Origin of the sequence: Pseudomonas sp. DCA-1 (genome assembly GCF_046523955.1) — a bacterium.
In the GTDB taxonomy this organism is placed as follows: Bacteria; Pseudomonadota; Gammaproteobacteria; order Pseudomonadales; family Pseudomonadaceae; genus Aquipseudomonas; species Aquipseudomonas putida_Y.
The window spans coordinates 1294222-1351892 of the sequence record NZ_CP169881.1 but is presented as its reverse complement, the minus strand read 5'-3'; the positions used below and the strand labels follow the sequence as shown (position 1 = coordinate 1351892).

Here is a 57671-nt window from a genome sequence, read left to right as displayed (position 1 = left end):
GTCGAAGATCATTACCACGTCCGAGCCCAGGTCACGCTGCACCTGCATCGACTCTTCCGGGCCCATGAACACCTTCGAGCCATCGACTGGCGAGGCGAAAGTCACGCCCTCTTCCTTGATCTTGCGCATGGCACCCAGGCTGAACACCTGGAAACCACCGGAGTCGGTGAGGATCGGGCCTTTCCACTGCATGAAATCGTGCAGGCCGTTGTGCTTCTTGATCACCTCGGTGCCTGGACGCAGCCACAAGTGGAAGGTGTTGCCAAGGATCATCTCGGCGCCGATGGCCTCGATATCGCGTGGCAGCATGCCCTTGACCGTGCCATAGGTACCCACCGGCATGAATGCCGGGGTTTCCACGGTGCCACGTGGGAAGGTGATGCGACCACGACGGGCCTTGCCGTCGGTGGCCAGCAGTTCGAAGGACATTCGACAGGTGCGACTCATGCTTGATCCTCGGGCCCGCGTGGCGCCGGATTGCGGGTGATGAACATGGCATCACCGTAACTGAAGAAGCGGTACCCGTGCTCGACCGCCGCTGCGTAGGCAGCCATGGTCTCGGGGTAGCCGGCGAAAGCCGAGACCAGCATCAGCAGCGTGGACTCCGGCAGATGGAAGTTGGTGACCAGGGCATCGACCACATGGAACGGGCGGCCCGGGTAGATGAAGATGTCGGTGTCGCCACTGAAGGCCTTGAGCACGCCATCACGCGCGGCGCTCTCCAGCGAACGCACACTGGTGGTGCCAACCGCGATCACCCGACCACCACGGGCACGGCAGGCCTCGATGGCATCGACCACATCCTGGCCCACTTCGAGCCACTCTTTATGCATGTGGTGGTCTTCGATCTTGTCGACCCGCACCGGCTGGAAGGTGCCAGCGCCCACATGCAGGGTGACGAAGGCGCGTTCGACACCCTTGGCTGCGATCTTTTCCAGCAGCGCCTCGTCAAAGTGCAGGCCTGCAGTAGGCGCGGCGACCGCACCGGCGCGCTGGGCGTACACGGTCTGGTAGCGCTCACGGTCAGCGCCCTCGTCCGGGCGGTCGATATAGGGCGGCAGCGGCATATGGCCGACACGGTCGAGCAACGGCAGCACCTCTTCGGTGAAGCGAAGCTCGAACAGCGTGTCATGACGCGCGACCATTTCGGCCTCGCCACCGCCATCGATGAGGATGACCGCGCCTACCTTGGGCGCCTTGCTGGCACGCACATGGGCCAGCACCCGGTGGCTGTCGAGCACACGCTCGACCAGTACCTCCAGCTTGCCGCCGGAGGCTTTCTGGCCGAACAACCGCGCCGGAATCACCCGGGTGTTGTTGAACACCATCAGGTCGCCGGGGCGCAGATAGTCGAGCAAGTCGGGGAATTGCCGGTGCGCCAGCGCGCCGGTAGGCCCATCGAGCACCAGCAGACGGCTGCCATGGCGCTCTGCCAACGGGTGGCGGGCGATCAGGGAATCAGGGAGTTCGAAGGAGAAATCGGCGACGCGCATGATGATGTTCGGTTCGGCAGGGCCGGGAAGTTTAGCCCAATGTGTGAAAATTGACCATGAAAGCCGATTGACCGACCAGCGGCACCTCTTTATACTGCGCGCCACGCCCTGATGGCGGAATTGGTAGACGCGGCGGATTCAAAATCCGTTTTCGAAAGGAGTGGGAGTTCGAGTCTCCCTCGGGGCACCAAATCCGGAAAAAACCGACCTTATGGTCGGTTTTTTTGTGCCTGCGATTCACGCCAGACATTGGCGCCGCCCTCCTGACTCCCGCGCCTCCCCACATGCCTGCATTCTATTGGCCGCGCTTGGCACTGGCGCTTAAGCTGTCATTCGTCAGATATATTCCGAAAGTATTGTTAGAGTAATGGCACTTAGCCATAGTAGCGCTCCCTTTTCTCCACGCAATGTGTGTCCCATGAAAACAGTCGCGCCCTGCATGGCGGCAATGATGCTGCTCAGTGGGTGCAATGGAGTGCCAACGTCTTACGTTTCAGATCCCATCTACAGCCAGGCGTTCGTGGTCACATCAGGTGCCCCGCTCCCCATGTTGCTGATGGCCAGCGCCATCCAGTGGAACGAGGATTACGCAGTCACCGCCAAACACACCCCGTTCCTGCGCAACGTGGTCCATGAGGGCCTGGGTGACGTGGTGTTCTTCAAGCACAAGGCCAGCAACGTGCCGCACTGGCGCCAGTACGTGCCAGGGGAAGCCGTGACGGCGGTGGGCTTCAACAGTTTCATGATGCCGATGCAGGGCAAGGGCCATGCCCTGTCGTCGCTGGTACGGCTTGAAGGTACGCCGGGCAGCGTCTTCTACTCGGTGCATGACGGCCCGATTACCAAGGGTATGTCGGGCGGGCCTGTGTTTGCCGATGACGGCAAGGTCGTAGGTATCAACGTCGCGATCATTCCCACCCGCGAGATCGACGCTGGCAAGCGCCCTGACCTGGCGGGCAAGGATCGCATCAGCGTGTTCATGTCATTCAACGAGATCGACAAGGAATGGCGGCGCTATCAGTACCTGTTGGCGCACAAGGCCAAGCCGAGGGCGCCGGCTGCGGTCAAAGGCTACGTGGCGGTGGCCGCCAAGCCATGAATCGGGGCGCGGTGTTGGATGGAAAGCGGCCTATGATGTGAGGCTGATGGCCTCTTCGCGGGTAAACCCGCTCCCACAGGGCCTGCACAGGATTTGAGCCTTGTGCAGTACCTGAGGGAGCGGGTTTACCCGCGAAGAGGCCCTGCCAGCCAACGCGAGAAGGACCTGCCATGCACCTGACCCACCGCCCCATCCGGCCAGAAGACATCCCCGTTATCTGCAGCTTTCCGCAGAGCCCGGACGAACTGTTCTACATGTTCCCCAAAGCCACCGCCCCCCTCACCCCCAACCAGCTGAGCGACGCCATCGCCCAACGCAGCGGCTCCACGGTAGTGGAAGGTAACGGCGCTGTCCTGGCCTTCGCCAATTTCTACAAAGCCGAACATGGCGGCGTATGTGCCCTGGGCAACGTAGTGGTGGCCCCCAGCGCCCGCGGCCGTGGTGTAGCGCGTTATCTGGTAACGGCCATGATCGACCTCGCCCGCCAGCAGTACAGCGCCCGGGAGGTCTGGGTGTCATGCTTCAATCACAACACCGCCGGCCTGCTGCTTTATCCACAGCTGGGCTTCACACCGTTCGGCATCGAGGAGCGGCAGGCGTGGGACGGCACGCGGGTAGCGTTGGTGCAGATGAAGCAAATACTGACTTGACCGAGCTGGATCAGCGGGTCACTGCATGTGGCTGAACGAGAAGGTCAACCCCCAGCGCACGAATGACCCTCAATACAGTGTCAAAACGAGGCTTCGCGCCAGGGCTCAGCGCCTTGTACAGGCTTTCTCTACCCAGCCCACTCTCCGTAGCAATATGTGTCATGCCCCGTGCACGAGCGATATGGCCAAGTGCTCGAATGATTTCCTCGGTATCGCCACCTGATAGCACCTGGCTAAGGTATTCACTGATTGCCTCATCGCTGCTCAACAAGGCGGTCATATCAAACGGGATCAATTTTTCGCTCATTTCATCACCTTCAGCAGCTTTCTGGCTTTGAGGATGTCGGCGGCCTAGGTGGACTTGTCGCCGCCGACCAGCAGTAAAACCAACCTCTGCCCCTTTTGCGTGAAATAGACGCGATAACCGGCAGCTATGTCGATGCGAAGCTCACCAATACCGCCTCCAAGCCACTTGAAGTCACCAAGATTGCCCGCCGCTGCTCGCTCCAGCCTACGACCTACGCCAGCCTGGCCCTCAAATCTCTCAAGCTCGATAGCCAAGCGGCAAAGCTTTCCGTCTGTTCAACGAGAAACATCAAGTGGTCACCCAATCGTATCCTTATGGATACACTCATTCAAGGATCGAAACGACCCACTCTGTCGTTTTTGAGCTGAATCAGGAATTCAGGTACATCCGCTGGGCTGGTCGGATTTTTCCCTTCGTTTCAGCTACAAAATCCCTTGCAACATTCAACCCTCGAACCTTCGACGAGCCTCGGCGTCCCATCCTGCATCCCCCGCGTTCCGAGGTACCCCCGCGTGAAAGACGTCATCGCCCGCAAGTACCGCCTGGTGGTGAAGACCATCGGCTATATCGGCTGGTCGCTGTTCTGGCTGCTGATCTGGGATGTGCTGGTCACCCTCGATTTCATGCTGTTCTTGAACAGCAAGTTCACCCTGCCACTGATCCCGTTGACCTTGCTGGGCTCAGCGCTGGTGGTACTGGTGAGCTTTCGCAACAGCAGCGCCTACAACCGCTGGTGGGAGGCTCGCACCCTGTGGGGGGCGCTGGTGAACAGTTCGCGCAGCTTCGCCCGGCAGACGCTGACGCTGATCGATGACCCGGATGACGGCCTGAACCCGGTCAAGGCCACCCTGCTGCGCCGGCATATCGCCTATGTGAACTGTCTGGCGGCGCACTTGAAAGGCGAAAGCTGCCCAGAGGAACTGATGGCCTTCATCCCCCCGGCGGAGTTCGAACGGCGCAACCGTTCGAACAATTTCGCCAATGACATCCTCAGTGGCTCTGCGGCCTTGCTCGCGCGGGAGTACCAGGCCGGGCGGCTGGACAGCATTCGCCTGGCGCGACTGGAGTCGACGCTGGTAGACCTGTCTAACGCCCAGGGTGGCATGGAGCGGATTGCCAATACGCCACTGCCCTACCCCTATGTGTATTTCCCACGGCTGTTCATCACGCTGTTCTGCCTGATCGTGCCGGTGGGGCTGGTGGAGTCGCTGGGCTGGTTCACGCCGCTGGCGTCGACGGTGGTAGGGTTCATGTTGCTGGCTATCGAGCGCATCGGCACGGATTTGCAGAGCCCGTTCAGGTTCAGCGAGCATCAGATCCAGATGGATACCATCTGCGAGACGATCGAGCGTAACCTGGAGTCGATGCAGCGGGAGGCGCAGTGTGCCGAGGCTGTCGGCACCTGACAGATCTTGGGGTTGCTTTGAAACATCGCCTATCCATCAGGCCCGTACATAACGCTGGCGCAATACATCACTCAACAGATCCACGAACAACACCAGCAACAGCATACCCATGATCACCGTGCTGGCCTGGGCCTCCTGGAACAGGCTCAAGGTGGTGTACAGCATCTGCCCCAACCCACCCGCCCCGACGAACCCGAGCACGCTGGCCATGCGGATGTTGTTCTCCCAGCGGTACAAGCTGTAGGCCAGTAACTGCGGCCACAGGTTGGGCAGGGTGCCAAAGCAGAACGCGGCCACCTGGCTGCCACCCTGCAAACGGATCGCCGCCGCCGGCTCGGGCGGGGCGTTCTCAAGCGCCTCGGCAAACAGCCGCCCCAGCACGCCAGCGGTGTGCAACGCCAAAGCCAGGGTACCGGCATTCGGCCCCAGCCCGGCCGCCAGCACAGTCAGCGCTGCCCACACCAGCTCAGGAATGGCGCGCAAGGCATTGAGCAGCAAACGCGCCGCCCCTTGCAACGGCCAACCGAAGCGGCCCGCCGCCGGCAGTGCCAGCAACATCCCCAATACCATTGCCAACAAGGTGCCCATGCCAGACATGGCCAGGGTTTCCAGCGCCCCGCGCCACACTGCCTTGAGGTGGCCGGTAGACAGATCCGGCTGCAGGAAGCGCCCGGCGTACTCACCCATCTGCCCCAGCCCGCCATTGCCGACCAGTGCGTGCAGGTCCAGCTCCAGGTATGCGAACGAGGCCACCACCGCTACCGCGATGGTGCCCAGCAGCAGCAGGTTGATCACCCGGTTCATGCCAACCTCCAACGCAGCAGGCGGCTGAGCAGGTCGGCCAGGATCACCAGCAGCAGGAACGTCAACAGCATGCTTGCCACCTGCGCCCCCGCAAACATGCGCATCGACAGGTCGATCTGTTGGCCAAGCCCGCCAGCACCGACAAAGCCCATCACCACCGAAGCCCGCACCGCGCACTCCCAGCGGTACACGGTGTACGACACCACTTCGCTGGCGGCATTGGGCAGGATGCCGTAGAAAAACGCCGCCAGCCGGCCACTGCCCGCCTGCAACAAGGCATGCGCCGGGCGCTGGTCAACTGACTCGAAGATTTCGGCGTAAACCTTGCCGAGCATGCCACTGTAGGTGATGGCGATAGCCAGTACGCCCGCCGTCGGCCCCAACCCCACAGCGCGCACGAACAGCAACGCCCAGACGATCTCCGGCACGCTACGCAGAAAAATCAGCAGCCCGCGCACCGGTAGGCGCAACATTCTCGACCAGAACCCGGCCCGCCCGCCGCGTGAAGCGGCGCGCAAGGACAAGGCACGGCTGGCCAGCAAGCCAGCCGGGATCGCCAACAATAACGCCAGCGCCATGCCGGCAGTCGCCACGGCCAGGGTCTGCAAGGTGGCCTCATACAGTAGCGCAAGAAAATCGGCATCATGTGCCGGCGGCCAGAAGGCGCTGGTGAAGCTGGCAATCTGCTGACGGTTGTCCGCCTGCAGCAGCACCCAAGGGTCCAGTTCGCTTGACTGGATAGCCGGCCAGAGTACTGCCACCGCCAACAGGGCCAGCAACAACCGCGGCAGCAGCGCCGGGTCGCGGACGTCAGCCTTCAGCATCGCGGAATCTGCACGGTCAGGGTCGGCTCCTGGGTTGGCGGCGGAGCCAGTTGCTCGTTGGCGTATAGCGCTTCCAGCAGCTGTTCGGTCACGGCTTCCGCCGGGCAGTCGAACACAACCTGCCCTTCACGAATACCAATAATCCTCGGAAAATGCGCCAGCGCCAGCTCTACGGCGTGCAGGCTCGCCACCAACGTCACGCCAGTGGCTTGGGCATGGCGACTGAGCAAGGCGAGGCTGTGGTCGGCCAACACCGGGTCCATGGCTGACACCGGTTCATCGGTCAGCAGCACCTGCGGCCGCTGGTACAACGCCCGAGCAATGCCCACCCGCTGCAACTGGCCACCGGACAACTGCCCACACTGCACGAACAGCTTGTCGGCCAGGCCCAGTTCCGCCAACGCCTGGCGCGCCCCCGGCACATCGCTGGGACACAGCAGGTTGAGCAAACCGCGCAGCGTACCCCACTGCCCCAGCCGCCCCGCCAGCACCGCGGTCACCACTCGCTGACGCGGTGGCAAAGGCGGCGATTGATGTACCAGGCCAACCCTCGCGCGCAGGCGCTGGCGTGCCCTTGCCGACAACGCCCAAGGCTGCTCGCCAAGCAACTCCAGGCGCCCACTGCTGGGCTGGACGGCCGTGGCCATCAGGTGCAGCAAGCTGGACTTGCCCGCTCCCGACGGCCCGATGATGGCCACACGCTCGCCCTGCGCGATACGCAGGCTCACCGCATCAAGCGCGCGTACCTGGCCATGGCGCAGGCTGGCACCGTGCAGATGGATTGCCACATTCGAAGCTGTCACTTGAGCAGGCCGGCCTCGCGTGCAGCTTGTTCGGTGCCCTTGTAGTTCTCAGGCTTGGTCTCGATGAAACGGCTGGCGGCCTGCAGGTCAAGGATGGCCTTGTGCTCCGGGTTGCTCGGGTCGAGGTCCAGGAAGGCTTTCTTGATTTTCTGTTTCAATGCCGGGTCCATGTTGCCGCGCACGGTCCAGTTGTAGTCGAAGTAGGTCGGGGTGGTGGCGAACACCTTCACCTTGGTGGTATCGACCTTGCCGGCATCCACCAGCTTCTGCCACACGCTGGCGTTCAGCACGCCACCATCGACCTTGCCAGCCTGCACCCAGGCCACGGTGGCATCGTGGGCGCCGGAATAGGCCACGCGGCCGAAGTACTCCTCAGGCTTGATATTGTCCTGCTTGAGCATGAAGTAACGCGGCATCAGGCTGCCCGAGGTGGACGAAATGGAACCGAAGGCAAACGACTTGCCCTTCAGGTCGGTCAGGCTCTTCACGTCGGGGTTGGCGGTGATGAACTTGGAGGTGAACTGTGCGTCCTGCTCACGCTGTACCAGTGGCGTGGCGGTCGGGTCCTTCAGGTGCACCTGAACGAACGTGAAGCCCCCCAGCCAGGCCAGGTCTAAGCGGTCTGCGGCCAGCGACTCGACCACCGCCGGGTAGTCGGCCACGGGTACGAACTTCACGTCCATGCCCAATTGCTTGGCCAGGTACTCACCCAAAGGCTTGAACTTGCGCTGCAGTTCGGTCGGCGCTTCGTCGGGGATGGCGCTGACCCGCAGGGTTTCGGCGGCCTGAACGACAACGGCACAGCAAGACAGCACGAGGCCGGCGGCGAGCGCCAGGGGGCGTTTGAGCATGGGTGTTCTCCGGTTCAATAGCGGGGAAGTGCCGACACATTTGCCGGCACCGGGAATTATAAGAGGCAAGGGCCCAAAGGCCAGCTTTGCTACAATCGCGCAACAATTTGACCTGCAGAGGTGCGTATGAGCGAGCCGATTCGCCTGACCCAATACAGCCATGGCGCCGGCTGTGGATGCAAGATCTCCCCCAAGGTGCTGGACGTGATCCTCGCCGAAAGCGGCACCCAGGCCCTGGACCCAAAACTGTGGGTCGGCAACGCGTCACGCGACGATGCAGCAGTGTACGCGCTGGACGACGAACGCGGCGTGGTTTCAACCACCGACTTTTTCATGCCGATTGTCGACGACCCCTATGACTTCGGCCGCATTGCCGCCACCAACGCCATCAGCGACATCTATGCCATGGGCGGCGACCCGCTGATGGCCATTGCCATCCTCGGCTGGCCGGTCAACGTGCTGCCGCCGGAAGTCGCCCGCGAAGTCATCCGCGGCGGCCGTGCGGTGTGCGCCGAAGCGGGTATCCCGCTGGCCGGCGGCCACTCGATCGACGCGCCCGAGCCGATCTTTGGCCTGGCCGTCACAGGCGTGGTCAATAAACGCCACCTCAAGCGCAACGACACCGCCAGCGTAGGCTGCCAGTTGTATCTGACCAAGCCCCTGGGCATCGGCATCCTCACCACTGCCGAGAAAAAGGCCAAGCTGCGCGCGCAGGACCAGGGCCTGGCCCGCGACTGGATGTGCACCCTCAACACGCCCGGCAGCCGCTTCGGCAAGCTGGACGGGGTCAAGGCCATGACCGACGTCACCGGCTTCGGCCTGCTCGGCCACCTGGTCGAGCTGGCCGAAGGCAGCGGCCTCACCGCGCACCTGGACTATGCTGCCGTGCCACGCCTGCCTAGCGTCGACCACTACCTGGCCGAGGGCTGCATCCCCGGTGGAACCCTGCGCAACTACGACAGCTACGGGCACAAGATCGGCGCCCTCAGCGACGACCAGAAGCACCTGCTGTGCGACCCGCAAACCAGCGGTGGCTTGCTGGTTGCTGTTGCCCCGGAGGGTGAAGCCGAGTTCCTCGCCGAGGCTGCGGAACTAGGCCTGAAACTGTCTCCGATCGGCAAGCTGGTCGAGCGACAGAGCCATGCGGTCGAGGTGATCTGATGCGCCCCGACTGCACCGACTTCCGTCAGCTGTTCCTCGACGACGTGCCGATGATGGACATGCGCGCCCCCGTCGAATTCGCCAAAGGCGCCTTCCCTGGCGTGGTAAACCTGCCGCTGATGAACGACCAGGAGCGGCAGAAGGTCGGCACCTGCTACAAGCAGCAGGGCCAGACCGCCGCCATCGCCCTGGGCCACCAGCTGGTCAGTGGCGCCACCAAGCAGGCCCGTCTGGAGGCCTGGGCAGCGTTTGCCAAGGCACACCCTGACGGTTACCTGTACTGCTTCCGTGGCGGCCTGCGTTCGCAGATCGTGCAGGGCTGGCTGCGCGATGAGGCGGGCATTCAGTACCCGCGTGTCAAAGGCGGCTACAAGGCCATGCGTACCTTCCTGCTGGAGACTACCCAGCAAGCGGTAGAGCAATGTGATTTCGTGCTGGTCGGTGGACTGACCGGTACCGGCAAGACCGATGTGCTGCACCAGTTGGACAACGTGCTCGACCTTGAAGGCCACGCCAATCATCGCGGCTCCAGTTTCGGCAAGCGCGCCACGGCGCAACCGGCGCAGATCGACTTTGAAAACCAGCTGGCAATCGACGTGCTGAAAAAGCGCGACCGCGGTATCGGGCAGTTCGTGCTGGAAGATGAAGGCCGCATTGTTGGCAGCTGCACGGTGCCGCTGGAGTTGTACCAAGGCATGCAGCATTACCCGCTGGTGTGGCTTGAAGACAGCTTCACCAACCGCGTGGAGCGCATCCTGCGCGACTACGTGGTCAACCTGAGTGCCGAGTTCATAGCCGTGCATGGCGAGGAAGACGGTCCCCGGTTGTTTGCCGAGCGCATGCTGCAGAGCATGGCCAATATCTACAAGCGTTTGGGTGGAGAGCGCCATCAGCGCTTGTCCGAGATGCTGCGCGAAGCCTTGGAAGAGCAGCAGCGCAGCGGCGCAGTAGACCTGCACCGGGGCTGGATCGAAGGCTTGCTGAACGAATACTACGACCCGATGTATGCCTACCAGCGCGAAGCCAAGGCCGAGCGCATCGAGTTTGCCGGGGATGCCGTGGAAGTGCGCGAGTACCTCAAGGCCCGGGCGCTGCGCCAACCGCGCAAATAGAACCAGCACCTTGCAGTCTCTGTAGGAGCGGGTTTACCCGCGAAGAAGACAACGCGGTGCATGACACCGGCAAAGCCGGTGTTCGCGGCTAAACCCGCGCCTGCAAAAGTGGGCCAATCATGCCTGAACAGGCGCTACTGCCCAGGGCTAAGCACCCGCTCCAGCTCCGCCGCGCGGGCGCGGGTCATGTCCATCATGCAGGTGCCACCTTCCAACTGCGCCATGGTCCCGCCACTGGCCTGTACATGGAACTGGCAATTGCCATCACGGTAGGCCAGCCACTTGCGCTGTACATCCCGCAGGCTCTTCTGCTGACCGGCATCCAGCTTGCCCATCAATTGCTTGTACACCCGGTTCAACCGCTGGTCCTGCACTTGCGTTTCGGCCCCGATGCACGCATTCATGGCCACGGTGCTGGAGGCCTTGTCCATGCACTGTCCGTAGGCCGCCGTGTAGTCGTCCGCCATCGCTACCGGTAGCACGCAAGCCAGTACCAGGCCTGCCAGGTAATGCTTGGTCATGCTAACCCTCCTTGTGGGTATCAAAGCGTCTGCGGCTGCTCCGGGGGCATCAGCACCTTGCCTGGCTCGAAGCGCAGCGAGGGCATTTGCGTCGCTGCATACAACGTTACCCCCAGGGCGGCAATCAAGGCGACATCAAGCCAGTTCCAGCCTGGCACGTCGTCAGCTCTTCGCGCCTTCCAGCAAAACCAGGCTTGCCCAAGGCAAAACACCACCATCGCTGTCAGCCACAGGTAGAAGCCTGCACCAAAGCCGGTAAGGTCATGAAACTCGTAGGTGCGGTTATCCGGCAAGCGGTCGATGCCAAAACTGCTGGCAGCCAGATACGCCGCGGCAAGCCCGGCCAGCAAGGCCAGCCGGCGAAACCGCCGATGGGCAAGGATGGCCAGGGCCAGCAGTGGGTTGGCGAACCATTGGTACAAGCCGAATGGCATACCCCATGGCCCGTATAGCAGCATCTGCAGGGCCGGCATGTGACGCTCGCCGCCCATCAGTGCGCCATCAAAGAACAGGGCGAGCAAATACAGCAGCAAGCTGATACTCAGGTAGAAAACGGGCAAAGGGGATTCCTGAGAGAAACGGGACAGCCTACGACCTTAACCCAGGCCCTGCCCCGCTTCCAAATTCACGCTCGGGTGTTACGAGATCAGACTACTGGCGGCTCCAGCAGCAAGCCGTAAATACCCGAGTCGGACAGCTCGCCAGCCACGCACCAGCGCGCGCGCAAGGTGCCTTCCAGCACAAAACCTTGGCGCTCCAGGGTGCGTGCCGAGCCCTGGTTGCGCGGGTCGATCTCGCCTTCGAGACGACGCATATGCAGCGTATTGGCGATGTAGTCGATGAAGCAGGTCAAGGCTTCATCCATATATCCCCTGCCCTGCACCGAACTGGCCAAGCAGTAGCCGATCTCGCCGCGACGGGAAACGTCATCGATATTGAACAGCTGGACCATACCGATCAGTTCGCCGTTGTCGCGGCGGTACATACCGAGCTTGAGTTGGTCGCCATTGGCATAGGCTTCGCGGTCAGCGGCCAGGGCGCTTTCGGCCTCGGCCAGGTCTTGCCACGGTGCATGGTGCCAATAGCGCATGACCTCGGGGTCGGCCATGATCGCCAGCCACTGCGCGGCATCGGCATGGCGCATGGGGCGCAATTGCAGGCGTGGGCTGTCGAGGCAGAGGTCGCTGGGGAAACTGCGGGGTGGGGTCACACCGGATCTCCTGTCCATTGCTGGGGAGATGACAGTTTAACGTCATGTGGGTGGGGTGGGGCAGGTCTTGGGTTATGGAGTGTGTTTGAGGAGACTTGCCTTGGGATCTTCAGGGGCGCGTAGATCGAGCGCCGCCCACGCGGCGCATCGCGAGCGAAGCTCGCGAGACTGTCAGTTTTTTTGTGTTCGGGCCAGTCATTCCTGTCCCTTAAGGCATGCCCTCAGAGCCAGACCGCATCCCAGTGTGGATAATCCCCAATCCTGGAGACCAATCCTGCCCTTAGCGGATTGGCGATGATATATCTGGCGACCTTCACCACATCATCATCATGACGCAAAGCCCGGTCGTGATAACCCGCCTGCCAGACCGGCACCATCCTTGCTCCAGCTTTGCGCAAAGCATGGCTGGTTCGGGATTTGAAACGCTGCATCAATGTCCCGAGTGTCACGTCTTTCAACTCAAGCAGCCAATGTACATGGTCGGGCATCACGACCCAGGCCAATGACCGGCAATGGTGCTCCTGATCTGCTCTACGAAGAAATTGAATTACCAAGCGCGCAAATTGGAAGTTCAGGAACAATGGACGGCGGTGATAGGTAACCGAAGTCAGCATGTACAGCCGGCCAGGCTCCGAACACCTTCCGCGACGTAGTAGACAGCCATGGGGTTTGGGCATGTGGTCATCCTTGAAAGACATGTCCAGGGCAGGATAGCGATGTCTGGCGGGCCCAATGAGGTTTACGGTTACAGAGTGTGAGTGGGCAGACATGACCGGGGATTGCGACAGGCCATCGTGTGCATGGTGCGCATGCCTTGGTTTTTGTGGTGGTGCGCAAATCGAGCGCCGCCCGCGCGGCGCATCGCGAGCAAGCTCGCTCCTACATTGGTTTCGGGCCAGTGCAGCCTGCACCAACGCGTGCCATTCGTTTCGGGCTAGTGCAGCCTACACCAACGCGTGCCATTCGTTTCGGGCCAGTGCAGCCTACACCAACGCGCGCCATTCGTTTCGGGCCAGTGCAGCCTGCACCAACGCGCGCCATTCGTTTCGGGCCAGTGCAGCCTGCACCAACGCGCGCCATTCGTTTCGGGCCAGTTATGCCCGTGACAGCCGCGCGCGACCGCCTTGTTTGAAAAACGCAATATCACGCCATGCGCCAAGGGGTCGCGCGCAACTCCCCCAGGAATAATTGGCCCGAAACAAATGTAGGAGCGAGCTTGCTCGCGATGCGCCGCGCGGGCGGCGCTCGATCTCATAGGCGACGAACAACTCAAGGCATGCACCTGCCAGCCGCTACCGGCCCACCCGACAGGTACATCAGGCCATTTCTCAACCCCTGCAATTGCAGATTGCGACAGGGCCACCGTGTGCATGCCTTGGTTTTTGTGGTGGTGCGCAAATCGAGCGCCGCCCGCGCGGCGCATCGCGAGCAAGCTCGCTCCTACATTGGTTTCGGGCCAGTGCAGCCTGCACCAACGCGTGCCATTCGTTTCGGGCCAGTGCAGCCTGCACCAACGCGTGCCATTCGTTTCGGGCCAGTGCAGCCTGCACCAACGCGCGCCATTCGTTTCGGGCCAGTGCAGCCTGCACCAACGCGCACCATTCGTTTCGGGTCAGTTATGCCTGTGACAGCCGCGCGCAACCGCCTTGTTTGTACAACGCGATAGCACGCCATGCACCAAGGGGCGCGCGTGTCCTTCACAGGAATCACTGGCCTGAAATACAGGCTAACGAAAAACGCTCAGGCCACCTCAGCCCCATCATCCGGCCAATGCGGCTCGTTGGCCTCTGGCGGAGTCAACGGCGGCAGGCCATACGCTGCCCGCGCATCATCACAGCTCGGGTTATGCACCCCACCCTCCCACGACGCATCAAACTCGCGGCACGGGCTGGAACGGTTGGCGTAAATCGTACAAGCCACCTCTTTACCGATCTCGCCCTGAAGGCTGACACAGCGGCAAGGCTTGGCATCGGTGCCGATCATGGCAACGCGCGTGGGGTTGATCTGCACCACCAGGTCGTCCGGCACTACGCCCCCGGCAGACTGGCATTCGCCCCAGAAGAAGGACACACGGAAGTACCCGCAGCAGGCGCCGCAGTCAAGGCAAGGGTTATATTCAGACATGATGTCACGGAGGGAAGGTGGTTGTTATCGGGGCTGGCCCGCGGCGCCATTTTTAATCCAACCAGGGGCCGCTGGATAGAGGGGGAATGCAAAAAAAGTTGCCGCTGATCCGGCCACTGAACAAGGGCGACCAGTGCATTCACCGGCCGCCCCCTTTCAGCTAGCAGATGGGTTGGTAGGCTTCAGCATCCCAGCGTTGTAAACCCAGGCCTGCGCTCGGCTTGTAGTTGCCTCCCTGTACCTTGCTGAACTGCGTATGCACCTCACCACAATGCACCAGACGATCGTTCTCATCGCCCTCGGTGAGTACCGTGTAAGACTTACTGCGCATGGCCTGATACTGCCTGTCGGCGGCCGCCATGACCTGGTGATACTTCATCAACTGGCTGCTGCTCAAGGCCAGACGTTTGTCCAGTCGCACGCCCCAGCGGGTCAGGCAAACCTCGGCAAAGTGGCGAACGATCAGCCCAGGTTCGACCAGCACCTTGCCATCGCCTGCGCCATCAGCCGAGGCGTTGCCCACCAGTGTGGCATGACGGCCCGGCATAGGATAAACGCATATCCGTGTCCCTCTGGCGACCGAAGGGATCACGCAGGCAAAACCTTTGGAGCGCTCATCCCTCGAGTAGAAGCCTACGTACTCTTTGACGTTATCAGCCAACGTTACGCGCTCGGCTTGCACGTTACCGACCCCAGGCACCGGGTCAATGGCAAATATGTTCACCGGTATGCCCCGCAATACAGGGTCTTGCGCCATGGCATTGGCCAGCATGTGGCAGCTGATTCCTCCCCTGCTCCAGCCCACCAGGTTGACCTGGGTTGGCAGGCGCGGTTTGCGGAACATGCTGATGATGCGCTCCTGCAGTTCCTGCGGGGTTGGGTGGCGATCGCCGTAGTCGTAGGTTCGCCAGAACCATGAGGCGGAGGAAGAAACATCCGGAATCGGCACGCCGGCAGCTTTCAGCCGCTCGTATTCTTGCTCACTGAGTTTGGTGCGCCGCCAACTGCTTTCGCCTTTGATGACCTGCAGCACATGGTTGACGTTCTCCTCCCAGCCGCGGCCAAACAGCTGGCCAGTCCAGTTGAAATAGCCGCCGGGTACGACGAACAGGTTGTCATCCTGAAGGTTGCCGCTGCCTGGGCCGTCGACGGCGATCCAGTGGGCAAATTCCCGGCTCTGGTCGTTGCTGGCCAGGGTCGAGACCAGCTCGCCATTCCAGAAGTTGGGATTGGCGTCGTCAAAACGGTGCGAACCAGTGCCGCAGAAGTAGGCGGTGAAGACACTCATGGGGATCTCTTTGGTGAGAAATGAGTGCTGAAGGTAGGCGTACGGGTAACCAGAAGGCAGGCGGAAAGCTCACCCAAGAGGTAGTTGGGGCTGCTTTGCAGCCCCGATAGGCTTACTTGCGAGCCAAACCGTCAGCCCGGAACATTTGCCGGATTCCGCGGATAGCCTGGCGAATACGGTCCTGGTTCTCGATCAGAGCAAAGCGCACATGGTCGTCCCCATAGTCACCAAAACCGATCCCCGGCGACACACAGACCTTGGCCTCGGCCAGCAGCTTCTTGGAGAACTCCAGCGAACCCAGGTGCGCATACTCCGGCGGGATCTTCGCCCACACGTACATCGACGCCTTGGGGTTCTCGACCATCCAGCCCAGTTCGTGCAGCCCTTTGACCAGCAGGTTGCGGCGCTGGCGATACTGCTCGGCAATGTCGCGGACGCACTGCTGGTCGCCTTCCAGCGCCGCAATGGCCGCGACCTGTAGCGGGGTGAAGGTGCCGTAGTCGTGGTAGCTCTTGATCCGCGCCAGGGCGCTGACCAGCTCAGGGTTGCCGACCATGAAGCCGATGCGCCAGCCGGCCATGTTGTAGCTCTTGGACAGGGTAAAGAACTCCACCGCAATGTCCTTGGCCCCCGGGACCTGCATGATCGACGGGGCTTTCCAGCCGTCGTAGACGATGTCGGCATAGGCCAGGTCATGCACCACCAGCACGTCGTACTGCTTGGCCAGGGCCACCACTCGCTCGAAGAAGTCCAGCTCCACGCACTGGGCGGTAGGGTTGGACGGGAAGCCGAGGATCATCATCTTAGGCTTGGGGATCGACTCGCGGATGGCCCGCTCAAGCTCGTTGAAGAAGTCCACACCCGGTACCAGCGGCACCGAACGCACCTGGGCACCGGCGATCACTGCGCCGTAGATGTGGATCGGGTAGCTGGGGTTGGGCACCAGCACCGTGTCGCCCTGGTCCAGGGTAGCCAGCATCAGATGGGCCAGGCCCTCCTTCGAACCAATGGTAACGATGGCTTCGCTTTCCGGGTCGATGTCGACCTCGTAGCGATCCTTGTACCAGTTGGAAATGGCCCGGCGCAGGCGCGGGATGCCGCGAGAGGTGGAGTAGCCGTGGGTGTCTTCACGTTGGGCGACCTGAACCAGCTTCTCGACGATGTGCGGCGGGGTGGCGCCATCGGGGTTGCCCATGCTCAGGTCGATGATGTCCTCGCCACGGCGGCGGGCAGCCATCTTGAGCTCGGCTGTGATGTTGAAGACGTAGGGGGGGAGACGATCGATGCGCGCAAAGCGGCGCGGCGAACCTGGGTTGGCCATGGCTTCCTCTGAGTACGTAAGCGCCCGGAACCGTCCGAGCGACGCTGGCCGATGTGGCGGCCTGAATCAGAAGATAATCCCGAAACATGATACACGTAAAGGATAATTTCCTGTTTTGTTATATTTTTTCAGATCTATTATTTGAAAATATAAAATTTATATTTCCCTGTGCCGGCCTCTTCGCGGGCAAGCCCTCTCCCACCGGGACCGCGCCACACGCAAAACCTGCGAAATGCCCGTGGGAGCGGGCTTGCCCGCGAAGAGGCCGGCACAGAAAAACCCATAAAAAAACCCCGGCGCAGAGGCCGGGGTTTTCGTGAAACAGGCAGCAGTTTCAGCGAGCGTAGGTCATCAGCACGTCCGCAGCGGTCTGGCTGTCCACACCCATCATCACGCTCAGGGCTGTAACGGTGAGGATGGAGAAGCCGAACACCTTGCGGGCCCACTTGCTATCGTCTTCAGCCTTGTAACCACCCCAGGCCATGTACAGCCAGTACAGGCCCATGGCAGCGGCCACGGCCAGGTAGCCAAGGCCGGCGTAACCGCCGAGGGTAAGCATCAGGGTGGCGAGCACGAAGGCCAGCACGTACAGCACGATCTGCTTTTTCGCCGCGAGGATACCACGTGCCACCGGCAGAACCGGAATGTTGGCAGCGCTGTAATCCTTGAAGCGGAAGATCGCGATGGCAAAGCTGTGCGGCATTTGCCAAAGGCTGAACATCACCAGCAGGGTTACCGCAGCCAGGTCGAAGCTGTTGCTCACGGCGCAGTAGCCGATCACCGGAGGCATGGCACCGGACAGGCTGCCGACCAAGGTGCCGTGCACCGATTTACGCTTCAGCCACAGGCTGTAGAAACCGACGTAGACGACAAAGCCAATCAGTGCGCAGAACGCAGACAGCGGATTGGCCTGGACATACAGCAAGCTGAAACCCGCCACCCCGAGCAGGGTGGCGTAGATCAGCGCGAGGGGCAGCGACATGCCGCCCTGAACCATGACGCGGTTCTTGGTGCGCTCCATCTTGTGGTCGATGTCACGGTCGATGCAGTTGTTGAACACGCATCCGGACGCAACCACCAGCGAAGTACCGATCACCACCGCCAGGAACAGGGCGAAATCCACATGGCCCTTCGAGGCAAGGAAGAAACCGCCTGCCACGGAAAGCACGTTACCGAAAATGATCCCCGGTTTGGTGATTTGGATAAAGTGCTTAACGGACATGCAGTCTTACCTCACTTGGCCAACATTTCGAAGTGGATGCTGAACATGATCCACAGCGACAGGCCGACAAGCAGAGCGATCACCAAGGTGGTGAACAGGAACGTCGAAACGTTGTTGCGTTGCTCTTTCGAGCGGTCCATGTGCAGGAAGTAAACCAGGTGAACAACTACCTGGATCACGGCCATGGCAACAATGATCAGAACGGTCAGGTTCTTCGGCAGGCTGGCGGTCATGGCCAGGCCGAACGGGATCGCAGTCAGGATGATCGACAGTACGAAACCGATCATGTAGGACTTGACGCTGCCGTGATTACCTTCGTGATGAGTGTCGTGTGCGTTAGCCATTACAGAACCCCCAGCAGGTAAACGACGGTGAATACGCAGATCCAGACCACGTCCAGGAAGTGCCAGAACAGGCTCAGGCAGCTCATGCGGGTCTTGGCGGTCGGCGTGATGCCGTGCTTGTTGATCTGGTACATCATGATTGCCATCCAGATCAGACCAGCAGTCACGTGCAGACCGTGGGTACCTACCAGGGCGAAGAAGCCCGACAGGAAGCCACTGCGCTGCGGGCCGAAGCCCTCGCTGATCAGGTGATGGAACTCATAGATTTCCATCGCGATGAAGCCTGCACCGAACAGGAAGGTCACGGCCAACCAGCCCAGTACACCTGCTTTCTTGCCATCGAACATCTTCAGCATGGCGAAGCCGAAGGTGATCGAGGACAGCAGCAGGAACAGCGTTTCAACAGCTACGAAATCGAGCTGGAAGATGTCGTGACCCGACGGGCCGCCGGCAAAACTGCCGGACAGCACCGCGTAGGTGGCGAAGAGCGACGCAAACAGGATGCAGTCGGTCATCAGGTACAGCCAGAAACCCAGTACGGTCATCTGGCCCGAGTCGTGGTGGTGGTCGTCATGCCCATGGTCGTGACCATGAGCAGCGCCGCCGTGCATTACTTGACTGGACATTGATTACACCCGCTCAAACGATTCGACACGTGCGCCGGCAGGCAGAGCACCTGCTTTGGCCAGCGCTTTCATACGCTCGCCTTCGATGCGCGCCACTTCTTCGGCCGGAACCATGTAGCCCTGGTCGTCACGTGCAGCGTGGCGAACGAAGACAGCGATGGTTGCAACCAGGCTCGCGCCAACCAGCCACCAGATGTGCCAGATGAAGGCGAAGCCGAAGACGGTCAGGAACAGGCCCATGAACAGACCGGTAGCGGTGTTGCTCGGCATGTGAATGGCTTCGTACTTGGCCGGGGCCTTGTACGCAACGCCTGCTTCCTTGGCTTCGTGCCAGCAGTCCAGACCAACTTTCTCAGGCATGTGAGCGAAGTTGTAGAACGGAGGTGGCGAAGAAGTCGACCATTCCAGGGTACGGCCGCCCCATGGGTCGCCGGTCACGTCCAGGTTCTGGTTGCGGTCGCGGACCGAAACGAAGATCTGGATCAGCTGGCAAGCGATACCGAACAGGATCAGCACGGCGCCGACAACGGCTACGTACAGGTAGGGTTCCCACAGTGGGTTGTCGGAGTGGTTCAGACGACGGGTCATACCCATGAAGCCCAGGGCGTACAGCGGCATGAACGCAACGTAGAAGCCCGACAGCCAGAACCAGAAGGCAGCTTTGCCCCACTTCTCGTTCAGGGTGAAGCCGAAGGCTTTCGGGAACCAGAAGGCGAAACCGGCGATGTAGCCGAATACCGCGCCACCGATGATCACGTTGTGGAAGTGCGCAATTACGAACAGGCTGTTGTGCAGAACGAAGTCAGCACCCGGAACGGCCAGCAGTACGCCAGTCATGCCACCGATGGAGAAGGTGACCATGAAGCCCAGGGTCCAGAGCATCGGTGCGGTGAAGCGCACACGGCCTTGGTACATGGTGAACAGCCAGTTGAACAGCTTCACACCGGTCGGAATGGAGATCAGCATCGTCGCCAGGCCGAAGAAGGTGTTGACGCTGGCGCCGGCACCCATGGTGAAGAAGTGGTGCAGCCATACAGCAAAGCCGAGGATGGCGATCGCGCCCGATGCGTAAATCATCGAGTGGTGGCCGAACAGGCGTTTGCCAGAGAACGTCGAAGTTACTTCCGAGAACACGCCGAAGGCCGGCAGGATCAGGATGTAAACCTCAGGGTGACCCCACGCCCAGAACAGGTTGACGTACATCATCGGGTTCCCACCAAGCTCGTTGGTGAAGATGTGGAAGTCCAGATAACGGTCAACAGTCAGCAGAGCGAGTGCAGCAGTCAGGATCGGGAACGAAGCGACGATCAGTACGTTGGCCCAGGTGCAGGTCCAGGTGAAGATCGGCATGTCCATCAGCTTCATGCCAGGTGCGCGCATCTTCATCACGGTGACGAGGAAGTTCACGCCGGTAAGCGTCGTACCCAATCCGGATAGCTGTAGCGCCCAGATGTAGTAGTCGACACCCACCCCAGGGCTGTACTGAATGCCCGCGAGCGGCGGATAGGCAACCCAGCCGGTCTTGGCGAATTCACCAACGCCCAGCGAGATGTTGACCAGCAGCACGCCTGCCAGCAGCAGGTAGAAGCTCAGGGAGTTCAGGAACGGGAAGGCAACGTCACGTGCACCGATCTGCAGAGGAACCGCCAGGTTCATCAGGCCGGTGAAGAACGGCATCGCCATGAAGATGATCATGATCACACCGTGAGCGGTGAAGATCTGGTCATAGTGTTCAGGCGGCAGATAGCCTTCGGAGCCGCCGGTTGCGGCAGCCAGCTGGGTACGCATCATGATGGCGTCGGCAAAGCCGCGCAGCAGCATGACCATCGCGACGATGATGTACATCACGCCGATCTTTTTGTGGTCGACAGTAGTCAGCCACTCGCTCCACAAGTAGGTCCACTTGCGGAAATAGGTGATAAGACCGACGACAGCGATACCGCCGAGCGCGATCATGGCAAGCGTCACCATGACTATCGGCTCGTGATAGGGTATCGCCTCCAGGCTTAATTTACCGAACATCTCTTACTCCTCTGCACCGGCAGCTGGTTGCATACTCGATTCCACACCCTTGGTTGTGGCCAGATCTGTGCTGCCTGCTTCTTCGTGGCTACGACCGCGGTTCATGCCTTCGTACTTGTCGACGATCAGCTGGAACTGCTCAGGCGAAGCCTCGCTATACAGCGCGACCGGGTTGTTTTCGCTTGGTTTGGCCAAGGCGGCGTATTCGGCCTTGTCCAGCTTCTTCGGCGACTGCTTGACTTCAGCGACCCACTTGTCGAAGTCTTCCTGAGAGGTGGCAGTAGCCTTGAATTTCATGCCGGTGAAGCCAGCACCACTGTAGTTGGCGCTGATACCGTCGAACTCGCCATTTTCGTTGGCGATCAGGTGCAGCTTGGTGGTCATGCCGGCCATGGCGTAGATCTGGCCGCCCAGGCCTGGGATGAAGAACGAGTTCATCACAGCGTCGGAAGTGACGCGGAAGTTGACCGGGGTGTTAGCCGGGAAGACGATCTTGTTGACCGTGGCAATGCCCTGCTCCGGGTAGATGAACAGCCACTTCCAGTCCAGCGCGACCACGTCGATCTGAATCGGCTTAACGTCCGAATCCAGCGGACGATACGGGTCCAGCTTGTGGGTGGAGTGGTAGGTGACATAACCCAGGGCGATGATGATCAGGATCGGGATGATCCATACCGCGGCCTCGATCTTGGTCGAGTGCGACCAGTCAGGGGTGTAGGTGGCTGCCTTGTTGGAAGCACGGTACTTCCAGGCGAACGCCAAGGTCATGATGATCACAGGGATTACCACCAGCAGCATCAGGCCGGTAGCGATCAGGATCAGGTTCTTTTGCTCAATGCCGACCTGGCCCTTCGGGTCGAGCAGGGTCCAGTTGCACCCACTGAGTAAAAGCATGCCTAAAAAGGGCAATATGCCAAACAGTCTGGGGTAACGCTTTTTACTCATCTCACGACCTCTAGATCAGCTTGCTTCAATGCAATTTGTGTTTTGGTAGCCAGCACTTCGTCCTGCCAAGTGAGGCATTTCGCGCCCGTACTCACTCCTGCCTGGGGTCCGACTGCAGGACCTTGGCTTCAAGCGGGTTAGCGGTGCTTATGGTTTCGTAGGCAACAGGCCTGTACTTCAGACCAAGTCCATTTGGTGCGGGAAAACGCGGAGGGGTGTCCGCCCGGTATCGCCGTTGGGCGAAACTTGACGAAGTCAGCAAAAAGGAGCGCTGAGGCTTCCTTCAATCCTGCGACTCGCAAGCAGTGCCGAACGGAAATTGGGGGCGATTGTAGATAGGTCGCCAACCCTTGACTATGACTTATTGAGCAACAGTCTTTTACAGAATCCGTAACAATACTGCTCAATAATTCAACTTCGCGACAGTTTGTCGCACCCCGCTTGCCAGGCCTCAAAGCCGCATTCTACAAGGCTTCGGGATTGATCTGGATCAAGCGGTGCGCAACTTTTCCCTCTTCGCATGGAGTGCAAAAGACCCCATGCAATTCGGGACTTTTGTCTAAACCTGGCGTCGGTTGCGGTAGATACCGAGCGGAACCAGGACTGCGGTCAGCACGAAGGCCACAAGCGCCCATTGCGCCAGCGACAGGCCGAGGATCGGCGGGTACGGCGTGCTGCAGAAGCCGTCGACCTGAAACGCCAGTGGCCACAGCTTTGCCAGTGGCAGGTCATCCACAATCGGTTGCAGGGTATCGATACCGCAACTGACCATGGGGTTGGCGAGTATATACACATGGTTGCCGGCCGCAACGATTCCGCCAATAGCACTGAGCACCACCAACGCTTCGAAGAAGGTCAGGCTGCGGCGCCCAGGCATCGCCGCAGCGATGAAGGCAAACACGGCAATGAACAGCAATGCATAACGTTGCAGGATGCACAGCGGGCACGGTGCCTCGCCCAGCACCACTTGCATGTAGAGGGCGCCGCCGATCAGCGAGAGGCAGATCAGGCCCAACAGCACCAGAAAGCGCCGTTCCCGATTCAGGCGCGATGTTTGTTCGTTCATTGCCGGTTCCTTCGATGGATAGTGGCAGCGTGATCCGCCTGCCTGGGCGCAAGTCTACACGCTGGGCATGGCCTGTGAGCATGCCGAGGGAGCGTCGCGGAAGCACTGCGCAGGGCTATCCAGTGTGGCTGAGACCGGCCGCAACGACGTCGGTTCAACGCCGGGCGGCAAAAAAACGGCTGCCCAGGTGCCGCGCAGGAGCAAGCCCCTCGACACCCGGGAGTGAAGGATACCGTGATTAAAGGATGATTAAGGATGAAAGCGCAGCGCCCGGTTTCATCTTTCCTTTATATATAGGCAGAAAGGTGTGCTGCAGCGGGGGGACGAGTACTTTATAAGCCTGTACCGGCCCCTTCGCGGGTAAACCCGCTCCTACAGAGACGGCACCACATTCAAGACCGGTGCAATACCTGTGGGAGCGGGCTTGCCCGCGAAGAGGCCGGCACAGACGCTACATCACTCCAGCGCTGCCGCCGGCCCGAAGAACTCGTAGCGGCTCTGCTGCTCCGGCACCCCCAGGCCCTTCAGCTGGCGTTTGACCGCCGCCATGAAGCCTTTCGGCCCGAGGAAGTAGGCATCCACGTCACGCTCCTGCGGCAGCCACTCGGCGAGCAGGTCTTCACTCAGCAAACCCACCGCATCGGCTGCAGCGCCACCTTCCGGCTCGGCATAGCAGTAGAAGCGCTTGAGCTGTGGATGACGTGCCGCCAAACCATCGATCCAGTCCCGGAAGGCATGCACCGCGCCGTTACGCGCACAGTGGATGAAATGCACCTCGCGCCGGGTTTGCAGTGCTGCCTGCAGCATTGCCAGGGTCGGGGTAATGCCCACCCCTCCGCTGATCAGCACCAGCGGCTTGTCGCTGGCTGCCAGGGTGAAGTCCCCCGCAGGCGGGAACAGTTGCAGGGTATCGCCGACCACCAAGTCATCGTGCAGGTAATTGGAGACCTTGCCGCCCGCCTCACGCTTGACGCTAATGCGGTATTCCTTGCCGTCGCACAGCGCCGACAGGGAATAGTTGCGGCGCTGCTCGGCACCGTCTATGTCTAGCTTCAGGCCGATGTACTGGCCAGGTTCTGCCTTGAGCACCGGCATGCCATCCACCGGGGCGAAATAGAACGAAACGATCTCGCTGCTTTCCTGCTCGCGGCGTACCAGGCGGAATTCACGCGTACCGCGCCAGCCACCCTCGGCCGCTTCCTTCTCTTTATAAAGGTTTTCTTCAGCGCCAATCAGAATGTCGGCCAGCTGGCCATAGGCCGCGCCCCAAGCGTCGATCACCGCTGGGGTGGCAATGTCCTTGCCAAGCACTTCCTCGATGGCGCGCAGCAGGCAGCTTCCGACAATCGGGTAGTGCTGCGGCAGAATCTGCAGGGCAACATGCTTATTGATGATCTGTCCGACCAGGCCACCCAGTTGCTCCAACTGGTCGATATGGCGGGCATACATCAACACGCCGTTAGCCAGCGCACGCGGCTGATCGCCGCTGGCCTGGTGGGCCTGGTTGAACAGCGGCCGTACCTCGGGGTACTCGCTGAGCATCATCTTGTAGAAGTGGGTGGTCAGCGCTTCACCGCCGCTTTCCAGCAGAGGTACAGTGGCCTTGATGATTGCACGTTGTTCGGCATTGAGCATTGCAACAACTCCTGAGCCTGTGGCTTCAAATGACTGCCACTGCCATTACAGCAATCGTGCCAACTTTTATCGCCCGTAAAATCAGGGGCTTGATGCAGGTCATGTCAAAAAGACCTACTCCTGCGTATAGTCATATCGACCTACAGGAGTCCATATGACTACAAAACCGCTGCTCACCGCCCTGCTGCCCCTGGTCAGCGACCTGTCCCGCGATTTGCCCGACCAGGAGCGCTACCGCCGGCTGTTGCAAGCCATGCGTGGCCTGCTGCCGTGCGATGCCGCAGCACTGCTGCGACTGGATGGTGAATGGCTGGTGCCGCTGGCAGTGGATGGCCTTAGCCCCGACACTCTCGGCCGTCGCTTCAGGGTCAGCGAGCACCCGCGCTTCCAGGTCCTGCTCAGCCGCCCGGAACCCACCCGTTTCGCCAGCGACTCCGAACTGCCCGACCCCTATGATGGTTTGGTCCACGCCCCCGATGCCAACCTTGAAGTGCACGACTGCATGGGCTGCCCGTTGATGGTCGATGAGCGCCCATGGGGCCTGGTCACCCTTGACGCCCTCACCCCCGGGCAGTTCCAGAGCCTGGAGCTGGATGCCCTGCAGGCCTTTGCCAGCCTGGCAGCCGCCACCGTTACCGTGGCCGAGCGTATCGAGCACCTGGCCCTGCGCGCCGAAGACGAACACCACCGCGCCGAGCTCTACCGCCAGGCCAGCGGCCAGGATAGAGAGCTGATTGGCCAGAGCCCTGCGCACAAACGCCTGGTGGAAGAAATTCGTCTGGTCGGCAGCAGCGACCTGACCGTGCTGATCACCGGCGAAACCGGGGTCGGCAAGGAGCTGGTGGCCCAGGCCCTGCACCAGGCCAGTAGCCGTGCCGACAAGCCGCTGGTCAGCCTCAACTGCGCCGCCCTGCCCGACACCTTGGTGGAAAGCGAACTGTTCGGCCATGTGCGCGGCGCCTTCACCGGCGCGCATGGCGAGCGCCGCGGCAAGTTCGAGCTGGCCAACGGCGGCACGCTGTTCCTCGACGAAGTGGGCGAACTGCCGCTGACGGTGCAGGCCAAGCTGTTACGCGTGCTGCAAAGCGGCCAGCTGCAGCGCCTGGGTTCGGACCGCGAGCACCGGGTCGACGTGCGCCTGATCGCCGCGACCAATCGCGACCTGGCTGCCGAGGTGCGTACGGGCAACTTCCGCGCCGACTTCTACCACCGCCTCAGTGTATACCCGCTGCACGTGCCACCATTGCGCGAACGTGGGCGAGACGTGCTGCTACTGGCTGGCTACTTCCTCGAACAGAACCGTTCACGGCTGGGCCTGAACAGCCTGCGCCTGAGCCATGAGGCCCAAGCCGCGCTGATCGCCTACGACTGGCCAGGCAATGTGCGCGAACTGGAACACCTGATAGGCCGCTCGGCCCTCAAGGCGCTGGGCCAGCACCCTGACCGGCCACGTATCCTCACTCTCGACGCCATCGACCTGGACCTGCGCGTGTCGGCAACGACGCCAGGCTCGCTGCCCTCCCCTGCGGCACCGTTACAAGTGGCCACCCCGCCTGAAGGTGGCCTGCGTGAGGCCGTCGACATTTACCAGCGTCAGATCATCGAAGCCTGCTTGCAAAGGCACCAGGACAACTGGGCAGCAGCGGCCCGCGAACTCGGCCTGGACCGCGCAAACCTGAGCCGTTTAGCCCGCAGGCTAGGGCTTCGCTAAGGCTTCTCTACCAAAGGATTAACCCAGAAAGCCATCTGGTTGCTTCCCCACCGGCTGCTATATCTCCCTAACGACCCATTTGTCGACTGCCTGGTCGAGGCTGCGCGTACCCCCTATCAGGGCTCTGTTACGCCGGTTGTCGCCCGAATAGTCGGGCCAGGGGATCCGGATATCAGCAGGGAGCATCCATGGACAACATCGTCGTCGCCGATAAGCAATCCGAAGTCGCCACTCAGAGCGCCTGGGGCAATATCAATCTCAAAGCACCAAGCGTCGTGCAGATACCGGTATCTCCCGACAAAGTGGCCACCGTCACCCAACGTGGGCAAGACCTGATCGTTACGCTGAAGTCGGGTGAAAAAGTCACCGTCGGTAACTTCTTCGCTGCGGACCAGGCCGGGGTCGGCAGCGATATGGTCTTCGTCGGCGAAGACGGCACCCTGTGGCATGCCCAGTACGATGCGGCAGCGTTCACCGGTTTCACCTTCGAAGAAGTGGCCTCGCTGGACGAACTGGTCGCTGGCATCGGCACTGCCGGTAGCGCCATGCCAACTTGGGCGATTGCCGGGCTCAGCCTGCTCGGTGTGGGCGGCGCAGCGGCAGCGGCGGGCAACGGCGGCGGGGGCAGCAGCGGCGGTTCCGCCCCCGATACCAGCGCACCGGCCACGCCGATCGACCTGCTGGTTTCACCGGATGGCCTGCGCCTGACCGGCCGTGGCGAAGCAGGCACCACGGTGAACATCCGCGACGCCGCCGGCAACCTGATCGGCAGCGGCACAGTGGGTCCCGACGGCAACTTCAACGTGACGTTGAATGCGCCGCAGATCAATAGCGAAAACCTTGATGTCACCCTGACCGACGCCGCCGGCAATGTCTCGGCGCCTGGCACTGTCACTGCGCCAGACGCAACGGCACCACTGGCGCCGACCAACCTGGCTATCAATGAACAGGGCACGACGCTCACCGGTCTTGCCGAGCCTGGCTCGACGGTTTCCGTACGAGGCGCTGGTGGTGCATTGCTGGGCACTGCCGTAGCCGGTGCGGACGGCCAGTTCAGCATCACCCTGCAACCGCCACAAAGTGACGGCCAGGCCCTGAAGGTCAGCGCCGCAGACGCGGCTGGCAATATCTCGCCCGTTGCCAGCATCACGGCACCGGACGTCGACAACCCTGACACCACAGCCCCTGCCCAGCCGACCGATCTGGCTCTGGCCGATGGCGTCACCTTCACCGGTCGCGGTGAGCCCGGCGCTACCGTGCAGGTGCGCGATGCTGCCGGCAGCCTGATTGGCTCCGGTGTCGTTGGTGCCGACGGCCTGTTCAGCCTCACCCTGTCGCCTGCCCAGGCCAACGGCGAAGCGCTGGACGTACGCCTGGTGGATGCTGCCGGCAACGCCTCTGCGCCGCTGCAGTTCGATGCTCCGGACATTACCCCGCCCGATGCCGTCAACAACATTACAGTTGGCGCTGGCGGCCTGGCTCTGAGCGGACGCGGCGAACCGGGGGCCACCGTCGAAGTACGCGATGCCAATGGCACCGTGATCGGCACGGGTGTCGTAGGGGCCAACGGCACCTTCCTGATCGACCTGAGTCCGGCCGCACAGCCGGGCGGGCAATTGAGCCTGGTGCAGACTGACCCAAGCGGCAACGCTTCCTCGGCATTGCAATACGAGGTCCCGGTCACCACTGCGCCTGCCAGCCCAAGCGACCTGGTATTCGCCGAAGACGGCAGCAGCATCAGCGGTAGCGCACCTGCCGGTAGCCGTGTAGAGGTGCATGACGCCAACGGCACGCTGATTGGCAGTGTGGTGGCTGGCCCCGACGGCAGCTTCACCGTAACCCTCGACCCGCCACAGGTAAACGGCGAGGTGCTGCAAGTCACCGCCACCGACGCCGCCGGCAACACCTCCCCGGCCAGCGACATCACCGCGCCGGACATCGACGGTGGCGACACCACACCACCAGATGCCGCGACCAACCTGGTAGTCGGCCTGGCCGGCGCCCAGCTCAATGGCCGCGGCGAAGCCGGTGCCAGTGTGCAGGTGCGCGATGCCCAGGGCAATGTACTGGCCAGCGGCTCAGTCAACCCCGACGGCACCTTCCAGATCACCCTCGACCCACCGGTGAAAGATGGCAGCAACTTGCAAGTGGTGCTGATCGATGCCTCCGGCAATGCTTCTGCACCAGCGTCGGTGGTTACCCCGGACTTGCAGCCCCCGGCCCAGCCGACCAACCTGGCCTTGGCCGACGGTGTGACCCTGAGTGGCAACGGCGAGCCTGGTGCGACAGTGCAGGCCTTCGATGCCTCGGGCAACTTGCTCGGCACTGGCCTGGTCAATGATACCGGCAGCTTCAGCATTACCCTGTCGCCTGCCCAGGCCAATGGCGAAGTGCTGGACATCCGCCTGACCGATACCGATGGCAATGTCTCTTTACCGCTGCAGTTCGATGCCCCGGACATTACCGTGCCTGCCGTGGTCAGCAACATCGTCGTCGGCGCCGACGGCCTGACCTTGGGTGGTCGCGGCGAAGCCGGCGCTACCGTCGAGGTGCGCGATGCCAATGGCACGCTGCTGGGTACCAGTACGGTAACTGCGAACGGTACTTTCCTGATCGACCTCGATCCGGCTGCGCTGCCGGGTGAGCGCCTGACCCTGGTACAGACCGACCCGGGCGGCAACGTCTCTGAAGCGCTGACCTACGACGTGCCACTGGTGATCACACCGACCAGCCCGAGTGAACTGGTTGTGGCCGCCGATGGCAGCAGCATCAGCGGTTCTGCTCCGACTGGCAGCCGCGTGGACGTGCATGATGCCAACGGCACACTGATCGGTAGCATCGTGGTGGGTGCCGAGGGCACATTCACCGTGGTGCTCACGCCGGCCCAGGCCAATGGCGAGTTGCTGGACGTAGTGGCCATCGACAACAACGGCACCTCGTCGTTGCCGGTGCAGATCACCGCACCAGACATCACCGCGCCTGCGGCGCCCAACGACCTGGCAATCAGTGGCGATGGTACCGTCGTCAGCGGCCGCGCCGAAGCAGGCAGCACCGTCCGTGTGCTGGCCGCCGACGGCACCACGGTGCTGGGCAGTGTCGTGGTGGGGGCCAGCGGTGCCTTCAGCATCGACCTCACCCCGCCACAATTGGCAGGCGAGCAGTTGCAGGTGACTGCCACCGATACCGCAGGCAACGCCTCCACGGCCGGCAGCGTCACTGCACCGAACGTGGACAACGGCGGCGACACCACCCCGCCGGAGCCCGCTACCGATCTGGCCATCAGCAACGATGGCCGCACAGTCTCCGGGCGCGGCGAAGCGGGCGCCACCGTGGAGGTGCGCAACGATGAGGGCCAGGTGCTGGTAAGCGGTACCGTTCAGCCCGATGGCAGCTTCAATGTGCAACTGCCAACCCCGGTGGTGGATGGCTCATCCCTGCAAGTGACCCTGACCGATGCCGCCGGCAATATCTCTGCATCTGTCCCGCTGACGGCGCCGGACCAGATAGAACCGCTGCAACCAACCGACCTGGTACTGAGCAATGGCGACAGCCTGGTCGGCACTGCAGAAGGAGGCGCCCGGGTGGAGGTTAAAGATGCCTCGGGCAACCTGATCGGTAGCGCCATTGCCGAGCCGGATGGCAGCTTCAGCCTGACCCTCGATCCGCCACAGGCCAATGGCGAAACCCTGTCCATCACAGTGACCGATGCGGCAGGCAATACCTCGGTGCCGCTGAGTTACGTGGCCCCGGACATTACCGTTCCGGCGATCATCACTGATGTGGTGGCAGGCGATGGCAGCCTGGCCTTGTCTGGCCGTGGTGAGCCCGGTGCCACGGTGGAAGTGCGTGATGCCCAAGGTGCAGTCATCGGCACCGGCACCGTGGCGCCCAATGGCACCTTCGTGGTCGACCTTGAAGCACCGCTGGCCGCCGGAGAGAACCTCGTGCTGGTGCAGACCGATGCCGCCGGCAATACCTCGGCAGGGGTCAGTGTGACCGTTGCCGATACACCGCTACCCGAAAGCCCAAGCGGCGTGCTGGTGACCGGCGACGGTACCAGTATTTCCGGTAGCGCACCGGCAGGAACGCAGGTGCAAGTGCGTGACGCGCAGGGCAATGTTCTGGGCAGCGTCCAGGCCGAACCGGATGGCAGCTTCACCATCGGCCTGACCCCAGCCCAGGCCAACGGCGAGATACTGGATGTCGTGGCGGTTGACGGCGCTGGCAACAGCTCGCTACCGACACAGATCACCGCCCCCGATATCACCCCGCCCAACGAAGCCAGCGAACTGCAATTGAGCGCCGATGGCGGGCTGCTCACCGGTCGCGGCGAACCGGGCACCACCGCGCAGGTCATCAGCGCCGACGGTACTGTGCTGGGCAGCGCCCAGGTCGGTGCCGGCGGTGTGATCAGCGTGGTCCTGAACCCTCCGCAGACCGACGGCCAGGAGCTGGACGTGGTACTGCGCGACCCAGCTGGCAACACCTCGACCGTAACCATCGTGGCGCCCGATATCGACGGCCCGCTGCAGCCCTCCGGGCTGGCCATCGATACCGCTGGCATTCACCTTACCGGCCAGGGCCAAAGCGGCTCCATCGTCACCGTGCGTGACGCCGACGGCAATGTGCTGGGCAGCGCCACTGTGGGTGGCGACGGCCGTTTCGACGTCACCCTCAACGCGCCACAACGCAACGGCGAAAGCCTGACCGTCGAAGCCACTGACAACCTGGGTAACAGCGCAGGGCCCGTGGACTTCACTGCACCCGACTCCACCCCACCGCAAGTGGTCACCAACCCGGCCATCGACGGCACCGGTACCACGATCACCGGCAACGGCGAACCGGGCGCCACCGTTACCGTGCGCGGGCCGGACGGCAGCGTGTTGGGCAGCATGGTGGTCGGCGCTGGCGGCGCTTTCGAAATCACCCTCGACACCCCGCAGACCAACGGCCAGGCACTGACCGTGGAGCAACGCGACGTGGCCGGCAACCTGTCAGCGGCGGTCGACTTGTCAGCACCGGATACCCAGGCACCCGAGAGCCCCACCGCTCTGGTCCTGGCTGGCGACGGCAGCAGCCTGAGCGGCAGCGGCGAGCCGGGTGCGCAGGTGACCGTGACAGGCACTGGCGGCGCGGTACTGGGCACCGCAACGGTCCAGCCCGATGGCACCTTCCAGGTAGCAATCGACCCGCCACAGCTCAATGGCCAAACGCTGTCTGTCACTCAGGCGGACAATAGCGGCAACGGCTCGCCCGCAGGCACCGTGACCGCACCTGACTTCGAGGCACCGCTGCCGGCGCAGGGGCTCGGCCTTGACCCTACCGGCACACTGCTCAGCGGGCAGGGCGAGGCAGGCAGCACCGTAGAGGTACGCAATGCTGCGGGTGACCTGCTAGGCACCATGCCGGTGAATGCAGACGGTACGTTCGAAGTGGTACTCTCCCCCGCCCAGACCAACGGTGAAGTACTGTCGGTGGTGCTGATCGATGGCGGCGGCAATGCCTCGCCGTCGGCCACTTTCACCGCTGACGACAGCACTGCGCCGGCTGCGCCTGCCGACCTCACGATCACCCCGGCTGGCAACGCCATCCAAGGTACAGGCGAAGCTGGCTCCACGGTGGAAGTGAAGCTTGGCGACGGCACGTTGGTAGGCACCATCGTCGTGCCCGCAGGCGGTAGCTTCACTGTCCCACTATCGCCCGCCCAGTTGGACGGCCAGGCCCTGGATGTGACGCTGACCGATGCGGCCGGCAACATTTCGCAGCCCAGCCCGATCCTTGCGCCTGACATCACGCCACCGGCACTGCCCACCGACGTTGCAGTCAGCAGCGATGGCACGGCTGTGAGCGGTAACGCACCTGGCGCCAGTTCGGTGACCGTGAGTGATGGGGCCGGCAATGTGATCACCGTGGCGGTCAACCCGGATGGCAGTTTCAACGTGCCGCTGGATACCCCGCAGAACAACGGCCAGACCGTAACCGTGGTAGTGACCGACGCAGCCGGCAACGACTCGGCGCCGGTCTCAGTCACCGCTCCGGACACGACCAACCCAGAACCAGCCACCGGCCTTACCGTAAGCCCGGACGGCAGCACGGTCGGCGGCACAGCCGAGCCTGGCAGCACAGTGGAAGTCCGCAACCCGGATGACAGCGTGCGCGGCACTGTAACCGTAGGGCCGGACGGCACCTTCGTCATACCGGTCGACCCACCGCTGGCATCAGGCGAAACGGTTGATGTGGCGGTGATCGACCCTGCCGGCAACGAATCGCCTGAAGTACCACTGGCTGGCCCGACCGGTGCCGAAGTGGCCACGCCTTCGGCCCTTGCCATCAGCGCCGACGGCTTTTTGCTGACCGGCCAGGGTACGGTCGGCTCGCTGATTACCGTGACCTCCGGGGGCACCACTCTGGGTAGCGCCACGGTCGGCAGCGACGGCACCTTCCGTGTGTTCTTCCAGAGCGCCCAGCTCAACGCCCAGATCTTGCAGGTCAGTGCCAAGGCTACCGTCGATGGCCAGCCTTCGGTGCCGGCCACCGTCGTGGCCAGTGACACCACGGCACCAGACGCGCCGACACAGGTAAACCTCGACGCAACCGGCAGTACACTGACCGGCCAGGGTGAAGTCGGTGCAACCGTGCGCGTGACTGACTCACAAGGCACCGTGCTGGGGACTGCTACCGTCGGCAGCAATGGCCTGTTCAGCGTCATCTTTTCGCCGGCCGTGGCCAATGGGCAGAACCTGATCGTCACCCAGGCTGATGCCGCAGGTAACGTTTCGCTCGCGTCCACCCTGCAAGCGCCTGACCTGCAGGCACCGCTGGCGGCCAGTAACCTCAGCCTCAACAGCGCAGCCACCGTACTCAGCGGCCAGGGCGAAGCCGGTGCCAGCGTCACCGTACGCGATGCCAGTGGTGCCATCCTGGCCACCGGCACCGTCAACCAAAGCGGCCAATTCCAGATCACCCTGCCCAGCGCGCAAGTCACCGGTAGCCCACTGCAGGTCACCCTCAGTGATGCTGCGGGCAATGTGTCCGGCCCGGCCAGCCTGGCCACGCCAGACCACACGCCGCCAGCGGCCATCACTAACCCAGTGTTGAGCCAGGACGGCCGGCAGCTTTCCGGCAGCGGTGAAGTAGGCGCGACGGTACAGGTACGCAACGCCTCAGGTGCCTTGCTCGGCACCGCCACGGTGAGCGCAGACGGTCGCTTCACGGTGACCTTCGACACGCCGCAAACCAACGGCCAGGTCATCGGCGTGACGCAAGTGGATGCCGCCAGCAACACCTCGCCGGCAATCAATGTGACAACCCCGGACCTGACCCCGCCCGCGCCGCTGTCCAACGTGGTGCTGAACAACAACGGCCTGACCCTGACTGGCCTTGGCGAAGCCGGTGCCACGGTCACCGTTCACGGCCCGGACGGGACCATCATAGGCACCGGCCTGGTAGCGGCCAATGGCAGCTTTACCCTCACCTTGAGCAGCGCTCAGCTCAACGCCCAGCACCTGAGCGTTACGCAGACCGACGCGGGCAACAACACTTCCACCGCCGTGGCGGTCACCGCGCCGGACTTCACCCCGCCTGCGGCACCGACAGCACTCGCCCTGTCCAGTACCGGGCTGCAACTGACCGGTACCGCCGAGGCCGGCAGCACCGTGACCGTGCGCGATGCCAGCGGCAACGTGCTGGGCACAGCGGTAGCCGGCAGCAACGGCACCTTCCAGGTCGCCTTGAACAGTGCCCAGACCAATGGCCAGACGCTGCAGGTGACTGCCACCGACGCAGCTGGCAACGTGTCGCCGGCCGCACCCTACACCGCAGCCGACACCACGCCGCCGGCCGCCGTGACCAACTTGGCGGTCTCCGCCGATGGCGCCACCCTGACAGGCGATGGCGAAGCAGGCGCAACCGTGACCGTACGGGCACCGGACGGTACCGTGCTGGGTAGCGCCACAGTGACGGCCGACGGTCACTTCACCGTGTCCCTTTCACCGACAGCGATCACGGGTGATAGCCTGAACGTGGTCCAGGCCGATGCCGCACAGAACGTCTCCCCTGCACAAAGCGTGACTGCACCGGGCGTACTGGCACCGGCAACACCGGACAACCTGGTACTGGCCGCCGACGGCCTGTCGGTGACCGGCACCGCCGAGACGGGCAGCACAATCAAGGTGTACGGCCCCAACGGCGTATTGCTGGGCAGCAGCCCGGTCGCCAACGACGGCACGTTCACTGTCAATCTGGGTAGTGCACAGGCCAATGGCGAAGTGCTGCAGGTCAGCGCAACGGGTACCGATGGCACCGTATCGTTGCCCGCAACCCTGCAGGCACCAGACACCACGGCACCGCAACCACTGACCAACCTGGTGTTGTCCAGCGACGGCCTGGTACTCAGTGGCCGCGGTGAAGCAGGTGCCACCGTTACCGTGCTTGGCGAAGGCGGTGTCGACTTGGGCACTGCCGTGGTCGATGCCAATGGCACCTTCAACGTCAACCTGAGCGCCGCGCAAATTAACGGCGAACAGCTCAGCGCCAGCCAGTCCGATGTGGCCGGCAACGAGTCCAACAGCGTCAGCCTGACAGCCCCTGACCGCGTCGCGCCGGATGCGGCCGACAACCTGGCCTTCGCCGGGGGTGGCAGCTTGCTGAACGGTACCGGCGAAGCGGGTGCCGCCGTGCGGGTGCTCGCCGCCGATGGTTCGGTGCTGGGCAGTGCCACGGTGCGCGCCGACGGCACCTTCCAGGTCAACCTCGCATCGCCTCAGGCCAACGGCCAACAGGTGCAAGTAGTGCTGGCCGATGCGGCTGGCAACCAGTCTGCCGCCAGCGCCATCACTGCCCCCGATACCACCCCGCCAACGGCACCAGGCGAACTGGCGATTTCCGGTGATGGTGTCACCCTCACCGGCCGCGGCGAAGTGGGCGCGCAGGTGACCGTGACCAACCCGGCAGGCGAGGAAATCGGCAGCGCCACCGTCGATGCCAGTGGCCACTTCACCATCACGCTGAGCCCGGCGCTGGGTAACGCCGAACTGCTCAGCTTCACCCAGGCCGATGCGGCGGGCAACGTGTCGGCAGTGGCAACCCTGCAAACCCCGGACTTCACCCCACCCGCCCCGTTCACCCTAGTGGTGATCAACGCCGACGGCAGTGTGGTCAGCGGCCTGGGCGAGGCCGGCGCCACAGTAATCGTCAGTAACGCAGCCGGTACCGTATTGGGCACTGGTATCGTGCTTGCTGATGGCAGTTTCAGCGTCGAACTGTCACCTGCACAGATCAACAACCAGACACTGTCGGTGCTGCAGGCCGACCCACCCGGCAACGTCAGCCTGCCGGTCAACGTGCAAGCGCCGGACCTCACGCCGCCAGCGGCAGCAACAGAGCTGCGGCTCAATGCGGCAGGTGACGAGCTGGGCGGTATCGGCGAAGTGGGCGCCATCGTGCGCGTGTACGTCGGTACCACGCAGGTCGGAACCGGCACAGTGGGCGCCGACGGGACCTTCATCGTCGAGCTGGATGCGGCGCAACTCGATGGCCAGGTGCTGCAGGTAACACTGACCGATGCAGCCGGCAATATCTCGCCAATCAGTTCGGTCACGGCGACGGACACCACACCACCTGCCACCGTGATCGCCGTCATCAACGACAGCGGTACCCAGGTGACCGGTACCGCCGAAGCCGGCACCCGCGTCACCGTGGTCAACAACAACGGTGACCTGCTGGGCCAGGTGACGGTAGATCCGGACGGCACCTTCGTCCTTGACCTGAACCTCCCGCAAATCAACGGCGAAACGCTGACCATCATCGCCCAGGACGCCACTGGCAACCCGTCGATACCACTGGCAGTGACTGCGCCAGACCTGACGCCACCGGTACAGCCGACCGACCTGCTGCTCAACGCAGCCGGTACGTCGATGACAGGTACCGCCGAAGCCGGCAGCACCATCACGGTACGCGGCCCGGACAACAATATCGTGGGCACGGTGGAAGTGGATGAGAACGGCCAGTTCACTGTGCCGATCAGCCCGGCACAGAACAATGGCCAGTTGCTGACGGTGGTGTCCACGGATGATGCCGGCAACGCTTCGGTGGCCGTCCCTTACCAGACCAACGACACCTCGCCACCCGACCTGGTAACCAACCTGGCGATCAACAACACCTTCAACGTGCTGACCGGCAAAGGCGAAGCCAATGCCACGGTCACCGTCAGCCTCGACGGAAGCGTGATCGGCACCGGCGTGGTGGATGCCGCTGGCAACTTCCAGATAACGCTGGTGCCGGCGGCGGGCTCGCTCGCCACCCTGGAAGTGACACAGTCTGACGGTATCAATACTTCTGCGGTCGCGACCTACGTCACACCCTTGGTCGCACCACCCGTGCCGCCAACCGACGTGACCTTGGGCAGCGACGGCCTGACCCTGACAGGCAGTGCACCAAGCGGTGTGGACATTCGCGTGTACGATGCCGCAGGCAACCTGATCGGTACAGGCAGCGCAACCCTGGGCGGCTCCTTCACCCTGACGCTGGACGCAGCCCAGCTCAACGGCGAGCACATTTCGGTGACAGCGGTGGCACTGGTCGGCGGCGAATCGCAGCCGACCTTCCTGCAAGCAGCTGACATCACGCCACCGGCCAACCCGGTGGTGACCAGCCTCTCTGTCAATGGCCTGGTGCTGACCGGCACGGGTGAAGCCGGTGCCACGGTGACAGTGCGTGATGCCAGCAACAACGTGCTCGGCACGGCGGTGGTGAATGGCGGTGGCGTCTTCACCGTCAACCTGAACGCCGCGCAGCTCAACGGCCAGGTACTGGGCGTGAGCCAGGCTGACGCTGCCGGCAATGCGTCCGGCAGCACAAGCTACACCGCCGCAGACCTGCAGCCACCTGCCGCCCCTACCAACATCGCCATCGATGGCACGGGTAGCGTGCTTACCGGTAGCGGTGAAGTGGGCGCTACCGTTACCGTCCAAGGCCCGAACGGCCAGGTCGGTACCGGAGTGGTGCAAGCCAACGGCACCTTCAGCATTACCTTGACCTCGCCACAGAACGACGGGCAACTGCTGGTGGTACGCCAGGCCGATGCTGCCGGCAACTTGTCCGCCAGCACCAGCCTGACTGCGCCGGATACCACACCGCCAGCCGCCCCGCTGGCCACCATCAACGCCAACGGCACCTCGGTCAGTGGTTCTGGCCAGATCGGCAGCACGGTCACCGTGCGCAACAGCGCCGGTACCGTACTGGGTACCGCAACGGTGGGCAGCAACGGCCTGTTCGTGGTCAGTCTGGCTGCGGCGCAGATCGACAACCAGGCGCTCAGCGTCACCCTCACCGACAGCGCCGGTAACGTGTCCACAGGCACTGCGCTGACCGCACCGGACCTGACACCGCCTGCGGCTGCCGGCAACCTGCAATTCAGTGCTGACGGCAGTACCCTCACCGGTACGGGCGAAGTGGGTGCCACCGTAACCGTACGCAGCGCCGGTGGTACCGTGCTGCAAACCGCAACGGTGCAGGCGGACGGCACCTTCACTGTGACCCTGAGCCCGCCTCAGGACAACGGCCAGATCCTGTCTGTGACCCTCAGCGACCCGCGCGGTAACGTGTCGGGCAACGTCAACGTCACTGCACCGGATGTGGATGCCAACGCGCCGGTCATCGCCAGCGACAACCTGGCCACAGCCACGGTCAACCTGGAAGCGGTCAGCGCCACGAAGACCTACACCGACAGCTTCACCACGCTGCTGTCCGGCTTTACCAAGACCTACACCTGGACGGTGACAGCAGGCAGCACGGCCGACCCTACCCTCACACTGACCACCAACAGCGTGCTGGCACTACTCAACAACACCAGCTTCACCCTGCAGGTGAAAGACGCCAGCGGCGCCTGGGTGACCATCGCCACCGGCAACACTCAGGGCCTGCTCGACCTGATCGTGCTGCCAATCGGCTTGCAGGTGGACATCGGCGTGCTGCAAGCAGGTGATTACCGACTGACCGTGGGCAGTGGCGGCATCGGCCTGGTCACCGAAGTGAGCACCACGTTGGACATCGTCTCCACCAGCCTGACCCAATTCACCGGCACCGGCATTGCCACCTCCGGCAACGTCATTACCGACGTGGGCACCGATGGCGCGGTGGATGCCAGTGGCCCGGACAGCGCCGCCGTGCTGCAAGTACTAAAAAACGGCAGCTACGTCTCGGCCGGGACCGCCACAACGGTTCAGGGCCAGTACGGCACCTTGGTGATCAGTGCGGACGGCAGCTACACCTACACGCCCAACGGCAGCCCGAACAGTGTCGGCAAAGTAGACGTGTTCAGTTACCAACTGGTGCACCCTAACGGCCTGTCCGATACCGCCAACCTGTACGTGCGCATCGACAGCCCGCAAGCCACGGAGATCTGGAGCGACACCAACTACGGTGCACCGGCCACGGTGGTCGACGCAGTCAACGACGTTGGTAGCAGCCAAGTCACCCTGGACAACCGCGTGGACACCAGCAGCAGTACGCTGGGCTCGTTGAGCCTGCCATTGATCGGTACCCGCCAGGCCACCTACACCACCACGGTTGCCGCCGACACCACGGCCGACCTGCAAGTGGTGGTCAACTCCGCCAACCTGTTGAGCCTGCTCAACGGCACTACCATCGAGCTGCTCAAGCTCAACCCGGCCACCGGCCAGTACGTGCTGGTGCAGTCGGTGCCGGGTGGTTCGCTGATCAGCGTGCTGGGGGGCGGCGCCGGGTATACCTTCGAGAATCAGGGCGCCGGTACCTACCACGTCCGTGTCACCGCTGGCGGCATCGGCTTGCTCAGCTCCATCACCACCAGCCTGAACACCACCACAACGTACCTGACCGAGTTCGTGGTCAGTGGCGCGACAGCAGCCACCGGCAACCTGCTGACTGACGACAACATCGGTTCGGCCTTGACCGTGCTGAGCGTGCTGACAGCGGCCAACACCTACACCATCCCAGGCTACAACGGGGTGAGCGTGGCCGGCACCTACGGCACGTTGCTGGTGCATGCCGACGGCAGCTACACCTACACCCTCAACGCGGGGCTCACCTCGGCGGTGGTCGGCCAGCAAGACACCTTCACCTACGAGCTCAGCCACCCGAACGGCACTACCGACACCGCAACCCTGACCATCAACGTGGACGATGCTGCCGGCCTCACCACGACCACATCGCTGATGGCTGATAGCGGCGACGAATCAGCGGCACTCGCCAGCCTGGCAGCGGCCACCGATGTGATCGCCGGCACCGACGGCGACGACCACCTCAATGGCAGCCAGGGTGGCCACATCACCCTGCAAGGGGGGGCGGGTGACGACACGCTGGTGATAGTCGACCAGAACTTCGCCAGCGTCGATGGTGGTACAGGTACCGACACCCTGTTGTGGGGCGGCGGTGACGCCAGTATCGACCTGGGCAACCTGGCCGAGCGCGTGCACGACATCGAAATCCTCGACCTCAACGACACCAGCTCGGTGGCGCTCACCCTCAACCTGGGGGACGTGGTGGCAATCACCGAAACCGGTACCGACACACTGATTATCAAGGGGGACGACCAAGACTCGGTTCACATGACGGACAACTGGACGCTGGTCGGGAACCAAACTGCCGACGGCGTCGACTATAACCAATACACGGCCCAGGAGGATCCAAGCCATCACCTGTGGGTACAAAACGGTATCCATGTGGTTTGAGGCCGCTGCAAACCCGCCGGGTGAATGCCCGGCGGCATGGACGACCAGCAGTAAGGGAACTATGTGAAGCGAAGCAGTCCGCTGTCACCGCTGTTGCTGGGAGCATTCGGGCTCCTGGCCCTGAACTTCCACCCGGTTGCCCAGGCAGCCGATGATATAGACCCCCACCTGCGCCAGATCGGGCCATCGTTGTTACGCGATGCGCCCGAAGCGGTGCCCGCCCGCCCCCCCATCGGCATGGCCCCGGTCGCCAGTGGCGAACGGCTGAGCCTTACCGACGCAGTGCTGCAGGCAGCGCAATGGCACCCGAGCATCGCTGAGGCCATCGGCAACCTTTACAAGCAGGGCGAAGGCATCAACGTCGCCCGTGCGGGGTACTACCCACAGATTTCCGGCGGTCTGCGCACCGGTTATGACACCGGTTATGGCGGCGACCGCAATAGCCAGGCCCTGAACCTGTCGCTCAAGCAAATGCTCTATGACTTCGGCAAGGTCGACAGCGCCGTCAATGCCGCCCAGGCGGCTGCCGCCCGCGCCCAGGCCAATATCCTGCTGGTGGTCGACGATCTGGCCCGCGACACAGCCTATGCCTGGATCGAAACCCGCCGATACGAGCAACTGCTGACGATTGCCCGCGATCAGATTCGCGGCGTGGGCGACATTGCCGGCATGGCCCGCCAGCGTAGCGACATGGGCGCCAGCACCCGTTCCGACGTGGTGCAGGCCGAGTCCCGCGTGGAAAGCGCCCGTGCCACCCTGGAGGAGTACCAGTCGCAGTACGAGCGCTGGCGCTCGACCCTGGCGGCGCTGATGGGCCGCGTTACCCCTCCGGCACTGGCCGAGGGCTCACCCGCTGAGCTGAACCAGGCCTGCAAGCGCCCTGCACAGGGTGATGACCGCCTGCCCGCCGTGCTGATGGCCTTGGCCCAGCGCGCACAGGGCCAAGCTGAACTGGCCCAGGCCAAGGCGGAGGCCTACCCCACCCTATCGCTGCAACCGCAGGTCAATCATTACCTGGACGACGACTATAACCGCGATAACTCACGACTGGACCGCACCCAGGCAGGCATCTACCTGAACGTCGAAGTCCCCATCTACCAAGGGGGCTCCATCAGCGCCCGTACCCGCGCGGCCAGCCACGCGCTGACCGCAGCCGACTCCGCCGAGGACGCCGCCCGCCTGCAGGCGCGTCGGGGCCTGGCCGAAGCCATGGCGCAAACCTCCGGGCTAAGCCGCCGGCTGACCTCGCTGGAAGCGCGCCAGGCCAGTATTCAGGAAGCACGCATGCTCTACGGGCGTCAGTACCTGGACCTGGGCACACGGCCACTGCTCGACCTGCTCAACGCCGAGCAGGAGATCTACCAGTCACGCTTCGAACTTGCCGGCACCCGCTCCGATCTGCTGCGCCTGGATGTCGACTGCCTGTACAACACCGGCGCCCTGCGCACGGCCTTTGGCCTTGAGGGGCGCAACCTGCAAGGTGTGGAGATCCAGCCATGAGTGATTCGATCGATGTGACCCTGCCCAACCAGGCACCCGCGCCGGAGCAGGCCGCCGCGCACCGGCCAGACCTTGGCCCCTGGCTTGAGGTGATATTGCAGGTGGCGCACCACTACCGCCTGGACGTATCACCCCAGCGTATTCGCCTGGCCGCAGTGGAGGATGCCCGCCCGTTGAATGAAATCCTCCGCCACATGGCACGTCAGGCGGGGCTGGCACTGCGCTTCGTGCACTTCGATGCCAAGGGCCTGCGGCAATGGCGCACGCCGCTGGTGCTGGAGCTGGACGACGGGCAACTGGCGGTGGTCGAGTCGGTGACCGAAGAGGACGACCTGGCGGTAGTGTTTGCCGGTGACCAAGGCCTGACTTCGCGCCTGCCCCGCGACACCCTGAAAGGCCGCATCAACCGCGTTGCCCTGCTGCGCCCGGCCCGGCCACTGCGCGATGTGCGCACCGACGACTACACCGCCCCTTACGACCGCCACTGGTTCGCCCGCATCGTACTGCGCGACCTGCGCCCCTATGGGCAGGTGATGGTCGCGTCACTGGTGGCCAACGTGCTCGCGCTGGCCGGCGTACTGTTCTCGATGCAGGTGTATGACCGAGTGATACCGGCTGAATCCCTGCCCACCCTCTACGTCCTGTTTGGCGGTGTGGTGTTGGCACTGGTGTTCGACTTCAGCATGCGCCTGCTGCGGCTGAAGGTGACCGACCTGCTCGGCAAGCGCGCCGACCTGCGGGTGAGCGACCTGGTCTACGGCCATGCCCTGCGCCTGCGCAACTCGGTGCGGCCGAAGTCCACCGGCTCGTTCATCTCGCAGTTGCGCGAGCTGGAATCGATCCGCGACCTGATCACGTCCAGCACCGCCACGGTGCTGGCCGACCTGCCGTTCTTCCTGCTGTTCCTGTTCGTGTTCTGGCTGATCGGCGGCGTGCTGGTGTTCATCCCGCTGGTCGCGCTGCTGGCCATGGTGTTGCCAGGGTTGCTTGCACAACGGCGCCTGGCACGGTTGGCCAATGCCTCGATGCGTGAGTCGGCGCTGCGCAACGCCATGCTGGTGGAAAGCATCCAGGGCCTGGACGAGATCAAGGCACTGCAGGCAGAGGCACGCTTCGAACGGCAATGGAACCAGTACAACGCGGCCTGTGCGCACACCAACCTGCGCCTGCGCACCCTCACCAACGGCCTGGTGACCTGGACGCAGAACGTGCAGGGTGCAGTGTTTGCCGTGGTAATCGTGATCGGCGCACCCATGGTCATCGCCGGCGACCTCACCACAGGTAGCCTGGTGGCGGCATCCATGCTTTCGTCGCGAATGATGGCGCCGCTGGCACAGCTGACCCATGTGCTGACCCGCTGGCAGCAGGCCAAGGTCGCACTGCAAGGCCTGGACAAGCTGATGCAATCGCCGGTCGACCACCCTGAAGGCGAAGCCCGCGTGCACCTGCCGGCCATTCACGGCGAGTACCGCCTGCGCCAGGCCAGCTTCCGCTACAGCGAAGAGTACCCGCCAGTGCTGAACATTGGCCGGCTGGACATCCAGCCGGGCGAGCGCATTGCCGTGCTGGGCCGCAACGGCGCCGGCAAATCAACCTTGCTGCAGGCGCTGGGCGGGGCCATGGACCTGGTACAGGGCGAGATTAGCCTGGACGGCATCGCCATGGCTCACCTCGACCCGGCTGACCTGCGCCGTGACGTCGGCCTGCTGCCGCAGTACGCGAGGCTGTTCCACGGCACCCTGCGGGAAAACCTCACCCTCGGCGCCGGCCAGGCCAGCGACCAGGAACTGGTGGCCGCACTGGCCGCCACTGGCGCACTGGACTTCGTCCGCCGCCTGCCCAAGGGCATGGACCATCTGATCCTAGAAGGTGGCCTGGGCTTGTCTGGCGGCCAGCGCCAAGCCCTGGTGCTGTCGCGCCTGCTGGTACGCCAGCCGCAGGTGCTGCTGCTGGACGAGCCGACCGCGTCGCTGGACGACATGACCGAGCGCAAGCTGCTGGATAACCTGGAGCGCTTCTGTCAGGGCCGTACACTGGTGATCGCAACCCATCGCCTGAGTGTTCTGCAGCGGGTCGACCGCATCCTGGTGCTGGACGCCGGGCGCATCGTCATCGATGACGCGCGTGATGCCGCGCTGGCCAAGCTGCAAGGAGCCCAGGCATGAGCAACCACGAACTCCCGGCTTCCTACCTGGACGGGCAGGACGACCAGGCGGTATTCCGCGCCGGCCGCCTCATCACCCTCTGCGCGCTGATGCTGGCGGCGTTCCTGGCCTGGGCGGCCTGGTTCGAGGTGACCGAGGTGTCCACCGGCACAGGCAAGGTCATCCCCAGTTCGCGAGAGCAGGTAATCCAGTCGTTCGAGGGTGGTATCGTCGCGCAGATGAGCGTCGCCGAAGGCGACCTGGTCGAGCGCGGCCAAGTGCTGGCCCAACTCGACCCGACCAAGACGGCCTCAAGCGTTGGTGAAAGCGAAGCCAAGTACCGCGCGGCCAGGGCCAGCCAGGCCCGCCTGCAGGCAGAGGTGACCGGCAAGCCACTGACCTTCCCGGCGAGCCTGCGCGACTCTCCTGACCTGATCGATGCCGAAACCGCGCTGTACCAGACCCGCCGCCGCGGCCTGGAACAGACCCTGGCGGGTATTCAGGACTCGTTGCAACTGGTGCGCAGCGAGCTGAAGATCACCGAGAACCTGGCGAAGATGGGTGCCTCCAGCCGGGTCGAAGTTATTCGCCTGAACCGCCAGCGTTCCGAGCTGGAACTCAAGGCCAACGAGGCGCGCTCGGACTATCTGGTGCGTGCCCGGGAAGAACTGGCCAAGGCCAGCGCCGAAGCGGACGCCCTGTCGGAAGTGATCCGCGGGCGCAGCGACTCGCTCAGCCGCCTGACCCTGCGCTCGCCGGTGCGCGGCATTGTAAAGGACATCGAGGTCAACACCCTGGGTGGCGTGGTGCAGCCCGGTGGCCAGGTGATGAAGATCGTACCGATGGACGAACGCCTGCTGATCGAAACCCGCATCGCGCCACGGGACATCGCCTTCATTCACCCCGACCAGGCGGCCAAGGTAAAGATCAGTGCCTATGACTACTCGGTGTACGGCGGGCTGGACGGCAAGGTGGTGGGCATCTCGCCGGACACCCTGCAGGACGAGGTCAAACCGGAAATCTACTACTACCGCGTGTTCATCCGCACCGAACAGGACAGCTTGCAGAACAAGGCCGGTAAGCGTTTTGCGATCGTGCCAGGGATGATTGCCACAGTGGATATCCGAACGGGCGAGAAAACCATCCTCGATTACCTGATCAAGCCGCTGAACCGGGCCAAGGAGGCCCTGCGTGAACGGTAGTGCGTGACGGGAGGTTTGCGTTGCCAGTGAGATTGAGCGCCGCCCGCGCGGCGCATCGCGAGCTGTGCTCGCTCCTACACATGGCGGCCGCGCGCCCGGAACAGGCTTTACTGGCCTGAAACAAACGTAGGAGCGAGCGCAGCTCGCGATGCGCCGCGCGGGCGGCGCTCGACCTCACTGACAACAAAAAAGACCAAGGCGAACCCATCAACTACCATCAATACCCTAAAGCCAGCCGTCAAAGAGCCGATAACCGGTTATCCCCTGCTCCCCACCGAAGGTCACCATGGCCACGCAAAATGCCCGCGCGGATTCGCTATCCCTGCTGCTGTTCACCCTGCGCAGCGGTAAGCTGATGGCAATCAACCTGCTCAAGGTCAGCGAGATCATACCCTGCCCGCCGCTGACCAAGCTGCCCGAGTCGCACCCCCATGTAAAAGGCGTGGCAACCCTGCGCGGCCACTCGCTGTCGGTCATCGACCTGTCCCGCGCCATTGGCGAACAACCGCTGGCCGACCCACAGGGTGGCTGCCTGATCGTTACCGAGATCAGCCGTTCGCGCCAAGGCCTGCATGTACAGGCAGTCAGCCGCATCGTGCATTGCCTGAGCACCGACATCAAACCGCCACCCTACGCCTCAGGCACCCGCTCGTTCATCACCGGCGTGACGCGCGTCGACAACACCCTGGTGCAGGTGCTGGACATCGAAAAAGTCATACACGCCATCGCCCCGCCCGTCGCCGAGCCGGCGCACGGCACCTTGAACGAAGAAGATGCCAGCCTGCTGGCCGCCGCCAATATCCTGGTGGTGGACGACAGCCAGGTGGCCTTGCAACAGTCGGTGCACACCCTGCGCAACCTCGGTATCGAATGCCACACCGCGCGCAGCGCCAAAGACGCCATAAACGTGCTGCTGGAACTGCAAGGCACCGCGCAGGAGATCAACATCATCGTCTCCGACATCGAAATGAGCGAGATGGACGGCTACGCCTTCACCCGCACGCTGCGTGAAACCCCTGACTTCCAGCACCTGTACGTGCTGTTGCATACCTCGCTGGACAGTGCCATGAGCAGTGAAAAGGCGACCCAGGCCGGGGCCAATGCCATCCTTACCAAGTTCTCCTCGCCAGAGCTGACCGATTGTCTGGTGGTGGCCGCGCGTACCGTGGTGTTCGCCGAGCACTGATATATTCAGCGACAAACTCCCCGGCTGGCTGCCGGGGGTGACTCGGGCATAATTCGCGCCCCTCGCAAGAAAATTGCCGGAATCACATATGAAGCTTCTCAGCTCTATCCTGATCAGCTGTGCCCTCTTCAGCGGTATTGCCCAGGCCTCCAGTAGTCAGGCCTGGAACGAGCAGCGCCAGCAGATGCTCAAGGCCTGCCTGACCGCAAGCCAGTTCAAGAACGCCCACGCTCGCGGCAAGCCCGCCGAGTTCGATGACCAGGCAGGCATGAGTGCCCTGCTGATCGAAGGCGTCTACCCACAAAAGCACATGCAGCAGCGCACCGGCACCGAGCTGTGTCTGTACGATCGCCAGCACCAGCGTGCCTTTGTCAGCGAGTGGAGCCCGGAAGCCAAGTGACCGACCGCTTACGTTTCGGCTGTACCGGCTGCGGCAAATGCTGCACCGGCCACCATGTGCCACTGACGCTGGCCGAAGCTCGTCGCTGGGCGGACGATGCCGGCCAGGTGGTGGTACTGATCGAAGCCTTCGTCGTGGACGGTCCTGGCATGCCGCTGGAGCAGCGTGACCATGTGCTGCGACGCTCCCATCCGGTGCATTGCGGCGAGGGCGAGGCACGCGTCTCGGTGACCTTTGCTGCATTCAACCCCGGACGTTGTCGTAACCTCGACGCCAACGACCTCTGCACCATCTATGAGCAGCGCCCGCTGGTCTGTCGCATCTATCCGGTAGAAATCAACCCGCATATTCCATTGCGGCCAGACAGCAAGGACTGCCCGCCGGAGGCCTGGCAACAGGGGCCGGAGCTGATTCACGGCACGCAACTGGTCGATGTGGAACTGCAGGCGCTGGTCCAGGCTTCGCGCCAGGCCGACCGCGATGACATTGCCGCCAAGGTGGCGGTGTGTCAGGCATTGGGCATGACTACCAGTGCGCTAAAAGGTAACGGGTTTACCGCTTACTTACCGGATATGGGGGCGTTTGCTGCGGCGCTGGCGCAGGTGCCGGGGAATGAACGGACGCAGTGGACCTTGCATGTGCAGGATGAAGCGCTGACGGCGAGCTTGCAGGCACTGGGTTTGCGCACGACCAATGAAACCCCGGTGTATTACGCCTTTATCGGTTTTTAGCCTGATCACCTTGCCCCAGGCCACGCACGAAAAAGCGACCGGATAGCTGGCTGACGGCCAGCTACAAAGCTGCCGTTGGCTTTCTTCGAACACCACCGTAGCGCTGTGAACCGCCTCGTGGGACGAGCCCATCTATTACAAACAGTACGCAGGCGCTCTAGCACGGGGCTTTCGCCAAAAGTCCCATTGACTCCACCAAGGATCGTTACTTTTTGCGTAACAGTGCTTATCGCACTTCACTCTGTTTCGAGTGCACTGAAAGGACTAACTTTACCCCTGTCCTCATTAGCACTTGCACCGCAAGAAGGTAGTTTCAAATGTCCAGCAGTATGGGTATTGCCAGCGTCTTCGTCCTGTCTTCCCTGTTGTTGTCGCCCCTGGCCATGGCCGAAGAATCCCCGGCTTTCGTCGCCCGCAATGCAGAGCTCGCGGCTGTCCATCAAGAGGCCCGTGACGCTGTAGCCGTAAACAAGGCAGATACCGCAAAAGGCGCTAAACAGACAGCTTCCAAAGTTACTGTCGATGCCAATGCCGACAGCTGATCAGGCGCTGTCGCTGCTCCCGCTTTCCCTTGGCTACGCCATGGGCACCTCCAGTGCCGATATGTTAGCCTTTTAAAGGCCGCTGCCAATCAGCGGCTTTTTTTATGTGCTTCAACTCTCAGCCTGGTTGTAACGTCCACCTATAAAAAGACGCACATTCAAATATAAAAACTGCCCCACCGTCATACCAAAGGAGCTAGTACCGGTGCCTTCCGCGTTTCGTTTTACCCCGCTTTTCATTGCGTTGACTGCAACGATCCCTTTCGCCGCCCAGGCAGATGAAGACAAGGCTGATGGCTTCATCGAAGGTTCGTCCTTCAACCTGCATTTTCGTAATGCCTACTTCAACCGCGACAACCACAACGCCGGCGTGCGCGACACCCGCGAGTGGGGCCAGGGCGCGGTTGCGCGTTTCGAGTCTGGCTACACCCCGGGTGTGGTCGGCTTTGGCCTGGATGCTCATGCCATGCTGGGCGTGAAGCTCGACGGCGGCGGCGGCCATGCCGGCACCAGCATCCTGCCCGAACACATCAAGGACGACGGCGAGCTGGGCGCTGCCCCGCATTCGTTTTCCACTGCCGGTGCTGCGATCAAGCTCAAGGCCTTCGACACCGAGCTGAAAGCCGGGGACCTGTTCCTCACCAACCCGGTGATCGCCGGCGGCGAAACGCGCATGCTGCCGCAAACCTTCCGCGGTGTAAGCCTGACCAACACCAGCATCGACGGCCTGTTGCTCGAAGGCGGCCAGGTCAGCTTCACCCACCCGTACAACCAGAGCGGCCACCGCCGCATCGACACCTACTACGGGTCACTGGACGAGCACGACAAGAGCAAGCACCTGAACTGGGCCGGCGCGTCGTGGAGCGGTACCGAGCACATCACCGCCAACCTGTACGCCGCCGAGCTGAAGGACATCTGGAACCAGTATTACGCGGACTTCGACTACACCTATGTGGTCAATGACCTGGTCAGCCTGAACCCGGGCGTGCACTTCTATCACACCCAGGACACCGGCCAGGCCCTGCTAGGCAAGATCGACAACAACACCTACAGCGTGCACTTCACCGTCAACGCAGGCTTCCACAGCGTCACCGCCGCCTACCAGCGAGTGAACGGCAACACGCCATTCGACTACATCAACTTGGGCGACAGCGTGTACCTGGACAACTCGCGCATGTACTCGGACTTCAACGCGCCGAACGAGCGCTCATGGAAACTGCAGTACGGCTATGACTTCGCCGGAGTCGGCGTGCCTGGTTTGAGCACCTCGCTGTCGTATTCGCGCGGTGAGGCCGACCTGACCAAGGCCACTCAGGACACCACTCACTACGATTACTACCGTGAAGATGGCAAGAACGCCATGCACTGGGAACGCGATCTGGACGTGAAGTACGTGTTCCAGGAAGGCGACCTCAAGGACCTGTCGGTGCTGGTGCGCTATGCCACCCACCGCGGCAGCCAGGGTTATGCGTCGATCGACAGCAACAGCGACAACGATGAACTGCGGGTCATCGTCGATTACCCACTGAACGTGTTCTGATCTTTTGCTGCCAGTGTAGGAGCGGGTTCACCCGCGAAGAAGGCTTCCCCGGTGTTCGCGGGAAAACCCGCTCCTACAGAGGTACACGACAAATAGAAAAGTACAGTACACCGTGCTTCCGTCGGACAAATCTTGTCCGACAATCCCTGCTTCCCTAGAATATCGCCGCCGCGAATGGCCCTGCCCACGCAGTAGCGAGCATGCCCACCCAATCCCCGCGTTTCGCAGTCTACAGGTCGCACCCCGAGCTGATCCTCAACCTGGGCAGTTGCCTTGCCGTGCTCGCCATCGTGGCCATCGTCAGCTACCTGCTTGACCGCGAGCGCGAAAGTGTCGAACAGTCGGCGTTGCGCTCGTCGAACAACATCGTCCAGCTGATCGAAAGCGACATCCTGCGCAACGTCGAACTCTACGATCAGTCACTGCAAGGCCTGATCTGGGCCGTAGGGCGCAAGGAACTGCCGGAAGTCCCCGGCCCGATACGCCAGCGCCTGCTGTTCAATGAAGCCTTCGTCGACCGCAAGCGGGGTGACGTGCTGTGGCTGGACAAGCAAGGCAATGTCGTCGGCGACTCCACCAGCAGCGTGCCACGCAAGGCCAACTTCGGCCATACCGGGGTATTCAAGGCTCACCAGCAGAATGCCAACCTCGGCTTGCTGGTAGGGCCCCCTTTCAAGGCCAAGCTTGGCGACCTGGACTGGTGTATCAGCTTCAGCCGACGCATCTCCGGCCTCAATGGCGAGTTCGCCGGGTTGGCAGCGGGTGCGCTGCGCCTGTCGTACTTCAGTGAGTTGTTCCAGCGCCTGGACATTGGCCACGACAGCAGCATCAACCTGTTCAATACCGACGGGCAGTTGCTCGTCCGCCAGCCCCACCGCGCGCAGGACCCGCTGATTGGAACCTCCTACACCGAAAGGCCCAATTTCAAGCGCATCATCGCTGAACAGAGCGGTACCTTCACCGCCCGCTCCGACATCAACGGCAAGCTCCGCATGTTCACCTTCGCCCGGGTCGCGCAACTGCCCCTGATCGTGCTGGTGGTGCACTCGGCCGACGAGGTGTTCGAGTCCTGGCGCCGCACCGCCATTGTCGTCAGCGTCGCCACCGGCGGTCTGTGCGTGGGCATTCTCTGGCTGACGTTGCTGCTGGGCCGCGAACTGCGCCGCCGCCACGAGGCCGAAGAAGACCTGGCTATGCTCGCCTCCACCGATAGCCTGACTGGCCTGGCCAACCGTCGCAGGCTGGACCATGTGCTGCGCCAGGAATGGGCCCGCGCCCAACGTAACCGTAAACCACTGGCGGTACTGATGGTGGATGTGGACCACTTCAAGGCATTCAACCAGCGCCATGGTCACGCCGGTGGCGACCATGCCTTGCGCGAAGTGGCCAAGGCCATCGAGGCATGCATTCGCCGCCCGGCGGACCTGGCCGCGCGTTACGGTGGGGAGGAGTTTCAGGTCGTGCTGCCGGAAACCGATCTGGCCGGGGCCCAGCTACTGGCTGAACGCATCCGCGCCAGCGTCGAGGCGCTGGCGCCGTTTGCGGATGATGCCCACGCAGTAACCGTGAGCATCGGTATCGGTTTGTCCGACACCCAGCACGACCTTGGCAGGGTGCTGGGTGCTGCGGACGAAGCGCTCTACCGGGCCAAGGCCAAGGGCCGAAACCGGGTCGAGGGCCCGCTCGACTAGGAGCGGGCGCGAGCGGCGTTGCGCAGGGCCTTGACCTGGTCATGGTTGCGCTGCACCCCTTGCAGCTGCTTTTCCACCAGGCTGTAGGTCATGTCGCTGGCAGTGCGGCCCAGTTTCACCAGCTTCTCGCGGGCTTCCTTGTAGGCCTTGAGGGCGTGGTCCTCGCCACGCTCCACCTCGTTCAGCACCGCCTCTTCGTCCTTGCCGGTGACCATCGACTTGAGGTTGACCCAGCCGCGGTGCAGGTCGCCACTGATGCTAGTGGAGGTTTCCGGGTCGCCGCCCAAGCGGCGAACCTCGCCCTGCAATTCACTGGCAGCGTTAGCGCACTCACCCGCGCGCTGGACGAAGAACGCTTTCAGTTCGGGGTTCTTCACATCATCGGCCGAGGCCTTGAAACCTTTCTCGCCATCCTTGCTGTACTCGATCAGGTCGTTGAGTACGTCGATCACGTCTTTGTTGGGGTTGCTCATGGTCGAACTCCTTGGCAGGTGATAGTCCTCTAGGGAATTGCAGTGTTCGTGCCACGCTTACCACAAAAATAAATTACTTTATTTTCAATGAGTTATACAAAAGAGACGACAGCTGATAACGGCGTTCTGCATGATTGCCGCTTGGGGCTTCGTGCAGATTGCAGTATGGTCGGCGCCTTTCCACAGCCAGGTGCGCGACGATGAAGCCGGAAACCCTCGAACTACTGGTGACCCGCAGCATGCCGTTCGGCAAGTACCAAGGGAGGATCATTGCCGACCTGCCAGGAGACTACCTGGCGTGGTTTGCGCGCAAGGGCTTCCCGACAGGGGAACTGGGCGGGTTGCTGGCGTTGATGCATGAGATCGATCACAACGGGCTGGGTGATCTGCTGGTGCCGTTGCGGCAGAAGCATGGGCGCTGAGAGGTCAACGCGGCCTTTGTGAGAGCGACCTTGTGCCGCTCCCACAAAGTGGGGTCAGCTCAGGTACTTTTAACCGGCGTCACCGCCAGCTCCACCCGCTCGCTCTTCTTGATCACGGCATACACCACCGCAGTCAACAAGCTACCGGCCATGATCGCCAACAAATAAAGCAGCGCATGGTTGATCGCGTTGGGGATAAGCAATACGAACAAGCCGCCATGCGGCGCCATCAGCTTGCAGCCAAAGTACATCGACAATGCCCCGGTCAACGCACCACCGGCGATACTGGCCGGGATCACCCGCAATGGGTCCTTGGCGGCAAACGGAATCGCCCCCTCAGAGATGAAGCACAGCCCCAGCGCCAGCGCTGCCTTGCCCGCCTCGCGCTCGCTCTGGGCGAACTTGCGCCTGGCCAGGAAGGTGGCAATACCCAAGCCAATCGGCGGCACCATGCCGGCGGCCATGGTCGCGGCCATTGGCGCGTAGCTCGACGAGGCCAGCAGCCCCACCGAGAACGCATAGGCGGCCTTGTTGATCGGCCCGCCAAGGTCGACGCACATCATGCCGCCCAGCAACAGCCCCAGCAGGATGGCATTGGTGGTGCCCATGCTGTCGAGGAAGTGCGTCAACCCTTCGAGCATCGCCGCTACCGGCTGGCCGACCACGTAGATCATCACCAGGCCGGTGAACAGACTGGCCAGCAATGGAATGATCAGGATTGGCTTGAGCGCCTCCAGGCTGCTGGGCAAGCGCGCCCATCGGGCAATGGACTTGGCGCTGTAACCGGCAAGAAAACCGGCGACTATGCCACCGATGAAGCCGGCCCCCAAGGTGCTGGCCAGCAGGCCGCCGATCATGCCGGGGGCCAGCCCGGGGCGGTCGGCGATGGACCAGGCGATATAGCCCGCCAGTAGCGGCACCATCAGTTTGAAGGCGGCTTCACCGCCAATCTGCATCAACGCCGCCGGTAAGGTGCCCGCCTCTTTGTAGGCCTCGATACCGAACACGAACGACAGAGCGATCAGCAGGCCACCGGCCACCACCATCGGCAGCATGAACGACACGCCGGTAAGCAAGTGTTTGTACACGCCGGTTTTCTCGCCCTTCGTCGGCGTGGTCGGCGCTGCGGCGTCGGCGCTGTTCTCCACCGTGGCCTGCGCCAAGGCTTTGTCCAGAGTCGCGCGGGCCTGCTTGAGGGCAATGCCGGTACCACAACGGTAAATACGTTTGCCGGCGAAACGTGCAGTGGGAACTTCAATGTCGGCGGCCAGCAAAACCACGTCCGCCGCGGCGATGGCTTCAGCAGACAAGGGGTTGCGCGCACCGACCGAGCCCTGGGTCTCGACGGTGAGCTGATAGCCCAGTTGTTGTGCTGCTTGCTGCAGGGCTTCTGCGGCCATGAAGGTATGGGCTACGCCCGTCGGACAGGCAGTGACGGCTACGATGCGGGTGCCAGCACTGCCAGCGGCGGCGGGGCCATCTGTCACTGCGACCAGCAGCTCGGCGTTGGCCGCCGCTTCGTCGAGAAAGCCTTCGCGATCAGCCAGCGCCTGGGATGGCGTGCTCTGGTACAGGCGTTTGCCGACGAAGCGGGCCAGGTCCACCGGCCCGGTGCTGACCACAAGCACCCAGTCAGCCTCGGCGATCTGCGCGGCGCTCAGTTGCCGCTCGGGATGTTCAGTATTCTGCACTTCGACGCTGGTGCTCCAGCCGCGCCGCTGGGCAGCAGCGGACAGCAAGCGTGCGCTCAGTACACTCGACACCTGGCCATTGGGGCAGGCGGTGACTATGGCAATGTTCATCGGCAACCCTCTTGTTGTTCTGTCAGTTGCACGGCCGCTTCCAATTGCACCAGGTGCTCGCGGTCACGTATACCGAAGCCAACCTGGGTAACGGCCTGGGCGGCGATGGCAGTGGCTCGGGTCAACGTCTGCGCAGGCGCCTCGGCCAGCAACAGGCCGTGGACCATGCCGGCCACCAGCGAATCCCCCGCCCCCACCGTGCTGGCAACCCGTACCTTGGGTGGGCGGGCGTGCATGGCCAGGTCACGACTGAACCAACTGACGCCCTGCTCGCCCGCAGACACCACCACGTGTTCAACGCCACTGGCCAGCAGGCGCTTGGCGGCAGCCGTCTGTTGCGCCAGGTTATCCACAGGCAGACCCAGCACTTCGCCCAGTTCTTCGGTATTGGGCTTGACCAGCCAGGGCGCGCTCTGCAAGCCGAAACGCAGGGCTTCACCACTGCTGTCCAGGACAACCTTGAGGCCTTGAGCCTTCAACAGTTCGAGCAACTGGCGGAACCAGTCGGCACTGATCCCGCGCGGCAGGCTACCAGCCACCACCACGGCATCGTGACCTGGGGCATTCTGTTGCAGCCTGTACAGCAAGGCGTTGCGTGCCGCCTCGTCGACCTCCGGGCCCTGCCCGTTGATATCGGTGACACGGCCATCGGCCTCGACCAGCTTGATATTGCTGCGGGTTTCGCCCGGCACACGGACAAAGCAGTCGGTAAAACCGCGACCGTCGATCAGCGCCTCGAAGGGCTGCAGATTGTCGCGCCCGAGGAAACCGCCAACGGTTACGCTGTGCCCCAGATCGGCCAGTACCTGTGCAACGTTCAGCCCCTTGCCCGCGGCGTGACTGTGCTGCTCCTGGCTACGGTTGACCTGGCCTGGGCGCAGAGCGTCCAGGCCGATGGTGATATCCAGCGCCGGGTTCAGGGTGAGAGTGAGGATCTTGGCCATTCAGTAACGCTCCACCAGCGCGCGAACTGCTGCGGCGCTGTCCTGTTGCAGGGCCTCGCGCGCCAAGGCGCGGGCTGTCTGATGATCGGCCTGGCGAACCAGTGCCTTGACTTCGGCGATGCTGCGCGCGGAGACGCTGAGTTCGTCCACGTCCAGCCCCAGCAGCACGGCCACCGCTTGCGGGTCGGCCGCCAGCTCGCCACACACGCCCACCCACTTGCCGTGGGCATGGGCGGCGCGCACGGTCATGTCGATCAGGCTCAATACCGCCGGGTGCAGGCCATCGGCCTGTGCCGAGAGGCTGGGGTGGCCACGGTCGATAGCCAAGGTGTATTGAGTCAGGTCGTTGGTGCCGATGCTGAAGAAGTCCACTTCGCGCGCCAATTGCGCTGCCAGCAGGGCCGCTGAAGGCACCTCGACCATAATGCCCAGTTGCAGGTCGGCTACCGGGATTTCTGCGCGCAGGCGTTCCACCATGGCCCGAGCCTCACGCCACTCGTGCACCTGGCCAACCATCGGGAACATGATACGCAACGGGCGCTGGTCGGCGGCCCGCAGCAATGCGCGCAACTGGTCTTCCATCACTTGCGGGCGCTGCAGGGTCAAACGCACGCCGCGCACGCCGAGGAAGGGATTTTCCTCGGCAGCGATCGGCCAGTAAGGCAGCGGTTTGTCGCCGCCGACATCCAGGGTACGCACCACCAGCGGGCGCCCATCGAGGCCATCGAGCACGCGGCGGTACTCGGCTTCCTGGGTAGCCACATCCGGCGCTTGAGGGTGGGCCATGAAAATCAGTTCGGTGCGCAGCAGGCCCACACCTTCGGCGCCCTGCTCCACCACCTTGGCTATACCGTTGCTGTCACCGATGTTGGCAAACACCTCGACGGCATGCCCATCCTGGGTGATGGCCGGCTCGAAGCGGTTGGCCCAGGCGGCCTGCAGGCGTTTCTCGCGCAGGTCACGCTCGGCCAGCGCCTGCTGCAGTTCATCCGCAGGCGGTGCGACGCTAACCACACCACGCTGGCCATCGAGCAGCAGCGGCGTGCCACTGTCCAACAGCAGTATCGACGCACCGGCGCCGACCACTGCCGGTATGCCCAAAGCCCGGGCAACGATGGCACTGTGGGCCGTGGCGCCGCCCTGGGCGGTGACAATACCGGCAACCCGGGTGGGGTCCAGGCGGGCGACATCGGATGGACCGACTTCGGTCATCACCAGCACATAGGGTTGCTCGGGTTCAGCCTGCGCCTGCACACCACACAACTGCGCCAGCACGCGGCGGCCGATATCGCGCAGGTCGGCAGCGCGCTCGGCAAGCAGCGCATCGTGCAATGCCTCTTGCTGACGGGCCGCGGCGTCGATCACGGCCATCCACGCGGCCGCGGCGCTTTCGCCCTGGGCCAGGCGCTGCTCGACATCGTCGGTCAGGGCCGGGTCGGCAAGCATTTCCTGGTGGGTGACGAAAATTTCGCCAATGGCCTTGTCGCTGCGCAGGACCAAAGCCTGCAGTTCGCCATTGACGATGGCCAACGCTTCGCGCAGCTTCTGCCGCTCCTGGGCGCACGATTCACCCCGCAAGGGGTAGTCGAACTCACGCTCGACACAGACATGCGCCGGGCCGCTGGCAATGCCGGGGGCGGCACCCACACCCTGGATACGACTGCCGGCCGCAGGCGCTTGCAGCACTTCGGGTAGGTCATCGGCAATGGGCGTGACGCTCTGCGGGAGCGGTTCCACCTCCTCACCCAGGCCTTGTTCGATAGCGGCCAGCAACACCGGCAAGGCATCGGCAGCGATACTCGGCTCGGCGACCAGTTCCAGTGCCTGACCACGGCGGGCGCCGAGGCTGAGCAGCTTGCTGAGGCTCTTCACCGATACCGCTGGCTGCGCGCTATCGACCAGGCGCACACGAATTTCCCCTTCAAAGCCTTTGGCCAGTTGTGCAAGCACCTTGGCCGGTCGGGCATGCAAGCCATGTGGATTGGCCAGCACGACACGTGCGCTGGGCCAGTCCGCCGGCGCCTCGCCGCCCAGTACTTCCAGTACCGCACGGCTGTTGGTGGCCTGGTAGAGCATCTGCCCGCGGCCTTCGATCAGCACTTCGCAAAGACGCTCAAGCAGGGCCTCGTGAGCGGCGCCAAGGCTGGCCAGGCAGAACAGACCGTTGAGCGGCTGGTCGCGGTAACGCAGCGGCTGCTGCGGGGTGATGAAGGCGAGGCCCGGCTGACGAACCTGGCGCTCGCTGTGCAGCCACCACAGGCCCTCGCCCAGCGGCAGCGGTTCGGCCTGCTGGAGCACGGCGGCAAAGCCACTGTCGACACAGTCGGCACGTTGCAACAGGCGGGCACCGCGCCAGGCCAGTTCGTCGAAGTCTTCAGCCGGCAAGTTCAGCCCCACCAGCTGCGCATCCAGCGCCAACGCTTGTGGCGCGCCCTGCAGCAGCTTGAGCAGCACTTCGGCTGAGCTGGCCCGGCGCAAGGCTTCGGCCAGGTCGGTCTCGCCCAGCGCACGGGTCAACAGCTGCAGCAGGCGCAGGTGTTCGTCGGAGCGGGCGGCAATACCAATGGCCAGGTAGACCATTTGCCCGTCACCCCAGTCTACCCCCTCGGGAAACTGCAGCAGCCGCACGCCGGTGGCATACACCAGATCGCGTGTTTGCGGCGTACCATGGGGAATGGCGATGCCCTGGCCAAGGAACGTGGAGCCTTGTGCCTCCCGGGCCTGCAGCCCTTGCAGGTAACCCTCGGCGACCAGGCCGTCCGCAACCAGCCGATCCGCCAGAAGGCGCAATGCCTCGTCCTTGTCGGCGGCCTTCTGGCCCATGGCTATCTGCTCATTGG

General features: G+C 63.0%; 42 protein-coding genes, 1 tRNA gene and 1 pseudogene (2 of these 44 only partly in view). 18 read left to right on the top strand and 26 right to left on the bottom strand.

What is annotated here, in order from left to right; all coding sequences use genetic code 11:
* Both tgt and queA read right to left on the bottom strand, forming a co-directional pair.
* On the bottom strand, positions 1–429 hold the 5' portion of the coding sequence (gene tgt, locus ACE4QZ_RS06555) for a tRNA guanosine(34) transglycosylase Tgt (protein WP_014589748.1). Its footprint begins 687 nt before the window's first position; the window shows 429 of its 1116 coding nt (coding positions 1–429); it begins with the start codon at positions 427–429; its stop codon lies beyond the left edge, outside the window.
* 14 nt (positions 430–443) lie between these two features.
* Positions 444–1493: a tRNA preQ1(34) S-adenosylmethionine ribosyltransferase-isomerase QueA gene (gene queA, locus ACE4QZ_RS06550; RefSeq protein ID WP_021781763.1), complete on the bottom strand. Its 1050-nt coding sequence runs from the start codon at positions 1491–1493 to the stop codon at positions 444–446.
* Positions 1494–1598: 105 nt separating this feature from the next.
* Here queA and ACE4QZ_RS06545 point away from each other — a divergent pair.
* The 3 genes from ACE4QZ_RS06545 (at position 1599) to ACE4QZ_RS06535 (ending at position 3242) form a co-directional block, all read left to right on the top strand.
* Positions 1599–1683, top strand: a tRNA-Leu gene (locus ACE4QZ_RS06545).
* 261 nt (positions 1684–1944) lie between these two features.
* Positions 1945–2592, top strand: a complete 648-nt coding sequence (locus tag ACE4QZ_RS06540; RefSeq protein ID WP_103463458.1) for a trypsin-like peptidase domain-containing protein — start codon at positions 1945–1947, stop codon at positions 2590–2592.
* A gap of 170 nt (positions 2593–2762) precedes the next feature.
* Positions 2763–3242, top strand: coding sequence for a GNAT family N-acetyltransferase (locus tag ACE4QZ_RS06535; RefSeq protein ID WP_103463237.1), 480 nt, complete (start codon positions 2763–2765; stop codon positions 3240–3242).
* Positions 3243–3252: 10 nt separating this feature from the next.
* Here the strand turns inward: ACE4QZ_RS06535 and ACE4QZ_RS06530 are convergent, their stop codons facing one another.
* Positions 3253–3549, bottom strand: a complete 297-nt coding sequence (locus ACE4QZ_RS06530; RefSeq protein WP_103463238.1) for an addiction module antidote protein — start codon at positions 3547–3549, stop codon at positions 3253–3255.
* Positions 3550–3593: 44 nt separating this feature from the next.
* Positions 3594–3838: pseudogene (locus tag ACE4QZ_RS06525) on the bottom strand (type II toxin-antitoxin system RelE/ParE family toxin).
* 223 nt (positions 3839–4061) lie between these two features.
* On the opposite strand from ACE4QZ_RS06525, the gene ACE4QZ_RS06520 reads away from it, so the two are divergent.
* The gene (locus tag ACE4QZ_RS06520) at positions 4062–4955 is read left to right on the top strand and encodes a bestrophin family protein (protein ID WP_103463239.1); all 894 of its coding nucleotides are present in this window, start codon (positions 4062–4064) and stop codon (positions 4953–4955) included.
* Positions 4956–4991: 36 nt separating this feature from the next.
* On the opposite strand, the gene phnE is transcribed toward ACE4QZ_RS06520, so the two are convergent.
* Genes phnE through ACE4QZ_RS06500 form a run of 4 tightly spaced genes read right to left on the bottom strand, consistent with a single transcriptional unit; the run spans position 4992 to position 8237 of the window.
* The gene (gene phnE / locus ACE4QZ_RS06515; protein ID WP_021781758.1) at positions 4992–5759 is read right to left on the bottom strand and encodes a phosphonate ABC transporter, permease protein PhnE; all 768 of its coding nucleotides are present in this window, start codon (positions 5757–5759) and stop codon (positions 4992–4994) included.
* A complete protein-coding gene (locus tag ACE4QZ_RS06510; protein WP_103463240.1) occupies positions 5756–6583 on the bottom strand; it encodes a PhnE/PtxC family ABC transporter permease in 828 nt (275 codons plus the stop codon). The genes phnE and ACE4QZ_RS06510 overlap by 4 nt, the downstream gene beginning before the upstream one ends.
* Positions 6577–7386 carry a phosphonate ABC transporter ATP-binding protein gene (locus ACE4QZ_RS06505; RefSeq protein WP_028697388.1) on the bottom strand — a complete coding sequence of 270 codons (810 nt, stop codon included), beginning with the start codon at positions 7384–7386 and terminating at the stop codon, positions 6577–6579. The genes ACE4QZ_RS06510 and ACE4QZ_RS06505 overlap by 7 nt, the downstream gene beginning before the upstream one ends.
* On the bottom strand, positions 7383–8237 hold the full coding sequence (locus ACE4QZ_RS06500; RefSeq protein ID WP_021781755.1) for a putative selenate ABC transporter substrate-binding protein: 855 nt from the start codon (positions 8235–8237) through the stop codon (positions 7383–7385). Before ACE4QZ_RS06500 ends, ACE4QZ_RS06505 begins: the two co-directional genes overlap by 4 nt.
* A 126-nt stretch (positions 8238–8363) precedes the next feature.
* Between ACE4QZ_RS06500 and selD the strand changes: the two genes are divergently transcribed.
* Both selD and mnmH read left to right on the top strand, forming a co-directional pair.
* The gene (gene selD, locus ACE4QZ_RS06495; protein ID WP_021781754.1) at positions 8364–9398 is read left to right on the top strand and encodes a selenide, water dikinase SelD; all 1035 of its coding nucleotides are present in this window, start codon (positions 8364–8366) and stop codon (positions 9396–9398) included.
* A complete protein-coding gene (mnmH, locus tag ACE4QZ_RS06490) occupies positions 9398–10510 on the top strand; it encodes a tRNA 2-selenouridine(34) synthase MnmH (RefSeq protein WP_103443513.1) in 1113 nt (370 codons plus the stop codon). The genes selD and mnmH overlap by 1 nt, the downstream gene beginning before the upstream one ends.
* Before the next feature lie 134 nt (positions 10511–10644).
* Here mnmH and ACE4QZ_RS06485 read toward each other — a convergent pair whose 3' ends face one another.
* The 14 genes from ACE4QZ_RS06485 to hmpA form a co-directional block, all read right to left on the bottom strand.
* Positions 10645–11031, bottom strand: coding sequence for a lysozyme inhibitor LprI family protein (locus ACE4QZ_RS06485; RefSeq protein ID WP_103463241.1), 387 nt, complete (start codon positions 11029–11031; stop codon positions 10645–10647).
* 20 nt (positions 11032–11051) lie between these two features.
* Positions 11052–11591, bottom strand: coding sequence for a hypothetical protein (locus ACE4QZ_RS06480; RefSeq protein WP_103443511.1), 540 nt, complete (start codon positions 11589–11591; stop codon positions 11052–11054).
* An 86-nt stretch (positions 11592–11677) separates the two neighbouring features.
* The gene (locus ACE4QZ_RS06475; protein WP_021781750.1) at positions 11678–12241 is read right to left on the bottom strand and encodes a GNAT family N-acetyltransferase; all 564 of its coding nucleotides are present in this window, start codon (positions 12239–12241) and stop codon (positions 11678–11680) included.
* Between the two features lie 221 nt (positions 12242–12462).
* The gene (locus ACE4QZ_RS06470; protein WP_021781749.1) at positions 12463–12918 is read right to left on the bottom strand and encodes an REP-associated tyrosine transposase; all 456 of its coding nucleotides are present in this window, start codon (positions 12916–12918) and stop codon (positions 12463–12465) included.
* Positions 12919–13981: 1063 nt separating this feature from the next.
* On the bottom strand, positions 13982–14365 hold the full coding sequence (locus ACE4QZ_RS06465; protein WP_003248590.1) for a YkgJ family cysteine cluster protein: 384 nt from the start codon (positions 14363–14365) through the stop codon (positions 13982–13984).
* A 160-nt stretch (positions 14366–14525) separates the two neighbouring features.
* On the bottom strand, positions 14526–15653 hold the full coding sequence (locus ACE4QZ_RS06460) for a hypothetical protein (protein ID WP_021781746.1): 1128 nt from the start codon (positions 15651–15653) through the stop codon (positions 14526–14528).
* Positions 15654–15765: 112 nt separating this feature from the next.
* A complete protein-coding gene (gene alaC, locus ACE4QZ_RS06455; protein WP_021781745.1) occupies positions 15766–16974 on the bottom strand; it encodes an alanine transaminase in 1209 nt (402 codons plus the stop codon).
* A 334-nt stretch (positions 16975–17308) separates the two neighbouring features.
* The gene (gene cyoE / locus ACE4QZ_RS06450) at positions 17309–18196 is read right to left on the bottom strand and encodes a heme o synthase (RefSeq protein WP_003248596.1); all 888 of its coding nucleotides are present in this window, start codon (positions 18194–18196) and stop codon (positions 17309–17311) included.
* Between the two features lie 11 nt (positions 18197–18207).
* Positions 18208–18540: a cytochrome o ubiquinol oxidase subunit IV gene (gene cyoD, locus ACE4QZ_RS06445; RefSeq protein ID WP_003248599.1), complete on the bottom strand. Its 333-nt coding sequence runs from the start codon at positions 18538–18540 to the stop codon at positions 18208–18210.
* Positions 18540–19166 (bottom strand): cytochrome o ubiquinol oxidase subunit III, encoded by a 627-nt coding sequence (gene cyoC, locus ACE4QZ_RS06440; RefSeq protein ID WP_012051225.1) that lies wholly within the window; start codon positions 19164–19166, stop codon positions 18540–18542. Before cyoC ends, cyoD begins: the two co-directional genes overlap by 1 nt.
* 3 nt (positions 19167–19169) lie before the next feature.
* Positions 19170–21188, bottom strand: a complete 2019-nt coding sequence (gene cyoB, locus ACE4QZ_RS06435) for a cytochrome o ubiquinol oxidase subunit I (protein WP_003248603.1) — start codon at positions 21186–21188, stop codon at positions 19170–19172.
* A gap of 3 nt (positions 21189–21191) precedes the next feature.
* Entirely contained in the window at positions 21192–22133 is a 942-nt protein-coding gene (cyoA, locus tag ACE4QZ_RS06430; protein WP_021781744.1) for a ubiquinol oxidase subunit II, read from the bottom strand.
* 559 nt (positions 22134–22692) lie between these two features.
* The gene (locus ACE4QZ_RS06425; protein ID WP_021781743.1) at positions 22693–23199 is read right to left on the bottom strand and encodes a disulfide bond formation protein B; all 507 of its coding nucleotides are present in this window, start codon (positions 23197–23199) and stop codon (positions 22693–22695) included.
* 456 nt (positions 23200–23655) lie between these two features.
* The gene (hmpA, locus tag ACE4QZ_RS06420; RefSeq protein WP_021781742.1) at positions 23656–24834 is read right to left on the bottom strand and encodes an NO-inducible flavohemoprotein; all 1179 of its coding nucleotides are present in this window, start codon (positions 24832–24834) and stop codon (positions 23656–23658) included.
* 154 nt (positions 24835–24988) lie between these two features.
* On the opposite strand from hmpA, the gene norR reads away from it, so the two are divergent.
* The 11 genes from norR (at position 24989) to ACE4QZ_RS06365 (ending at position 51190) form a co-directional block, all read left to right on the top strand.
* Entirely contained in the window at positions 24989–26545 is a 1557-nt protein-coding gene (norR, locus tag ACE4QZ_RS06415) for a nitric oxide reductase transcriptional regulator NorR (protein ID WP_021781741.1), read from the top strand.
* 188 nt (positions 26546–26733) lie between these two features.
* On the top strand, positions 26734–40254 hold the full coding sequence (locus ACE4QZ_RS06410) for a BapA/Bap/LapF family large adhesin (protein WP_410480418.1): 13521 nt from the start codon (positions 26734–26736) through the stop codon (positions 40252–40254).
* Between the two features lie 63 nt (positions 40255–40317).
* Positions 40318–41754, top strand: coding sequence for a TolC family outer membrane protein (locus ACE4QZ_RS06405; protein WP_021781739.1), 1437 nt, complete (start codon positions 40318–40320; stop codon positions 41752–41754).
* Positions 41751–43919 carry a type I secretion system permease/ATPase gene (locus ACE4QZ_RS06400; RefSeq protein WP_021781738.1) on the top strand — a complete coding sequence of 723 codons (2169 nt, stop codon included), beginning with the start codon at positions 41751–41753 and terminating at the stop codon, positions 43917–43919. Before ACE4QZ_RS06405 ends, ACE4QZ_RS06400 begins: the two co-directional genes overlap by 4 nt.
* Entirely contained in the window at positions 43916–45100 is a 1185-nt protein-coding gene (locus tag ACE4QZ_RS06395; protein WP_021781737.1) for an HlyD family type I secretion periplasmic adaptor subunit, read from the top strand. The genes ACE4QZ_RS06400 and ACE4QZ_RS06395 overlap by 4 nt, the downstream gene beginning before the upstream one ends.
* A gap of 286 nt (positions 45101–45386) precedes the next feature.
* Positions 45387–46286: a chemotaxis protein gene (locus ACE4QZ_RS06390; protein WP_021781736.1), complete on the top strand. Its 900-nt coding sequence runs from the start codon at positions 45387–45389 to the stop codon at positions 46284–46286.
* An 88-nt stretch (positions 46287–46374) separates the two neighbouring features.
* Entirely contained in the window at positions 46375–46686 is a 312-nt protein-coding gene (locus ACE4QZ_RS06385; protein WP_021781735.1) for a hypothetical protein, read from the top strand.
* On the top strand, positions 46683–47417 hold the full coding sequence (locus ACE4QZ_RS06380; protein ID WP_103463244.1) for a YkgJ family cysteine cluster protein: 735 nt from the start codon (positions 46683–46685) through the stop codon (positions 47415–47417). Before ACE4QZ_RS06385 ends, ACE4QZ_RS06380 begins: the two co-directional genes overlap by 4 nt.
* Before the next feature lie 317 nt (positions 47418–47734).
* A complete protein-coding gene (locus tag ACE4QZ_RS06375; RefSeq protein WP_103463245.1) occupies positions 47735–47959 on the top strand; it encodes a hypothetical protein in 225 nt (74 codons plus the stop codon).
* Between the two features lie 205 nt (positions 47960–48164).
* Complete coding sequence (locus ACE4QZ_RS06370; protein WP_021781732.1) at positions 48165–49499, top strand: OprD family porin; 1335 nt, start codon at positions 48165–48167, stop codon at positions 49497–49499.
* 200 nt (positions 49500–49699) lie between these two features.
* On the top strand, positions 49700–51190 hold the full coding sequence (locus tag ACE4QZ_RS06365) for a sensor domain-containing diguanylate cyclase (RefSeq protein ID WP_021781731.1): 1491 nt from the start codon (positions 49700–49702) through the stop codon (positions 51188–51190).
* Here ACE4QZ_RS06365 and ACE4QZ_RS06360 read toward each other — a convergent pair.
* Positions 51187–51663, bottom strand: a complete 477-nt coding sequence (locus ACE4QZ_RS06360) for a ferritin-like domain-containing protein (RefSeq protein WP_003247307.1) — start codon at positions 51661–51663, stop codon at positions 51187–51189. The two genes, ACE4QZ_RS06365 and ACE4QZ_RS06360, sit on opposite strands and share 4 nt — an antisense overlap.
* A 200-nt stretch (positions 51664–51863) precedes the next feature.
* On the opposite strand from ACE4QZ_RS06360, the gene ACE4QZ_RS06355 reads away from it, so the two are divergent.
* The gene (locus ACE4QZ_RS06355) at positions 51864–52085 is read left to right on the top strand and encodes a DUF3820 family protein (protein WP_021781730.1); all 222 of its coding nucleotides are present in this window, start codon (positions 51864–51866) and stop codon (positions 52083–52085) included.
* 59 nt (positions 52086–52144) lie between these two features.
* Here ACE4QZ_RS06355 and ACE4QZ_RS06350 read toward each other — a convergent pair whose 3' ends face one another.
* The 3 genes in view from ACE4QZ_RS06350 to ptsP are tightly spaced (each overlapping or abutting the next) and all read right to left on the bottom strand, a layout consistent with a single transcriptional unit that may run on beyond the window.
* Positions 52145–53887 carry a PTS fructose-like transporter subunit IIB gene (locus ACE4QZ_RS06350; protein WP_021781729.1) on the bottom strand — a complete coding sequence of 581 codons (1743 nt, stop codon included), beginning with the start codon at positions 53885–53887 and terminating at the stop codon, positions 52145–52147.
* Entirely contained in the window at positions 53884–54831 is a 948-nt protein-coding gene (gene pfkB, locus ACE4QZ_RS06345) for a 1-phosphofructokinase (RefSeq protein WP_103463246.1), read from the bottom strand. Before pfkB ends, ACE4QZ_RS06350 begins: the two co-directional genes overlap by 4 nt.
* On the bottom strand, positions 54832–57671 hold the 3' portion of the coding sequence (gene ptsP, locus ACE4QZ_RS06340) for a phosphoenolpyruvate--protein phosphotransferase (protein WP_103443502.1). The gene runs 13 nt beyond the window's last position; only the last 2840 of its 2853 coding nucleotides appear in the window; the start codon falls outside the window, past its right edge — the gene reads right to left on this strand; its stop codon occupies positions 54832–54834.

Bases quoted from the DNA above. Each gene is read 5' to 3' on its own strand.
- ACE4QZ_RS06530 (WP_103463238.1), bottom strand. From the start codon at position 3,549: ATGAGCGAAAAATTGATCCCGTTTGATATGACCGCCTTGTTGAGCAGC.
- ACE4QZ_RS06485 (WP_103463241.1), bottom strand. From the start codon at position 11,031: ATGACCAAGCATTACCTGGCAGGCCTGGTACTGGCTTGCGTGCTACCG.
- norR (WP_021781741.1), top strand. From the start codon at position 24,989: ATGACTACAAAACCGCTGCTCACCGCCCTGCTGCCCCTGGTCAGCGAC.
- ACE4QZ_RS06375 (WP_103463245.1), top strand. From the start codon at position 47,735: ATGTCCAGCAGTATGGGTATTGCCAGCGTCTTCGTCCTGTCTTCCCTG.
- ACE4QZ_RS06470 (WP_021781749.1), bottom strand. From the start codon at position 12,918: ATGCCCAAACCCCATGGCTGTCTACTACGTCGCGGAAGGTGTTCGGAG.
- ACE4QZ_RS06385 (WP_021781735.1), top strand. From the start codon at position 46,375: ATGAAGCTTCTCAGCTCTATCCTGATCAGCTGTGCCCTCTTCAGCGGT.
- ACE4QZ_RS06410 (WP_410480418.1), top strand. From the start codon at position 26,734: ATGGACAACATCGTCGTCGCCGATAAGCAATCCGAAGTCGCCACTCAG.
- ACE4QZ_RS06390 (WP_021781736.1), top strand. From the start codon at position 45,387: ATGGCCACGCAAAATGCCCGCGCGGATTCGCTATCCCTGCTGCTGTTC.
- ACE4QZ_RS06460 (WP_021781746.1), bottom strand. From the start codon at position 15,653: ATGAGTGTCTTCACCGCCTACTTCTGCGGCACTGGTTCGCACCGTTTT.
- cyoD (WP_003248599.1), bottom strand. From the start codon at position 18,540: ATGGCTAACGCACACGACACTCATCACGAAGGTAATCACGGCAGCGTC.
- ACE4QZ_RS06535 (WP_103463237.1), top strand. From the start codon at position 2,763: ATGCACCTGACCCACCGCCCCATCCGGCCAGAAGACATCCCCGTTATC.
- ACE4QZ_RS06355 (WP_021781730.1), top strand. From the start codon at position 51,864: ATGAAGCCGGAAACCCTCGAACTACTGGTGACCCGCAGCATGCCGTTC.
- selD (WP_021781754.1), top strand. From the start codon at position 8,364: ATGAGCGAGCCGATTCGCCTGACCCAATACAGCCATGGCGCCGGCTGT.
- pfkB (WP_103463246.1), bottom strand. From the start codon at position 54,831: ATGGCCAAGATCCTCACTCTCACCCTGAACCCGGCGCTGGATATCACC.
- cyoE (WP_003248596.1), bottom strand. From the start codon at position 18,196: ATGTCCGTTAAGCACTTTATCCAAATCACCAAACCGGGGATCATTTTC.
- ACE4QZ_RS06350 (WP_021781729.1), bottom strand. From the start codon at position 53,887: ATGAACATTGCCATAGTCACCGCCTGCCCCAATGGCCAGGTGTCGAGT.
- mnmH (WP_103443513.1), top strand. From the start codon at position 9,398: ATGCGCCCCGACTGCACCGACTTCCGTCAGCTGTTCCTCGACGACGTG.
- cyoC (WP_012051225.1), bottom strand. From the start codon at position 19,166: ATGTCCAGTCAAGTAATGCACGGCGGCGCTGCTCATGGTCACGACCAT.
- ACE4QZ_RS06425 (WP_021781743.1), bottom strand. From the start codon at position 23,199: ATGAACGAACAAACATCGCGCCTGAATCGGGAACGGCGCTTTCTGGTG.
- ACE4QZ_RS06395 (WP_021781737.1), top strand. From the start codon at position 43,916: ATGAGCAACCACGAACTCCCGGCTTCCTACCTGGACGGGCAGGACGAC.
- ACE4QZ_RS06500 (WP_021781755.1), bottom strand. From the start codon at position 8,237: ATGCTCAAACGCCCCCTGGCGCTCGCCGCCGGCCTCGTGCTGTCTTGC.
- alaC (WP_021781745.1), bottom strand. From the start codon at position 16,974: ATGGCCAACCCAGGTTCGCCGCGCCGCTTTGCGCGCATCGATCGTCTC.
- cyoB (WP_003248603.1), bottom strand. From the start codon at position 21,188: ATGTTCGGTAAATTAAGCCTGGAGGCGATACCCTATCACGAGCCGATA.
- ACE4QZ_RS06465 (WP_003248590.1), bottom strand. From the start codon at position 14,365: ATGTCTGAATATAACCCTTGCCTTGACTGCGGCGCCTGCTGCGGGTAC.
- ACE4QZ_RS06365 (WP_021781731.1), top strand. From the start codon at position 49,700: ATGCCCACCCAATCCCCGCGTTTCGCAGTCTACAGGTCGCACCCCGAG.
- queA (WP_021781763.1), bottom strand. From the start codon at position 1,493: ATGCGCGTCGCCGATTTCTCCTTCGAACTCCCTGATTCCCTGATCGCC.
- ACE4QZ_RS06400 (WP_021781738.1), top strand. From the start codon at position 41,751: ATGAGTGATTCGATCGATGTGACCCTGCCCAACCAGGCACCCGCGCCG.
- cyoA (WP_021781744.1), bottom strand. From the start codon at position 22,133: ATGAGTAAAAAGCGTTACCCCAGACTGTTTGGCATATTGCCCTTTTTA.
- ACE4QZ_RS06540 (WP_103463458.1), top strand. From the start codon at position 1,945: ATGCTGCTCAGTGGGTGCAATGGAGTGCCAACGTCTTACGTTTCAGAT.
- ACE4QZ_RS06360 (WP_003247307.1), bottom strand. From the start codon at position 51,663: ATGAGCAACCCCAACAAAGACGTGATCGACGTACTCAACGACCTGATC.
- ACE4QZ_RS06510 (WP_103463240.1), bottom strand. From the start codon at position 6,583: ATGCTGAAGGCTGACGTCCGCGACCCGGCGCTGCTGCCGCGGTTGTTG.
- hmpA (WP_021781742.1), bottom strand. From the start codon at position 24,834: ATGCTCAATGCCGAACAACGTGCAATCATCAAGGCCACTGTACCTCTG.
- phnE (WP_021781758.1), bottom strand. From the start codon at position 5,759: ATGAACCGGGTGATCAACCTGCTGCTGCTGGGCACCATCGCGGTAGCG.